This is a genomic window from Variovorax ginsengisoli, assembly GCF_030486595.1.
GTDB lineage: Bacteria > Pseudomonadota > Gammaproteobacteria > Burkholderiales > Burkholderiaceae_C > Variovorax > Variovorax ginsengisoli_B.
The window spans coordinates 1-55,169 of sequence record NZ_JAUJZH010000035.1; the positions used below are offsets into that span (position 1 = coordinate 1).

At 66.3% G+C, this 55,169-nt stretch carries 56 protein-coding genes and 2 pseudogenes (1 of these 58 running past the window's edge); 27 read left to right on the plus strand and 31 right to left on the minus strand.

All coding sequences use genetic code 11. The features are described 5' to 3' along the window. Positions 1-168 precede the first annotated feature (168 nt). Entirely contained in the window at positions 169-1,479 is a 1,311-nt protein-coding gene (locus QZH52_RS32820) for an ATP-binding protein (protein ID WP_301815414.1), read from the plus strand. Positions 1,480-1,729: 250 nt separating this feature from the next. Here QZH52_RS32820 and QZH52_RS32825 read toward each other — a convergent pair whose 3' ends face one another. Beyond that, a complete protein-coding gene (locus tag QZH52_RS32825) occupies positions 1,730-3,517 on the minus strand; it encodes a cytochrome c biogenesis protein DipZ (RefSeq protein ID WP_301815317.1) in 1,788 nt (595 codons plus the stop codon). A gap of 461 nt (positions 3,518-3,978) precedes the next feature. Between QZH52_RS32825 and QZH52_RS32830 the strand changes: the two genes are divergently transcribed. Both QZH52_RS32830 and QZH52_RS32835 read left to right on the plus strand, forming a co-directional pair. After that, entirely contained in the window at positions 3,979-4,548 is a 570-nt protein-coding gene (locus QZH52_RS32830; protein ID WP_301815318.1) for a thioredoxin family protein, read from the plus strand. Between the two features lies 1 nt (position 4,549). Further along, complete coding sequence (locus QZH52_RS32835) at positions 4,550-4,702, plus strand: hypothetical protein (protein WP_301815319.1); 153 nt, start codon at positions 4,550-4,552, stop codon at positions 4,700-4,702. Between the two features lie 135 nt (positions 4,703-4,837). Here the strand turns inward: QZH52_RS32835 and QZH52_RS32840 are convergent. The 16 genes and pseudogenes from QZH52_RS32840 to QZH52_RS32915 form a co-directional block, all read right to left on the minus strand. Beyond that, a pseudogene (locus tag QZH52_RS32840) lies at positions 4,838-4,960 on the minus strand (fumarate hydratase C-terminal domain-containing protein); the annotation flags it as partial. A gap of 55 nt (positions 4,961-5,015) precedes the next feature. Beyond that, positions 5,016-5,435: an organic hydroperoxide resistance protein gene (locus QZH52_RS32845; protein WP_301815320.1), complete on the minus strand. Its 420-nt coding sequence runs from the start codon at positions 5,433-5,435 to the stop codon at positions 5,016-5,018. 80 nt (positions 5,436-5,515) lie between these two features. After that, complete coding sequence (locus QZH52_RS32850; protein WP_301815321.1) at positions 5,516-5,986, minus strand: DUF6130 family protein; 471 nt, start codon at positions 5,984-5,986, stop codon at positions 5,516-5,518. Between the two features lie 327 nt (positions 5,987-6,313). Next, positions 6,314-7,468 carry an epoxide hydrolase family protein gene (locus QZH52_RS32855; protein ID WP_301815322.1) on the minus strand — a complete coding sequence of 385 codons (1,155 nt, stop codon included), beginning with the start codon at positions 7,466-7,468 and terminating at the stop codon, positions 6,314-6,316. A gap of 64 nt (positions 7,469-7,532) precedes the next feature. Continuing rightward, the gene (locus QZH52_RS32860; protein WP_301815323.1) at positions 7,533-8,843 is read right to left on the minus strand and encodes an epoxide hydrolase family protein; all 1,311 of its coding nucleotides are present in this window, start codon (positions 8,841-8,843) and stop codon (positions 7,533-7,535) included. A 234-nt stretch (positions 8,844-9,077) separates the two neighbouring features. Then, positions 9,078-9,539, minus strand: a complete 462-nt coding sequence (locus QZH52_RS32865) for a lecithin retinol acyltransferase family protein (RefSeq protein ID WP_301815324.1) — start codon at positions 9,537-9,539, stop codon at positions 9,078-9,080. 218 nt (positions 9,540-9,757) lie between these two features. Beyond that, positions 9,758-15,265: a trifunctional serine/threonine-protein kinase/ATP-binding protein/sensor histidine kinase gene (locus tag QZH52_RS32870; RefSeq protein WP_301815326.1), complete on the minus strand. Its 5,508-nt coding sequence runs from the start codon at positions 15,263-15,265 to the stop codon at positions 9,758-9,760. Beyond that, on the minus strand, positions 15,262-15,654 hold the full coding sequence (locus QZH52_RS32875; RefSeq protein ID WP_301815328.1) for a response regulator transcription factor: 393 nt from the start codon (positions 15,652-15,654) through the stop codon (positions 15,262-15,264). Before QZH52_RS32875 ends, QZH52_RS32870 begins: the two co-directional genes overlap by 4 nt. A gap of 124 nt (positions 15,655-15,778) precedes the next feature. Further along, entirely contained in the window at positions 15,779-16,531 is a 753-nt protein-coding gene (locus QZH52_RS32880; protein ID WP_366919348.1) for a response regulator transcription factor, read from the minus strand. 36 nt (positions 16,532-16,567) lie between these two features. Next, positions 16,568-17,071 (minus strand): peptide-methionine (S)-S-oxide reductase MsrA, encoded by a 504-nt coding sequence (msrA, locus tag QZH52_RS32885; RefSeq protein ID WP_301815330.1) that lies wholly within the window; start codon positions 17,069-17,071, stop codon positions 16,568-16,570. 113 nt (positions 17,072-17,184) lie between these two features. Further along, the gene (locus QZH52_RS32890) at positions 17,185-17,652 is read right to left on the minus strand and encodes an Ohr family peroxiredoxin (protein ID WP_301815332.1); all 468 of its coding nucleotides are present in this window, start codon (positions 17,650-17,652) and stop codon (positions 17,185-17,187) included. Between the two features lie 450 nt (positions 17,653-18,102). Beyond that, positions 18,103-19,539: an aldehyde dehydrogenase family protein gene (locus QZH52_RS32895; protein WP_301815333.1), complete on the minus strand. Its 1,437-nt coding sequence runs from the start codon at positions 19,537-19,539 to the stop codon at positions 18,103-18,105. Between the two features lie 15 nt (positions 19,540-19,554). Further along, the gene (locus QZH52_RS32900; RefSeq protein WP_301815335.1) at positions 19,555-20,484 is read right to left on the minus strand and encodes a dihydrodipicolinate synthase family protein; all 930 of its coding nucleotides are present in this window, start codon (positions 20,482-20,484) and stop codon (positions 19,555-19,557) included. Next, a complete protein-coding gene (locus QZH52_RS32905) occupies positions 20,481-21,581 on the minus strand; it encodes an aldose epimerase family protein (protein WP_301815336.1) in 1,101 nt (366 codons plus the stop codon). Before QZH52_RS32905 ends, QZH52_RS32900 begins: the two co-directional genes overlap by 4 nt. Further along, positions 21,578-22,453 (minus strand): SMP-30/gluconolactonase/LRE family protein, encoded by an 876-nt coding sequence (locus QZH52_RS32910; RefSeq protein WP_301815338.1) that lies wholly within the window; start codon positions 22,451-22,453, stop codon positions 21,578-21,580. Before QZH52_RS32910 ends, QZH52_RS32905 begins: the two co-directional genes overlap by 4 nt. Beyond that, positions 22,453-23,214 (minus strand): SDR family NAD(P)-dependent oxidoreductase, encoded by a 762-nt coding sequence (locus QZH52_RS32915; protein ID WP_301815339.1) that lies wholly within the window; start codon positions 23,212-23,214, stop codon positions 22,453-22,455. Before QZH52_RS32915 ends, QZH52_RS32910 begins: the two co-directional genes overlap by 1 nt. A 156-nt stretch (positions 23,215-23,370) precedes the next feature. Between QZH52_RS32915 and QZH52_RS32920 the strand changes: the two genes are divergently transcribed. Both QZH52_RS32920 and QZH52_RS32925 read left to right on the plus strand, forming a co-directional pair. Next, positions 23,371-25,113 carry an IlvD/Edd family dehydratase gene (locus QZH52_RS32920; protein WP_301815341.1) on the plus strand — a complete coding sequence of 581 codons (1,743 nt, stop codon included), beginning with the start codon at positions 23,371-23,373 and terminating at the stop codon, positions 25,111-25,113. 135 nt (positions 25,114-25,248) lie between these two features. Next, a complete protein-coding gene (locus tag QZH52_RS32925; protein WP_301815342.1) occupies positions 25,249-25,995 on the plus strand; it encodes a FadR/GntR family transcriptional regulator in 747 nt (248 codons plus the stop codon). A gap of 34 nt (positions 25,996-26,029) precedes the next feature. On the opposite strand, the gene QZH52_RS32930 is transcribed toward QZH52_RS32925, so the two are convergent. Genes QZH52_RS32930 through QZH52_RS32950 form a run of 5 tightly spaced genes read right to left on the minus strand, consistent with a single transcriptional unit; the run spans position 26,030 to position 29,377 of the window. After that, entirely contained in the window at positions 26,030-26,155 is a 126-nt protein-coding gene (locus tag QZH52_RS32930; RefSeq protein ID WP_301815343.1) for a hypothetical protein, read from the minus strand. Beyond that, positions 26,152-26,922 carry an isopenicillin N synthase family dioxygenase gene (locus QZH52_RS32935; protein WP_301815345.1) on the minus strand — a complete coding sequence of 257 codons (771 nt, stop codon included), beginning with the start codon at positions 26,920-26,922 and terminating at the stop codon, positions 26,152-26,154. The genes QZH52_RS32930 and QZH52_RS32935 overlap by 4 nt, the downstream gene beginning before the upstream one ends. Further along, positions 26,831-27,172 (minus strand): 2-oxoglutarate and iron-dependent oxygenase domain-containing protein, encoded by a 342-nt coding sequence (locus tag QZH52_RS32940; protein WP_301815346.1) that lies wholly within the window; start codon positions 27,170-27,172, stop codon positions 26,831-26,833. The genes QZH52_RS32935 and QZH52_RS32940 overlap by 92 nt, the downstream gene beginning before the upstream one ends. Before the next feature lie 56 nt (positions 27,173-27,228). Then, positions 27,229-28,674, minus strand: coding sequence for an FAD-binding oxidoreductase (locus tag QZH52_RS32945; RefSeq protein ID WP_301815348.1), 1,446 nt, complete (start codon positions 28,672-28,674; stop codon positions 27,229-27,231). Positions 28,675-28,717: 43 nt separating this feature from the next. Beyond that, a complete protein-coding gene (locus QZH52_RS32950) occupies positions 28,718-29,377 on the minus strand; it encodes an aspartate/glutamate racemase family protein (protein WP_301815350.1) in 660 nt (219 codons plus the stop codon). A gap of 96 nt (positions 29,378-29,473) precedes the next feature. Between QZH52_RS32950 and QZH52_RS32955 the strand changes: the two genes are divergently transcribed. The 10 genes from QZH52_RS32955 (at position 29,474) to QZH52_RS33000 (ending at position 38,752) form a co-directional block, all read left to right on the plus strand. After that, on the plus strand, positions 29,474-30,403 hold the full coding sequence (locus QZH52_RS32955) for a LysR family transcriptional regulator (protein ID WP_301815352.1): 930 nt from the start codon (positions 29,474-29,476) through the stop codon (positions 30,401-30,403). Between the two features lie 130 nt (positions 30,404-30,533). Next, positions 30,534-31,484, plus strand: coding sequence for a dihydrodipicolinate synthase family protein (locus tag QZH52_RS32960; RefSeq protein WP_301815353.1), 951 nt, complete (start codon positions 30,534-30,536; stop codon positions 31,482-31,484). A gap of 11 nt (positions 31,485-31,495) precedes the next feature. Beyond that, complete coding sequence (locus QZH52_RS32965; protein ID WP_301815355.1) at positions 31,496-32,275, plus strand: SDR family oxidoreductase; 780 nt, start codon at positions 31,496-31,498, stop codon at positions 32,273-32,275. A 10-nt stretch (positions 32,276-32,285) separates the two neighbouring features. Continuing rightward, positions 32,286-33,758 carry a dihydropyrimidinase gene (hydA, locus tag QZH52_RS32970; RefSeq protein WP_301815356.1) on the plus strand — a complete coding sequence of 491 codons (1,473 nt, stop codon included), beginning with the start codon at positions 32,286-32,288 and terminating at the stop codon, positions 33,756-33,758. A 55-nt stretch (positions 33,759-33,813) separates the two neighbouring features. Beyond that, positions 33,814-34,668, plus strand: a complete 855-nt coding sequence (locus tag QZH52_RS32975) for a transporter substrate-binding domain-containing protein (RefSeq protein WP_301815357.1) — start codon at positions 33,814-33,816, stop codon at positions 34,666-34,668. Between the two features lie 28 nt (positions 34,669-34,696). Next, positions 34,697-35,473, plus strand: a complete 777-nt coding sequence (locus QZH52_RS32980) for an amino acid ABC transporter ATP-binding protein (RefSeq protein ID WP_301815359.1) — start codon at positions 34,697-34,699, stop codon at positions 35,471-35,473. After that, positions 35,470-36,150, plus strand: a complete 681-nt coding sequence (locus QZH52_RS32985; RefSeq protein ID WP_301815360.1) for an amino acid ABC transporter permease — start codon at positions 35,470-35,472, stop codon at positions 36,148-36,150. Before QZH52_RS32980 ends, QZH52_RS32985 begins: the two co-directional genes overlap by 4 nt. A gap of 11 nt (positions 36,151-36,161) precedes the next feature. Then, the gene (locus QZH52_RS32990) at positions 36,162-36,845 is read left to right on the plus strand and encodes an amino acid ABC transporter permease (RefSeq protein ID WP_301815361.1); all 684 of its coding nucleotides are present in this window, start codon (positions 36,162-36,164) and stop codon (positions 36,843-36,845) included. Positions 36,846-37,104: 259 nt separating this feature from the next. Further along, positions 37,105-37,743, plus strand: a complete 639-nt coding sequence (locus tag QZH52_RS32995; RefSeq protein WP_301815363.1) for a gamma-glutamylcyclotransferase — start codon at positions 37,105-37,107, stop codon at positions 37,741-37,743. Then, complete coding sequence (locus QZH52_RS33000) at positions 37,733-38,752, plus strand: methyltransferase (protein WP_301815364.1); 1,020 nt, start codon at positions 37,733-37,735, stop codon at positions 38,750-38,752. Before QZH52_RS32995 ends, QZH52_RS33000 begins: the two co-directional genes overlap by 11 nt. Before the next feature lie 33 nt (positions 38,753-38,785). On the opposite strand, the gene QZH52_RS33005 is transcribed toward QZH52_RS33000, so the two are convergent. Together QZH52_RS33005 and QZH52_RS33010 are read right to left on the minus strand one after the other, a co-directional pair. After that, positions 38,786-38,995, minus strand: coding sequence for a hypothetical protein (locus QZH52_RS33005; RefSeq protein ID WP_301815365.1), 210 nt, complete (start codon positions 38,993-38,995; stop codon positions 38,786-38,788). After that, entirely contained in the window at positions 38,949-39,479 is a 531-nt protein-coding gene (locus QZH52_RS33010; RefSeq protein ID WP_301815366.1) for a sulfatase-like hydrolase/transferase, read from the minus strand. The genes QZH52_RS33005 and QZH52_RS33010 overlap by 47 nt, the downstream gene beginning before the upstream one ends. Positions 39,480-39,515: 36 nt before the next feature. Between QZH52_RS33010 and QZH52_RS33015 the strand changes: the two genes are divergently transcribed. Next, on the plus strand, positions 39,516-40,349 hold the full coding sequence (locus tag QZH52_RS33015) for an ABC transporter substrate-binding protein (RefSeq protein WP_301815367.1): 834 nt from the start codon (positions 39,516-39,518) through the stop codon (positions 40,347-40,349). On the opposite strand, the gene QZH52_RS33020 is transcribed toward QZH52_RS33015, so the two are convergent. From QZH52_RS33020 to QZH52_RS33040, 5 genes are all read right to left on the minus strand, one after another. Then, a complete protein-coding gene (locus QZH52_RS33020; RefSeq protein ID WP_301815368.1) occupies positions 40,279-41,142 on the minus strand; it encodes a bile acid:sodium symporter family protein in 864 nt (287 codons plus the stop codon). The genes QZH52_RS33015 and QZH52_RS33020 overlap by 71 nt on opposite strands. 34 nt (positions 41,143-41,176) lie before the next feature. After that, positions 41,177-41,638 (minus strand): type II 3-dehydroquinate dehydratase, encoded by a 462-nt coding sequence (gene aroQ / locus QZH52_RS33025; protein ID WP_301815369.1) that lies wholly within the window; start codon positions 41,636-41,638, stop codon positions 41,177-41,179. 29 nt (positions 41,639-41,667) lie between these two features. Then, complete coding sequence (locus tag QZH52_RS33030; RefSeq protein WP_301815370.1) at positions 41,668-42,954, minus strand: TRAP transporter large permease; 1,287 nt, start codon at positions 42,952-42,954, stop codon at positions 41,668-41,670. Positions 42,955-42,969: 15 nt separating this feature from the next. Then, positions 42,970-43,524, minus strand: a complete 555-nt coding sequence (locus tag QZH52_RS33035; RefSeq protein ID WP_301815373.1) for a TRAP transporter small permease — start codon at positions 43,522-43,524, stop codon at positions 42,970-42,972. A 116-nt stretch (positions 43,525-43,640) separates the two neighbouring features. Continuing rightward, a complete protein-coding gene (locus tag QZH52_RS33040; RefSeq protein WP_301815374.1) occupies positions 43,641-44,651 on the minus strand; it encodes a TRAP transporter substrate-binding protein in 1,011 nt (336 codons plus the stop codon). A gap of 232 nt (positions 44,652-44,883) precedes the next feature. Between QZH52_RS33040 and QZH52_RS33045 the strand changes: the two genes are divergently transcribed. The 4 genes from QZH52_RS33045 to QZH52_RS33060 all read left to right on the plus strand — a co-directional run bounded on the left by QZH52_RS33045 (position 44,884) and on the right by QZH52_RS33060 (position 48,795). After that, positions 44,884-45,567, plus strand: a complete 684-nt coding sequence (locus tag QZH52_RS33045; RefSeq protein ID WP_301815376.1) for a GntR family transcriptional regulator — start codon at positions 44,884-44,886, stop codon at positions 45,565-45,567. A 22-nt stretch (positions 45,568-45,589) separates the two neighbouring features. Continuing rightward, complete coding sequence (locus QZH52_RS33050) at positions 45,590-46,612, plus strand: Gfo/Idh/MocA family protein (RefSeq protein WP_301815378.1); 1,023 nt, start codon at positions 45,590-45,592, stop codon at positions 46,610-46,612. A 45-nt stretch (positions 46,613-46,657) separates the two neighbouring features. Next, entirely contained in the window at positions 46,658-47,320 is a 663-nt protein-coding gene (locus QZH52_RS33055; protein ID WP_301815380.1) for a hypothetical protein, read from the plus strand. Positions 47,321-47,469: 149 nt separating this feature from the next. Beyond that, positions 47,470-48,795, plus strand: a complete 1,326-nt coding sequence (locus tag QZH52_RS33060) for an adenylate/guanylate cyclase domain-containing protein (RefSeq protein WP_301815382.1) — start codon at positions 47,470-47,472, stop codon at positions 48,793-48,795. 48 nt (positions 48,796-48,843) lie between these two features. On the opposite strand, the pseudogene QZH52_RS33065 reads toward QZH52_RS33060, so the two are convergent. Both QZH52_RS33065 and QZH52_RS33070 read right to left on the minus strand, forming a co-directional pair. Further along, positions 48,844-49,091: pseudogene (locus tag QZH52_RS33065) on the minus strand (tripartite tricarboxylate transporter substrate-binding protein). 33 nt (positions 49,092-49,124) lie between these two features. Next, positions 49,125-49,280, minus strand: a complete 156-nt coding sequence (locus tag QZH52_RS33070; protein ID WP_301815383.1) for a hypothetical protein — start codon at positions 49,278-49,280, stop codon at positions 49,125-49,127. Between the two features lie 142 nt (positions 49,281-49,422). Here QZH52_RS33070 and QZH52_RS33075 point away from each other — a divergent pair, with 142 nt between their 5' ends. The 7 genes from QZH52_RS33075 to QZH52_RS33105 all read left to right on the plus strand — a co-directional run. Continuing rightward, a complete protein-coding gene (locus QZH52_RS33075; RefSeq protein WP_301815384.1) occupies positions 49,423-50,430 on the plus strand; it encodes a tripartite tricarboxylate transporter substrate binding protein in 1,008 nt (335 codons plus the stop codon). Between the two features lie 60 nt (positions 50,431-50,490). Continuing rightward, the gene (locus QZH52_RS33080) at positions 50,491-51,594 is read left to right on the plus strand and encodes a TauD/TfdA family dioxygenase (RefSeq protein ID WP_301815385.1); all 1,104 of its coding nucleotides are present in this window, start codon (positions 50,491-50,493) and stop codon (positions 51,592-51,594) included. An 83-nt stretch (positions 51,595-51,677) separates the two neighbouring features. Next, positions 51,678-52,565: a LysR family transcriptional regulator gene (locus tag QZH52_RS33085; protein ID WP_301815387.1), complete on the plus strand. Its 888-nt coding sequence runs from the start codon at positions 51,678-51,680 to the stop codon at positions 52,563-52,565. A gap of 87 nt (positions 52,566-52,652) precedes the next feature. Next, positions 52,653-53,474: an SDR family NAD(P)-dependent oxidoreductase gene (locus QZH52_RS33090; RefSeq protein WP_301815388.1), complete on the plus strand. Its 822-nt coding sequence runs from the start codon at positions 52,653-52,655 to the stop codon at positions 53,472-53,474. A gap of 10 nt (positions 53,475-53,484) precedes the next feature. Further along, positions 53,485-54,189 (plus strand): dienelactone hydrolase family protein, encoded by a 705-nt coding sequence (locus QZH52_RS33095; RefSeq protein ID WP_301815389.1) that lies wholly within the window; start codon positions 53,485-53,487, stop codon positions 54,187-54,189. Positions 54,190-54,194: 5 nt separating this feature from the next. After that, complete coding sequence (locus tag QZH52_RS33100; protein ID WP_301815391.1) at positions 54,195-54,692, plus strand: MarR family winged helix-turn-helix transcriptional regulator; 498 nt, start codon at positions 54,195-54,197, stop codon at positions 54,690-54,692. Between the two features lie 6 nt (positions 54,693-54,698). Next, on the plus strand, positions 54,699-55,169 hold the 5' portion of the coding sequence (locus tag QZH52_RS33105) for a TauD/TfdA dioxygenase family protein (protein WP_301815392.1). It continues 414 nt past the right edge of the window; 471 of the gene's 885 nt are visible here — the first part of the coding sequence; its start codon is at positions 54,699-54,701; its stop codon lies beyond the right edge, outside the window.

Sequence of the window (55,169 nt, forward strand, 5' to 3'; positions counted from 1 at the left end):
GAGATACCATGAACCCCTTCACTCGCGTGCTTCCGTGATCGTCCACGATCACCTTGAAACACCGTCCGCGATCACGCTGAAACCAGCGTCCACGATCGCTGAAATGCGCAACACACTGGGATACACGCGATTCGACTGGTGACAGGGCCAGGGCCTATAAAGCGGTGCATGACCATTCGTCGACTCTTGCCCGGAACCCTGTTCTCCCGCGTGACGCTGATCATCGTGATCGGATTGACGATCGCGCAGTTGCTGACCTTCGCGGCGATCCGCTACGAACGCGGCGTCGCGATGCGCGAATTGATGATGAACGGAATCGAACGAGACATCGCCAGTTCGGTGGCGATCCTCGACCGACTGCCCGCCGCCGAAAGGGAGGGCTGGCTGAACCGACTCGAAAGGCGCAACTACCGCTTCGAACTCGGTGGCAGCGTACAGGGTTTCGCGCCTGAATCCTCCTCGTTGCAGGAGTTTGCCGCTGCGATCGTCCAGGCACTCCATCCGTTCGAAGTCGTCAAGGTGGCGGTGCCCGCCGATCCGGCCGAGGAACTCCAGATCCAGCTCAGGCTCAGCGACGGCAGCCCTGTGGTGGTCGACGCGAAAAGGGTCGGCATGCCGGTTTCCGACTGGGTCATGTGGGTGCTTGCGGTCCAGTTGGCCGTCCTGGCCTTCTGTGCCTGGCTCGCGGTCCGCCTGGTCACCCGGCCTCTAGCGCGGCTCGCCGCCGCGGCGGACGGCCTGGGACCCGACCTCACGGCGCGCGAGCTCGCCGAACACGGCCCGACCGAAGTCGCGCACGCCGCGCGCGCATTCAACGCCATGCAGCGCCGAATCGCGGGCTACATGGCTGAGCGCGTGGAGATCCTGGCGGCCATTTCGCACGACCTCCAGACACCCATCACCCGCATGCGGCTGCGCACCGAACTGATGGACAACGAACAGGACCAGCTCAAGTTCCGCCAGGATCTCGATGCCATGCATGCGCTGGTCAGGGAAGGTGTCACCTACGCGAGAACCCTCCACGGCACCAATGAGCCGGCCTGCCGGATCGATGCCGATGCGCTCCTGGAGAGCATGGTCGCGGACTACGAGGACTCCGGACATACGGTGGTGCTCGAGGGCCGGATCGGTGCCCCGATCATGACGCGGCCCAACGCGCTGCGCCGGATTCTGACCAACCTGATCGACAACGCCTTGAAGTTCGGGAGCGAGGTGTGCCTGCGAACGCGCATCGAGTCCGGCCGGCTCATGATCTCGGTCCTCGACAACGGACCAGGCATACCGGCTGATCAGCTGGACGCGGTTCTCAAGCCCTTCTACCGGGTGGAAGGCTCGCGCAACCGTGGCACCGGCGGAACCGGCCTCGGCCTGGCCATCGCGCAGCAGCTCGCCACGGCGATGAGCGCCGAGCTGAAGCTGCGCAACCGCGACGAAGGCGGGCTCGAAGCCCGACTGACGATCGATACGAATCGCCCATGAAGCCCGGCCGCCCGACCTGGCCGACCACGCTGAGGGTGTGGCCGGCGTCCTCGGAGTCGCAGCGCAGGCTGTCGAGAAGCGCGTCGCTTTCACGATCCGGCCGCCATGCTTGCGCCGCGTCGGCAAGCCGCCGCAGCGAACGGTTCGCGACCCGCAGAAACGCAATCGCGACAGGGAGATCATTGGACGATGGTGTCGCAAGACGGGCCTTCGCGCAGGCGAATGTCGAAAGCCAAGCGCAAACTTCGCCTCAGCCGAAGGTGAAGACATAGGCCTGGGCGCCGGGGTCCTCGAACTCGATCTCGAACAAGCGCGCCCCGCGCAGCCTGGACTGGCGTACCAGCTGATACAGCCTCTGCGCATCGATCGTTCCGTGGCCCTCGGCATCGACATCCGCGCCGTGGTCGGCGAGCGGCGGCTTGCCGTCCACGAGCACCCTGAAGCGCACCGGCTTTCCGTCGGCGCCGGGGCCCAGCACCAGGTGCAGGTCGCGCGCCTCGAAGCGATAGGCGATGCGACTGCCGGCAGCTCCGGCCACCGCGCGCTCGCGTTCCACGTTCCATTCGCCCTGGAGCGACCACTGATCGGTATCGAGCGAGGCGGCGCCCTGGTAGCGATGCGCGACATCGCGCACGATGCCTCCGCGGGGCACGAAGTTGCTCGCCCGCTCGTGCCCGAGGTAGGTTTCCTGCGACAGCGCCCGCGACGGCCCCGGTGCCGCCTGGGTGCCCTTCCCGACAGGCGCGACCAGATCCCGCGGGACCGCGTCCTTTCCTGCTTCCGCGAGAAGCTGCTGGATGACTTGTTCCGATTGCCCGTACTGGCCTTCGCCGAACTCGTGATGGCGGATACGCCCCTGGGCGTCCACGAAATAAAACGCCGGCCAGTACTGATTGCCGAAGGCGCGCCAGATCGCGAAATCGCTGTCGACTGCGACCGGAAAGCCGATGTCCAGGTCCTTGACTGCCCGGTGTACGTTCGAGGCACGCTTCTCGAAGGCGAACTCGGGCGAGTGGACCCCGATGACCACCAGGCCCGCGGCCTTGTACTTCTCCGCCCAGGCACGGACATAGGGCACCGTTCGCAGGCAGTTGATGCAGGAATAGGTCCAGAAGTCGACCAGCACCACCTTGCCGCGCAGATCCTCGCGGCTGAGAGCCGGCGAATTGAGCCACTCGGTCGCCCCTTCGAGCGAAGGCAGGACGCCCTCGATCGGGAGCGCGCGGGCGCTGGCGGGCCGGACTTCGGCCACCTTCATGAAGGCATCGTCTGCTCTGGCACCCGTGCCCGAAGGCAGGCCGCCGGGCAGCCGAAGCCCGCTTCGATCGAGGATGCGAGTCTCGAACTCCGAGGTGGTGGCCAGCGAGAGTCGACTGAGCGCACCGGTGTCCAGGCCCAGTGCGATCGCGCCGACGCCCACCAGCACCGCCACGCCCGCCGCGCGGCGGATCCAGTCGCCCACGGGCAGTGATCGCTTGAGCAGCGCTATCAGCCGTCCGCCGAAGAGCAACGCCAGTGCCAGGGAGGTGCCGGCACCCGACGCATAGGCGAGCAACAGCAGGGAGGTGCCCGCGCTGGCCCCGTTGAGTGCCGCTCCGGTCAGGATCAAGCCCAGGATCGGGCCCGCGCACGGCGCCCAAAGCAATCCGGTGCCGACGCCCAGGAGCAGCGGCGAAAAAACCGACCCTTGCGCGGGCCGCCCGCCGGGAGAGGACTCCGAGAGCCGAAGTCCGAGCGCCACGAGCGGCCTGCTCCACCGGTCGGCCAGGCTCGGAAAAAGCAGCGTGACGCCAAACAACGCAAGGACCGCGATCGCTGCGTAGCGGCCGTACGCATTGAGCTCGACCACCCAGCCGCCGCCCACCGCCGCCAGCGAGGCGATCGCCGCGAACGCAAGCGCCATGCCGATCAGCAGCGGCAGCCCGTGCGAGCGAAACGGCCGGTCGGCACGCGCGAAGACGAAGGGCAGCACCGGCAGGATGCAAGGGCTCAGGATGGTCAGTACGCCGCCCAGATAGGCAGCTATCAAGAAGAGCATGATCGTCGTTCCACAGGGCATGCGGGATGTCGCATGGAGTGGTTATAGACGCCGGAATGCCGGCTGGCTCGCGTTCTGTACACCTCTGTGTCAGAAGGCCCTGAGCACACATTTCATTTCATTCCGGAGCGCTTTCACAGCAGCGACTCCAGATCGCCCCGGCAGATCGCCAGCGCCTCGCCCCACAGCAGGCCCCTTTCGCCCATCGTCGAATTCCTCGGCGAAGGGGCTGTACCCCAGGATGTCCGACGGCGGCAGCATCAGGCTTGCGGCTGACCCGGCTTGTACCGACAAGTATCCGGAGGCGTCCCGAACACACTAGGTTGCGCGCGACTGGTCGGGCATTGAATCGGATCGTGTCGAAAGCCGCGCAATGTACGAAACCATACACTCCGGCGGGGCGATGGCCGATCGCGGGACTAAAACCATGCTTCCGCCATCCACCCCAATGAATGAACACCATGCGCATTCGATCCAACGTCATCGTCTCCACCTTCCTGGTTGCTTCCGCCCTTGCTGCGGCCGGCGCGCTTTCCTATGCTGCGCCCCCTGCCGGCAACTCCGGCGCGGCCGACGCGCCCAGGCCGGCGCCGGAGTTCCAGGGCATCGACACCTGGCTGAACTCCAAGCCACTGGCCCTCGAACAACTGCGCGGCAAGGTCGTGCTGGTGGATTTCTGGACCTACACCTGCATCAACTGCCTCAACCACCTTCCATCCATTCAAAGCTGGCATGAAAGATACAAGGATCAAGGCCTCGTGGTGGTCGGCGTGCATACGCCGGAGTTTCCCTACGAGAAGAGCACCAGCAACGTGCAGTCGGCCATCAATCGGCTGCACATCAAGCACGCCGTCGCCCAGGACAACAGCTACGCCACCTGGAAGGCCTACAGCAACAGTTACTGGCCCGCGGTGTACCTGATCGACAAGCAGGGCCGCATCGTCTACTCGCACTTCGGCGAGGGCAGCTACGGCGCGACCGAGAAGAAGATCCAGCAGCTTCTCGCAGAGCAACCCGCGGTCGGTTCATGACATGAGGAGGCTGTTGTTCTCGCTCTTGTTCCTGGCAGGCGGCGTGGCACACGAGTGGCGCAATCCGGTGAACTGCCAGTGCATCTCGGCGCGCCAGGTGATCGGTGCGGAGCGCGGCAGGCGCCGGCGCGGCGCCCTGTCGGACCGGTCCTGAGATGTCAGATCTTCGGCGCCGCGCCCGGCTCGCGCGTCATGGCGCGCCGAGACCGTGAGCATCGTTCGCTGCCGCGTCTCATCGACTTTCAACGGAACCTGCACCACCGGGGCCGGTTTCCTGCACGCTGGTTCAATTGGAATCCACTGCCACGATCGCTGGCATGTCCACGACGCCGAATTCGAAGATCGCCTCCGTTCCGAGATCGGCGAACGCCAGCACGCGCGAGGTCCTGATGGCCTGCGGTACGAGGCAGGCAAATATTCAGCCCGGGTGGCACGAAGGGAGCGTGGGCGAACCCACGCCGCACCGCTCAGGCGAGATTGAGCGTCACTTCGATGTTGCCGCGTGTGGCCTTCGAGTAGGGACAGGTCTGGTGCGCCGTATCGACGATCGCTTTCGCGACCGTGCGGTCGACGCCGGGCATCGAGACGTTGAGGCGGGCTCGCAGCAGATAGCCTGCATCGCCGAGGCCGAGGTCGACCTCCGTGTCGACCGCCAGATCCTTCGGAAGGGTGACCTGCATCCCCAGCGCTGCCTTGCCCATCGCGCCGATGAAGCAGGCCGACCAGCCCGCCGCGAACAGCTGTTCGGGGTTGGTGCCGGTGCCTGTCGAGCCAGGCGTGGACAGCTGGATGTCGAGTCGGCCATCGTCGCTGCGCGACGCGCCATCGTGACGGCCACCGGTCGTGTGGGTCTTGCCGGTGTAGACGATTTTGTTGATTTGGGACATGGTCATTTTTCCGCGGTGGGTTTCGGGGATTGCGAGGGGGAGCAAGGGGGAATAGTGGGGAGTGAGGGCGGGCGATCGCCTCAATGCGCGTGGGGCTGAGATGCCGCCGGACGCTCCGGGACGGTCACGGCAATGCTCTCGGCCGCCAGGATCTTGTGGGTCGGATCGGCGACCTCGATCAGCATCTTGTGGACGCCCGGCGTCAGTCCGACCACGATGATGGGATCTCCACTGGTGTGAGCCCAGGTGCCCGGCCGGTCGTCGACCGTCACGTGAAGATGGCCGACACGCGGCGAGACGCCGCGGGCGCCATCGCCGAAGACCGGAATGATCCGGACGTTCTCGGTTCGATACTGGAGGATGACGACCCCGCGTGCGAGGGGATCGGCCAAGGGCGGATACACGACGAGCTTCGCGGCCGGTTCCGATGCCAGCGGAATGACCGGCGCGGGACGACCGACGTCCGTCGCACCGGTCTGCGCCCCGGCAGTTGCCGATGCCAAGGCAAGCCCGGCGAACAGGCTGGCGGCGGCGATGAGGGATAGCTTCATAGAGGTCTCCGTCGAGGTTCGATGAGTGGTGACGGCGGAATTCTGGGCCCGCGACGGGTGCGCCGGCGCAATCCATGTATGCCTCTGTATCAGCCTGCCGAAACACGACACTACGTTTCATTGCCGCGGACCGTCTCCGCGACAGCGCAGGGGTGGCTGCTCTCGCCGTCTCGACATCGAGCTCCTCCCCGACGCGGCCCAGCAACTCGGGGCCCGGCCTTCGGTGACACCTTGGTATCAGCCATCAAGGCAGATTGATGCTCACCAGGTTGGTCTCGATTGCCTCATCAACCCGCGTTCTCGCTCGCGGCGAGCCGACCTGCCGTGTCAGCTCAGCGCACGGAAGAAATCACGCAGGTCAGTGACGATGGCTTGGGGTTCTTCCCAGGCGCCGAAATGGCCGCCGCTCGGGTGAAGCCGCCTCTGCCGGAGGTTGTAGTAGCGCTCGGCCCAGCGCCGCGGCGCGCTGCAAACCTCCTCCGGCAACACGGAGATGCCGACTGGTGATTCGACCACGGGCAGGCGGCCGTGGACCGGCGTCCAGGGATGGTGGGCCGCCTCGTAGTAGTAGCGTGCCGAAGTACCGTAGCTCTGGGTGACCCAGTAGATCATGATCGTGGTCAGCAGGTCGTCCTTGGTGAAGCGAGTCTCGACGTTGCCGTTGCAGTCGCTCCAGCTGCGTTGCTTCTCGACAATCCAGGAGGCCAGGCCGGCAGGTGAATCGTTGAGCGCTGCCGCGATGGTCTGCGGCTTGGTGCTTTGCAGCGCCGAATAGGCCGATTCGGTCGCGAAGAAGTTCTGCAGCCGGGCGGCGACGTGCGCCTCGTCGGGGTCATAGTCCCCGGCCGCCGGCATGCCGCCGGTGAACAGGTCCAGCGGAAGCGTCATCGTGAAGTGAACGCCCATCATGCGCTCGGAATATCGGTGCCCCAGATCGGCGGTGATCAATGCGCCCCAGTCGGCGCCGTGCGCCGCGAAGCGCGCATGGCCGAGACGATCCATGAGTTCCACCCACAGTGCGGAAGTACGCCAGAAGTTGACTCCGGTCTTGCGCAGCGGCGTGGAGAAGCCGTGGCCCGGCAGGGAAGGAATCACCAGGTCGAAGGCATCGGCGGGGTCGCCGCCGTAGGAGGCGGGATCGCTGAGTGGGCCGATCACCTTGTGGTATTCCCAGAACGTCCAGGGCCAGCCATGCGAAAGGATCAGCGGCTTTGGCTTGGGACCCTTGCCGCGCACGTGCATGAAGTGGATCGGCACACCGTCGATCTCGGTGCGGAACTGCGGGTACGAATTGATCTTGCGTTCGTGCGCTCGCCAGTCGTAGCCGTCGATCCAGTAGGCGATGAGGTCCTTGAGGTATGCGGTGTTGGTGCCGTACTGCCAGTCGTCGTTGGCGAAGTCATCGACCCAGCGCGTGAGCTTGAGGCGAGTCCGCAGGTCATCGAGGACCTGGTCGGCTACGTTGATGCGAAACTGTTCCATGTTCTTTCTCCTTGGACGGTGCGAGATCCAAGGACACTGTCCTTTGGATCCCGCTGGAAGCTACTTAGCTGCGCAGTGATCTGAAACCAGCGCGAAGCTCTTCGGAAAAGATCTTCGGTTGCTCCCACGCCGCGAAGTGGCCGCCCTTTTCAACCCGGTTGTAGTGAACGAGCGTCGGATACGCACGCTCGGTCCAACTGCGCGGAGCAGGGTAAAGCTCGTCGGGGAACACGCTGACCGCCACCGGCACCTTGACGCCCTTCGGCGAGAAGAAGGGCAGCTTGTTTTCTCCGTACAGCCTTGCGGCGGATACGCCGGTGTTCGTCAGCCAGAAGAGCGTGATGTTGTCGAGCACATCGTCCCGTGTGAGTCCCTCGGGATTGCCGTCGAAACTGCGGGCGATCAGTTCGAGGCTCTTCGCATCGTGGTCGATCATGAAGCTGGCGAGGAAGACCGGCGAGTCGGCCAGCCCGGTCAGCGTCTGCGGACGCGTCCCCATGAGGAAGGCATAGTAGACCTTCTTGTAGAAGGCCGACAGCTCGTCGAAAGCCTTCTTCTCGTCCGCCGAGAGTCCGGCGGGAGCCGCTGCGCCACCAAAAGCCGCTGCATCGACCTCGGGCGGAACCGTGCATGCCATGTTGGTATGGATGCCCACCAGGCCCGCAGGCGCCTGCACGCCCATCTGGTCGACCACGATCGCGCCCCAGTCGCCGCCTTGGGCCCCGTACCGCTTGTAGCCGAGGCGCTTCATCAGCACGTCCCATGCACGCGCAATGCGTTCCGGGCCCCAGCCAGTCTGGCTGGGCTTGCCGGAGAATCCATAGCCTGGCATGGACGGGATCACGAGGTCGAAGGCGTCCGCCGCACTACCGCCATGTGCCGTCGGATTCGTCAACGGTTCGATGATCTTGAGCTGCTCCACGACCGAGCCGGGCCAGCCATGAGAGACCAGCAGCGGCAGCGCATTCGGGTGTTTCGAGCGAATGTGCATGAAGTGGATGTCGAGACCATCGATCTCCGTGATGAACTGCGGGTAGGCATTCAACTTCGATTCGACCTTTCGCCAGTCGTACCCGGTGGCCCAGTAGCTGGCGAGCTTGCGGATCGTGGCGTCCGGCACGCCTTGCGAGAAGTCGGAGACCGGCTCTCGTTCCGGGAAGCGTGTCGCCTTGATTCGCCGGCGCAGTTCGGCAAGGTCCGACTCCGGGAAGTTGACGTGGAAGGGCCGGATGGCAACGCCGTCCGTGCCGAGTTCGGTGACTTGGTTCATGGCTTGAGACCTTTCTGAAAGACTGAAGAGACCTAGCGTGCTTGCAGCGGTTGCCGCTGCAGCCCCGCAAAAGAGACGACGACCGAGATCGGGTTCCTGATGCATGCAAACTCCTTGGCAACCGGTGGCTGCAATCGGGTGTGACTGCAAACGTTCACAACCCGGGAGTGAGAATGCAGGGCATTGCCATTGGCTTGTATTGCGCGGTGGTCGCATGGTTCCGGCCTTGGGTATCGGCGGGCACGACTCCCGTACGTGAATCTCCGGAAGTCTCCAACCAGCGAAGCGATTGCATGCGTACATGGTTGGGTACTCCGAACCTTGGTTCAGGGCACGCCTTCAATTGAGCAATGGCAGTGCGTCGCGAGTGGAAGTCCACCCGTTGATGAGTGCCGTGAGGAGTCGAGCGGCGAAGGTCAGCGCGCGCGGATTCGACAACAGGCGCTCTACTTGCGAACTGCGGGCGACTCCGACGGCGCACCAGGAGCAGAAGTGCTCGCAGTTGTTGCGCAGTACGTCGTATGCGCCTTCGCCCAGGCGAGAGCAGGCACGCGCCACGACTTCGAAGTCGGCGAACACGGCTTGAGCCTCATCGCGCACATGAACCGAGCGGCCGCCGGCGAACTCCGCGAGACTGACCTTCGCGATCCGGCCGCGGCGCAGCGACGTGGACAGCCCCTGATAGTGGACAACCTGGCCTGCTCCGACGTAGATGCCATGGTGCGTGTACCAGCGGCGAGGCGTCACGATGTGCGCGCCGAGCGGAAAGTCCACGTCTGGCCAAGCGGTCGTTTGCATCATGAACTCCTCGGCAACCCGTGGCTGCATTCGGGTGTGACTGCAAATGTTCACAACCCGGGAGTCAGGATGCCGAGGACTGCGGTTGGCTTGTATTGCGCCGTGGTCGAGCGCTTCGACCTGCTGGCATCGACGCACGCGATGTCTGCACGCGAATCGTGGCGCCTTTCAACCAGCGTGCAATGCGCCCGCGAAGATGGTTGGGCGAGCTGAACCTTGGTTCAGGGAAGCACTGGCAGCGTGAACCTGAAGGTTGCGCCGCGCGTCTGATCGGCGCCTGCCCAGAGCCGGCCACCGTGGGCATCGATGATGGAGCGGCAGATCGGAAGGCCGATCCCCAGTCCGCTGGCCTTGGTGGTGTAGAACGAGTCGAAAACCCGGTCGAGATCGGCCGGCGCGATGCCGGGGCCCGAGTCGCCGACCGTGACGAGTTGTTGGCCTTCCGACGGGGTCGATTCGGTGCAGATGACGAGCTTCCGCTCACTCGCGTCGACGCCGCCCATCGCGTCGATCGCGTTGAGGATGAGGTTCAGCATCACCTGCTGCAGCTGCACCCGATCGCCGCGGATCTGCGGCAGCCCCTCCGCGAGATGCGTCTCGACCACGACCTGATTCTTCGACAGCTCTCCCCGCACGAGTGCGATGACGTTGCCGATGGCGTCGTTCAAGTCCACGCTTTCCCTCCGGGGAGGCGCCTTCCTGACTTGATCGCGGATTCGCCCGACGATGCTGCCGGCCCGGTAGGTGTCGCTCACCACGCACTCCAGAGCCTCGGTGACTTCCGCCAGCTCCGGGGGATCCCTGGCGAGAAAGCGCAATGCCGCGTGAGCGTTGTTGCGTGCCGCGCCGATCGGCTGATTGACTTCATGCGCGATGGATGCGGCAAGTTGCCCCATGGTGGCCAAGCGGTTCGCGTGTGCCAATTCCGTCTGCACCTCGCGCATGGCGTCCGCGGCGCGCTTTCGCTCCGTCAGGTCGAGTACGAATGCGACGCCCTGGTACGCGTCCTCTTCGAATGTTGCGGCGCCAATCAGGACCGGGACGCGTCTGCCATCCTTCCGGAAAAATTCCTTTTCATAGGGCTGCACCCGACCCGTCGCCTTCAGCTCCGGGACCAGGGTCTGATCTTCACGCTCGCGCCACTCTGGCGGCGTCAGGTCCGTCCAACGGATCCGCCCCGACGAGAGATCTTCCTCGTCGTATCCCAGCATGAGAAGAAAAGCCCTGTTCGCCTGCAGGATCCTGCCTTTGAGGTCCCAGAAGAAGATCCCGATGATGTTGGCGTCCACCAGGCGTCGAATCCTGGCCTCTCGTTCGGCAAGGTCGCGGTACAAGCGCGCGTTCTCCATCGAGATGGCGGCCTCCGACGCCAGCAGCTTGAGGACCGCCATTCGAGCGGGGGTAAAGGCGCCGATCGTCAGGTTGTTCTCCAGGTAGAGCATGCCAAGCATCCTGGTCTGCTTGAGTATCGGCAGGCAGAGCAAAGACCGCGCGCGGTGCTCCCGGATGTAGTCGTCGGCCGAGAACGGGTTGTCGCCCGAGGCGTCGTGCAGCAGTACGCTCTCTTTGGTACGCAGTGTGTAGCGGAAGACCGAGCCCGGCAGATCTGCTGCGGTGATGTTCGTCCGTCGGATTTCGACCTGCGCCCTGTCGCTGCGGATCGTCGCTTCCGCTTCGATCTGAAATTCGTCCCCTCGCGCAAGGATCAGCACACCCCGTTCGGCGCCGGCATGCTCGATGGCAGTGCGCACCAAGGTGTCGATCAGCTTCTCCAGGACGATCTCGCCCGACAGCGCCTCGGAGACCTTCATCACAGTTGCGAGGTCGAGGTGTTCGACCATGGTCTGAATCGAGGCGCCGGGCTCCGGGATCGCCTTGCCCGCCAGCAACCGGGGATGCAACTGCTCGAGCTGTCGGGCCTTGCCGTCAGCGCCCCAGCGGAGGTAGCAGTCATGGGCATCCCTCAGGTAGGTCATCGCAATCTTCTCGAAGCCGCGCGCCGCGTAGAAGCACCCGGCACGCTCATTGGCAATCGCTTCGTTGTTGACGAAGCCGTGGGTGTGCGCCGAACGAATGGATCGCTCGAAGAGGTCCTGGGCGTCGAGCACGCGGCCGCCGATCCTGGCGATCTCCGCCTCAACGAGCGCTGCTCGACTCTCGAAGGTGACAGGGTTGTGCTCGGACCACACTTCGATCTGCTTGTGGTGACCTGCCAAGGCGTCGAGGTGCAGCTGTTTCTGGCCGGGCGCGGCGGACTCGCAAGCCGCAGCGCGAGCCAGCGCGGCATAGAAATGAAAGTCGGCGGCTTCGAAGTTGGCCGCCGCGCGCCAGAGCAGCCGTTGCGCATTCAGCGCCGCATCAATTGCGGCGGAATGGTCGCCCGCAAGACATCGCGCCTGCAACTTGCGAACCCAGTAGTAAAACTCGGGAAGCCCCAGATTCGGCTCGCTGGCCAAGCGGTGCTCGGCATCACGCTCGCTATACCCCTCGTGATCCAGCAGGCCGAAGCGCGCGTTCAAGCCGCGCAGCGTCCGTGCCAGCCCGAGCTGCGCGCTGCAAGTCGCATGGACAAGACCCATCTGGGCCTTGCTCGAGAACGCCAGACCGTCCTCGGCTTCTTTCTGGATTTCGGCGAGATGGTCTCCCACCGCCAGCCCGATCGTGATCGATCGTTCCAGGCTGTACCCCGCAAACGCGATCTCGCCGTTTCGGTACGCGACATCGAACGCTCGGCGCACCAGCTCGAGCCCACTCGCTGGATGCTTCGTCCACGGGATGACCAGTGACCCCACGCACAGATAGGTCCGTGCCTGATAGCGGATCAGGCCACGTTTCTCGACCAGGTCATATCCCAGCTGGCCGAAGCGGAATCCATCCTGGTAGTTGTCGAAGCGAGGCCCTGAAAAGAACGCCATCCAGACGTAGCCGAAGCACGACGCGTCGCAATTTCCGTGTTCGAGGCTGAGACCGACGAGGCGGCAGACGACGAGCGACGCCAGGTGCTCGTCGAAGTAGAAGGACGGCAGGGCAGCTTCCAGAAAGACGTCGAAGGTGTCCAGCACCTCGGAGTCCGTGATCAGAGGGAGGTCCAGAAGATCCTCGATCTGGCGACTGCCAAGCAGCGCCCGCGTCCGCTCGTACTCGCGCATCGCATCTTCGCGCGTTGGATGAATCGACCAGACGGTGCCGTCGCGGCGGAGCCAGTCAAGGAATACCGCGAGCCCTTGGTCGCTCTTGTCCCAGGTGGTGTAGAGCGCGATCCTCAAACGCGTGGCCGCGATGTGGTCGTGGCGGCAGCTTGCGCGTTGGGCCAGGTGCGCGAGTCGCGTCTCGGCGGCAGGCAGGTCCCCAGTCAACAGCTCACATTCCGCGACCAGATACTCGATGGAGAACATGAGTTCGTAGTTGCGTTCCCACGTCTTCCTGCTCAGCAAGCCGAGGCCGGCATGGAGATACTTGAGAGCCGACTCGAACGCCGTCGAGAGCCTGGCGCGTCGGCCTGCGATCAGGTTCAGGTTGGCGACGCGCTCACGCTCCGCGAGCGAATTGATGAGGTGGGCGCCGCGGTTCAGCTGGTTGACAATTTCGAAGATGGCCTCTTCCCGCTTCTCGGGGGGCGTATGTTCGGCCAGAAGCGTGCCAAGGCGCAGGTGCGTCGCGGCACGCAGTTCCTGGGGAACGAGCAGGTAGGCCGCCTCTTGCACACGGTCATGCAGAAAGCGGTAGCCGTCGTTCGACCGGAATATCAATCCGGCCCGCGCCGCCTCCCACAAATGATCGTGCAGTTCCTCGATGGTCTCCTGGCAAGCCATTCGCAGCACGTCGAACCCGGCGCTGCTTCCCAGGCAGGCAAACTGATGCAGGGTCTTCCGAGTTGCCGACGGCAGGCGGTTCAGCTTCCCGAGCATCAGCGCCACGACATTGTCGGTGTAGCCCTTCGCACGGATGAGACCCAGATCCCACGACCATCGACCTTCTTCGTAGTCGAAGGCCAGCAGACCCTCGTCTGCCAAGCCGGATATGAACTGGATCGCAAAAAATGGATTGCCACTCGTCTTCCCGTGGATCAATTGCGCCAAGGGGGCGACCCGCTCAGGTCCACAGCGAAAAGAATCCGAAAGCAGGTGGGCCAAATGGTCGCGGTCCAGCGGGGCGAGCACGATTTCCTGCAACGCAGTACCGGCCTGGCGGATGGCGTCCAGCTTGCGCACCAGAGGGTGGGTGGCGCTGACCTCGTTGTCTCGATAGGCGCCGATCAGCAGAAGATTCTTGACATCAGGGGACGTCAGCAGGTTCTCGATCAGATCGAGAGTGGCCGAGTCCAGCCATTGCAGATCGTCAAGGAAAAGTGCGAGCGGATGCTCGGGCCGTGCGAATACCCCGATGAAGCGCCGCAAGACCAGCTGAAAGCGCCCTTGCGCATCCTGCGCGGCAAGTTCGGGCACAGGCGGCTGGTCCCCGATGATGTGCTTGAGTTCCGGGACCAGCTCGACCATGAGGAGTCCGTGGGGATCGAGCGCCTCGTGAAGCGCCTCCCGCCATCTGCCCAGCTCTTCTTCGTCCTTTGCCAGAAGCGGCCGGATCAGCCCCTGAAAGGCCTGCGCGAGCGTGGCGTACGGGATGTCGCGCTTGTACTGGTCGAACTTGCCCGTCGCAAACAGGCCTCGCGGCGGGACGAGCGGCTTTTGCAGCTCATTGACGACCGCGGATTTGCCGATGCCCGAGTACCCGGAGACGAGCACCAGTTCGGGCCCGCCGCCGGCGATGGTGCGATCGAAGGCCGCGAGCAGGGAGGCGACCTCCGATTCGCGCCCGTATAGTTTCTCGGGGATCATGAGGCGATCTGGCGCGTCGCGACCTCCCGGCGCGAAATCATGAATGCGGCCGTGCGTGTTCCATTCCGCGAGGCAGCGGCGGAGGTCGCTCTCGACGCCTGCCGCTGACTGATAGCGCTGCTCGACGGTCTTGGCCAGCAGCTTCATGACGATGCCGGAGACCGCGACCGGAATGCTCGTCAATCGCTCGCTGGGGTTGATCGGCTGCCGCGCGATGTGGGAATGCACCCACTCCATCGGGTCGGTTGCCGTGAACGGAAGACGGCCGGTCAGCATCTCATAGAAGGTGACTCCGAGCGAGTACAGATCGCTCCGGGAATCGATGGAGCGATTCACCCGACCGGTCTGCTCGGGCGCCATGTAGGCGAGCGTTCCCGCGATGAACTCGGGAGGTTCGGGTGCCTGCCTTTCGCGCGGCAGGCGCGATGCAATGCCGAAGCCGGTGAGCCAGACGCGCTCGGTCGTTGAATCCACGATCACATTGGCAGGCTTGAGGTCCTTGTGAATGAGGCCACGCCCATGAAGCCGGCCCAGTGCGGCCGACATCGCCGTCGCAATTCGCAGGAACAGGCCGGTTTCCATGGCGTGGTGCATCAGGCGATCCAGAGGCGCACCACCTGCAAAGTCGACCACCAGCATCGTCTGTCCGGCTTCACGCACCAGTTCTACCGGGCGCAATGCCCATGCCGCGTCGAGATGATCCTTGAGTTCGTACTCGTGTACGAGACGAAGGATCTGTCCTTGATTCGAATGCCCGATGCCGGAAACCACAGGCATGAAGGCGTGTCGGTCGCAGTCGGAGCCATCGCTGATCAGTCTGCAGAAGGCACGCTCGGCGTCTTCCCACAGCACTTCTGAACAGACATCGCCGGAATCGCGGCCGAGCGCATTCATGGTGCGACTCGCGGCTTGCAGCCGCCGGCGACGGCATGGCGAAGACAATCCATCAAGAAGGCCTCGTCCAACGGCTTGTGCAGGTAGCAGGCCACGCCCAGGCTCGACATCCGTTGCCGGACGCCTTCTTCCGCGTGGGCCGTGATCAGGATCGTCGGGATCGCGCGCCCCATCGCGATCAGGTACTCGCACAAATCGACACCCGTCATGTCCGGCATATGAACGTCTGTGACCAGGCAAGCGGTAGCTGGCAGGAGGGAAGACGCAAGGAACTCGCCAGCCGACGGAAACACCGCGACTGCATAGCCGTGCGATTTGAGCAGTCTTCGCAGCGAGTCGCGAAAGGCCTCGTCGTCATCGACGACGGAAACTAGGGACGGCTCAACCAAATCTGCCTCCGGTGGGTTCGCAGTCGCGTCAACCTGACCGACGGGAGGCCGAGCACCGCGCCAGCAAAGAATACTGCCGAAGCGTGCCCGGATCTCTAAGCCTTGGTTTAGGCAGCCGGCGGGACTAGGGGCGCTCGGCCTTCTTCGGCAACAGGTTGAGCTTGTCCGCCATCCGGCAGAGTTCCGGAAGGGATGCGGCTTCGATCTTGTGCATCATGTTGCTTCGATGAACTTTCACCGTGGTCTCGGTGATGCCCAGGTCGCCTGCAATCTGCTTGTTCAGCCGGCCCTGCACGACCTGGATCAGGATGGCGCGCTCTCGAGGCGTCAGTTCTTCGAATCGGGCCTTGAGCGCGCCCAGCGACTGCTGGTTCTCGCGGCGTGCGCGGTCTCGACTGAGCCCCACGTTCACGGCGTCCAGCAGTTCCTGATCCCGGAATGGCTTGGTCAGAAACTCGATGGCGCCGGCCTTCATCGCCTGCACGGTCATCGGAATGTCTCCATGTCCGGTGATGAAGACGATGGGCAGCGTTTCCCCCGCGGCGGCAAGATCGCGTTGAAATTCCAGCCCGCTCCTTCCCGGCATCCTCACGTCGAGAACCAGGCAGGTAGGGCTGTCGGGCGGTTCGGAACTCACGAACTCGGCAATCGACGCGAACGCCCGGGCGTGCAGCCCCGCCGACCGCAACAGTCGTTCGAGCGAATCGCGAAATTCCGTGTCGTCGTCGATGACCACGACGCAGGCATCCGGGTCCGGCACGGGTTTCGTCAGCGAATGAAGTTCCACCAGGAAGCGCTCCAGGCTTGCAGGTTGTACGGCCGGGGCTTGTTCGAGCCCGATCCTCCCACGCAATCCGCGTTGGCAGGCAATGACCACGGTGACGTCTCGGTCTTGGGACCGCCGCCGCTTTCGCTAGCGGCCGGGCAGCTTCCAATCCGGCCGAATGTAGTGGCACGTGTATCCGCTCGGATAGCGCTCGAGATAGTTCTGATGTTCCGGCTCGGCCTCCCAGAACGGGCCAGCGGGAACGATGTCGGTGCTGACATCGCCGGGCCACAGGCCCGATGCGTCGACGTCGGCCACGGTGTTCTCGGCCACCTGCTTCTGCGCGTCGTCGAGGTAGAAGATGGCTGAACGGTAGCTGGAGCCGACATCGTTGCCCTGGCGATCCACCGTCGTCGGGTCATGGATCTGGAAGAAGAATTCCAGGATCTCGCGAAACGACACCCGGCGCGGATCAAACACGAGTTCGAGCGCCTCAGCGTGGGTGCCATGGTCGAGGTAGGTGGCGTTGGACACGTCGCCTCCGGTGTAGCCCACGCGCGTGGACAGCACGCCGGGATGGCGCCTCAGCAGTGCCTCCATGCCCCAGAAGCATCCGCCGGCCAGGATCGCGGTTTCGGATCGTGTGGTCATTTCAGTTCTTTCGGTCAGTGGTTTCGCCTTCGCTTGCCTGTTGGGCAAGGGATGGCACGGGCTGGCGGCCCGTTCGACGCTCCGGAAGAAGGCGAACGGGCCGCGCGGTGGCCTTACACCGCCACGGCGTCCGTCGCAACGACGTTCGTGACGACGTCGATGTTGCCGTGGACGGCCTTCGAGTACGGGCAGACGTCGTGCGCCGCGCGCGCAATCGCATCGGCCACCTCGGGCGCAACGCCCGGCATGCGGACGTCGATTCGAGCCTGGATGAAGTACGCGGCGCCGGTCATGCCGAGATCCACTTCGATGTCGACCGACATGTCGGTGGGAAGCGTCACCTTCTTCGTCTTGGCCACGAGGCCGAGTGCGCCCGTGTAGCAGGCCGACCAGGCGCCGGCGAACAGTTGCTCCGCGGTCGGATGCATCTGGATCGCGTTGAACTCGATCTCGTTGCCGGCCTTTCCGGGAATCGAGAGTTGAATGTCGACGCGTTCATCGCCGCGTGGGGCACCTTCACGGCGGCTGGCCGTCGTATGGGTCTTGCCTGTGAGCAGCACGGTCTGGATCTTGGTAGTCATTGCGGAGTCCTCTTCGGTTGGTTGGGAGGCGGGGCTGCAAATGTTCACAACCCGGGAGCAAGGATGCCGGGCATCGTGGTTGGCTTGTATTGCGCCCTGGTCAGGCAAGTCGGTCCCTCGGTATCGACAAGCGTGACTGCCGCACGCGAAATGCAGGAGGTCGCCAACCAGCAGCCGGAAAACCGTGCGCAAGGTTGTGCGAACTGAACCTTGGTTCAGTGGGAGCTGACGGGGGAAGATTCCAGAGACCCGACGGTCTGGATCGCCATTTGCAAAGAGAAGGCGCGCAGTCGGAGCCCGATGACGAATCGGCCTCCGACAGGGTCCTGCAGTGGCAGTGGTGTGCAGGAAGGCGGCGCAGTTTTCAGTGCGGTGCTCGGGCGGACGAACGACTCGACACCAGGCAAGCCGGCACGGCGTCCGACCCGAGGAACGCTGCCAAACTATTCTTCAAGCCAACGTGTAGGCGGTCTTCACCACCGTGAAGAACTCCTGCGCATACCTGCCCTGCTCGCGCGGCCCGTAGCTCGACCCCTTGCGGCCGCCGAAGGGCACGTGGTAGTCCACCCCCGCCGTCGGCAGGTTGACCATCACCATGCCCGCCTGGCTGTGGCGCTTGAAATGCGTCGCGTGCTTCAGCGAGGTGGTGGCGATGCCGGCCGACAAACCGAACTCGGTGTCGTTGGCCGTGGCCAGTGCTTCCTCGTAGTTCTTCACCCGGATCACGCTCGCCACCGGCCCGAAGATCTCTTCCTTGTTGATGCGCATCGACGCCGCCGACTCGCTGAACAGCGCCGGCGACATGTAGTAGCCGTCGGTCTCGAGCTTCAGCCGCTCGCCGCCCGCGGCCAGCGTGGCGCCTTCGCCCTTGCCGATCGCGACGTATTCCAGGTCCTGCTCGAGCTGCGACTTCGAGGACACCGGACCGATGTCGGTGCCCTGCGCCAGCGCATCGCCGACCTTGATCTTCGCCATGCGAGCCTTCATCGCCTCGATGAACTTCGGATAGATGCCTTCGGTCACGATCAGCCGGCTCGACGCCGTGCAGCGCTGGCCGGTCGAATAGAAGGCGCTCTGCACGCTGAGCTCCACCGCCTGGTTCAGGTCGGCGTCGTCCAGTACCACCTGCGGGTTCTTGCCGCCCATCTCGAGCTGCACCTTCTTGTGGTTCGTCGCGCACTGCACCGCGATGTTGCGGCCCACGCCGACCGAGCCGGTGAAGCTGATCGCGTGGATGCCCGGGTGATTGACCAGCGCATCGCCGATCACGCTGCCGCGGCCCATCACCAGGTTGAACACGCCCGCCGGGATGCCCGAGCGGCTGATGATCTCGGCCAGCGCCCAGGCGCAGCCCGGCACCAGGTCGGCCGGCTTCATGACCACGCAGTTGCCGAAGGCCAGCGCCGGGGCGATCTTCCAGGCCGGGATGGCGATCGGGAAGTTCCATGGCGTGATCAGGCCGACCACGCCGACCGGCTCGCGCGTGATCTCGATGCCGATGCCGGGGCGCACCGACGGCAGCACCTCGCCCGACAGGCGCAGGCATTCGCCGGCGAAGAACTTGAAGATCTGCGCCGCGCGCGTGGCTTCGCCGATGCCTTCGGCCTTGGTCTTGCCTTCTTCGCGCGCCAGCAGCGTGCCGAGTTCTTCCTTGCGCGCCAGGATCTCGTTGCCGATCTTCTCGAGCGCCTCGGAGCGCGCCTGGATGCCGCCCGTCGACCAGGCCGGGAAGGCGGCGGTGGCCGCCGCCACGGCGGCGTCGACCTGGGCCGCGTCGCCCTGCGCGTACTGGCCCAGCACGTCGCCGAGATTGCTCGGGTTGACGTTCGGGCTGTAGCTGGCGGCCGCGCGCCATTCGCCGTTGATGAGGTTGTCGAAGTTCTGCATGATTCGTTCCTTCGCTCAGCGCGCCCAGCGCAGGACCTGCGCGTCGAGCCGGCGCGCGGTCTCGATCAGCAGCTTGCGGGCAGCCGGTTGGATCGGTGGGAAGGGATGCCGCGGCGCCTCGCAGGCGATCACGCCGCCTTCCTTCATGAGCGACTTGGCGGCCAGCGGACCGCACTGGCGGTTCTCGATGTTGATGAGCGGCAGCCAGCGCTCGTAGTCCGCGATCGCCTCGTCGCGCCGGCCTTCGCGCCAGGCATCGAGGATCGGGCGGATGCCGTCGGGAAAGCCGCCGCCGGTCATGGCGCCGGTCGCACCGGCATCGAGATCGGGCACCAGCGTGATCGCCTCCTCGCCATCCCAGGGCCCTTCGATCGCATCGCCACCGAGGCGGATCAGCTCTCGCAGCTTGGCCGCGGCGCCCGCGGTCTCGATCTTGAAGTAGGCGACGTTCTCGATCTCCTTGGCCATGCGCGCCAGGAAGGCCGGCGACAGCGGCGTGCCCGCCGCCGGAGCGTCCTGGATCATGATCGGAATCGTCACCGCATCGGAGAGCCGTTGATAGAACTCGTGGATCTGCGGCTCGCCGACCCGGAAGGTCGCGCCGTGGTAGGGCGGCATGACCATCAGCATCGATGCGCCCATGGCCTGCGCGCGCTGGCTGCGCTCGGCGCAGACCCGAGTGCTGAAGTGCGTGGTGGTCACGATCACCGGCACGCGTCCGGCCACATGCTCGAGGATCGTGCGCGTCAACACTTCGCGCTCGTCGTCCGCGAGCAGGAACTGCTCCGAGAAGTTGGCGAGGATGCACAGTCCGTTGGATCCGGCATCGATCATGAAGTCGACGCAGCGCTTCTGGCTTTCGAGGTCGAGCTCGCCGGTTTCGGTGAAGGGGGTCGGGACGACCGGAAACAGGCCTTGGTAGCGGGGAGGTTTGGTTGCAGTCATGGGGTTCTCTCGGTGGGTTGGGGGGCGCACAGCCCGAAGCGGTGCACCGTCGTGCTCGAATGGATCTCCCCCGGCCGCAGCAGGGTCGAGGGGAAGCCGGGCTGGTTCGGTGCATCCGGAAAGTGTTGGGTCTCCAGGCACAGGCCGTCGCCCTGTCGGATGGCCTGCCCATTCGCGCCCAACAGGCTGCCGTCCAGGAAGTTGCCTGAATAGAACTGCAGGCCGGGCTCGGTGGTCTCGATGTCCATGACGCGGCCTGACACCGGGTCGGCCAGGCGGGCGGCGAAGCGCAGGCCGGGCGTGTCGACCGGGTCCAGCACCCAGTTGTGGTCGTAGCCCCGTGCGCGCAGCAGCTGGGGATGTCCGTCGCGGATGCGCTCGCCGATGGTCGTCGCCGTGCGGAAATCGAAGGGCGTTCCGGCCACCCCGGCAATGCCCTCGGGAATCAGCCCGTCGTCGACCGGGCAATAGCGGCTGGCCGGGATCGTGAGCCGATGGCCGAGGATGCCGCCCTTGCCCGCCAGGTTGAAATAGTCGTGGTGCGTAAGGTTGACGATCGTCGCGCGATCGCTTCGGGCCTCGTAGTCGATGCGGTATTCGTTGTCTGCGGTGAGCGTGTAGCGCACCCGGATCTCCGCCCGCCCGGGGTAGCCCTGGTCGCCGTGCGCGCTCACCAGCCTGAGCGCGAGCGCCACGCTGCCGTCGCCCGTGGGAGGCACGGGCTCGATGTCCCACCAGCGGCGGCCGAAGCCACCGGGCCCGCCATGCAGCGCGTGGGGGCTGCCAGCGTCGAGCGCCAGCTGGAACGGCTCGCCGTCGATCGAGAACCGGCCGTGGGCGATCCGGTTGGCATGGCGGCCGACGATGGTCCCGAAGTGCGGATTGCGCGCCTCGTAGTCCGCGAGCGATGGCAGGCCCAGCACGATGCTCTCGGCCGTGCCGTTGCGGTCCGGCACGCGCAGCGCGGTCACGATGCCGCCCAGGTTGATGGCGCTCAGCGACAGGCCCGCGCCGTTGTCGAGGGTGTACTCGAAGACCTCGCGGCCATCGGCCAGCGTGCCGAATTCGCGCCGGCCGATCCGCGCCGTCGCGTTCACGGCACCCCCGCGAAGCGCGATTCCGGCAGGCCGCGCCAACCCGGTTGCAGGACGAACACGCCGCCGGCCTCTGGCTGCGCCTGCAGCTCGGCCGCCGAGAGGCCGGCCCGTGCGGTGGTCACATAGAGCCGGTCGAGGTCCGCACCGCCGAAGGCCGGGCAGGTCACCTGCGAAGCCGGCACTTCGAAGCGGGCCGACTCGCGGCCGGCGGCATCCCAGCGCACCACGCAGCTGCCACGCCACTGCGCATTCCACAGGCCGCCATCGGCGTCCACGGCCGAGCCGTCGGCGAAGCCATCGCTTTCGCGCAGCCGGACGAAGACCCGGGGCGTGCCGAGGCGGCCATCGGCCCCGTAGTCGACGCTGAAGATGGTCCGCGTCGGCGAATCGGCGTAGTACATCATGCGGCCGTCCGGGCTGAACGCGATGCTGTTGCCGACACCCGCCGGCGGCAGCGCCAGGCGCTCGACCTGCAGGTCGGGATGAACGCGATAGAAGTGCCCGACCGGCGCCTCCGCCGGGTTGAACATGCCGAACACGAAACGTCCCTGGCGGTCGCAGCGGCCATCGTTGATGCGGGTGTCGGGCTGCGCGGCGTCGACCGGAAGGATCGGCGACAGCGTCCCCTGCGCCAGGTCGAACAGCGCGATGCCGGAGGCCAGCCCCAGCAGCAGGTGCGAGCCGTTGTCGCACAGGGCGAAGCTGCCGAGGCGCTCCGGCAGGGTCCATTGGCGTGTCCGGCCCTGCGAGGCGTCCCAGCGATGCAGGGTGGCGCCCTCGATGTCGGTCCAGTAGAGCGCGCCCGTGCGCTCGCACCACAGAGGGCATTCGCCCAGCCGGGCCTGGGCATCGACGAGCAGTTGCGCCTTCATCAGGTCCATCCCCCGTCGACCACGAAGTCCTGGGCCGTGCACATGGCGCTGTCGTCGGCCGCCAGGAACAGCGCCATCCGCGCGATGTGCTCCGCCATCAGCGGTTGGTTGATGCACTGGCCGCGCGCGATCTCGGCGCGTGCCGCATCGTCGACCCACAGCTTCAGCTGCTTTTCCGTCATCACCCAGCCCGGCACCAGCGTGTTGACCCGGATGTTGAAAGCACCGAGATCGCGTGCCAGGCTGCGCGTGAGCCCCTGCACCGCCGCCTTGGCGGTCGTGTAGACCGGCATCCCTCCCTGCTTGAGCTTCCAGCTGATCGAGCCGAAGTTGACGATCGAGCCGCCGCCGAGCTGGCGCATGTCCTGCGCCACGCTGCGCGCGGCAAAGAACTGGTGCCTGAGGTTGACCGCGATGCCGGCATCCCAGGTCTCGGGCGTGGTGTCCTCGATGCGGTGGCGGCGATCGTTGGCGGCGTTGTTGAGCAGCACGGCGATCGGGCCGTGGCGACGCCGCACGGCCTCGATGGCGGCTTCCAGCGCGGCTACATCGGTCAGGTCGGCGGCGACGAAGAGCGGCGCGTGCCGGGCGTCGGCCAGCCGCTCGGCGAGCGCGGCGCCCCCGGCGTCGATGTCGATGAAGCCGACCCTGGCACCTTGCGCCGCGAACTGTTCGACAAGGGTGGCGCCGATGCCGGTCGCACCACCGGTGATCAGCACGGTGCGGTCGGCCAGGCTCGGATAGTGGGCAAAGGCGGTCATGGTGGTGCCCGCGGAGGCGGGAAATGCTTCAGTCAGCCGATTATGTAGTCATACTTAATGACAAGAAAATGGCTAAATCTAGGGGTTTCCCCGAGAAAGATAGGATAAATAGTCTTACTATATTTGCGACTTCGTTCAATCCCCATGAAAGCATCCATGTCGAAGTCGCCCGTCAAGCTCAGGTCCGCCGAATGGTTCGGGACCGCCGACAAGAACGGATTCATGTACCGCAGCTGGATGAAGAACCAGGGCATCCCCGACCACGAATTCCAGGGCAAGCCGGTGATCGGGATCTGCAACACCTGGTCGGAGCTGACGCCCTGCAACGCCCACTTCCGCAAGCTCGCCGAGCACGTGCGACGCGGGATCATCGAAGCGGGTGGCTTTCCGGTCGAGTTCCCGGTGTTCTCGAACGGCGAATCGAACCTGCGCCCCACCGCGATGTTCACGCGCAACCTCGCGAGCATCGATGTCGAGGAATCCATCCGCGGCAATCCGATCGATGGCGTCGTGCTGCTGGTCGGCTGCGACAAGACCACGCCGGCTCTGCTGATGGGCGCGGCCAGCGTCGATGTACCGGCCATCGCGGTCAGCGGCGGTCCGATGCTCAACGGCAAGCACCAGGGCCGGGACATCGGCTCGGGCACGGTGGTCTGGCAGCTCTCCGAACAGGTCAAGGCCGGGACCATCACCCTGCACGAGTTCATGTCGGCCGAGGCCGGCATGTCGCGTTCGGCCGGCACCTGCAACACCATGGGCACGGCCTCGACCATGGCCTGCATGGCCGAGGCGCTGGGCGTCACGCTGCCGCACAACGCGGCCATCCCGGCGGTCGATTCCAGGCGCTACGTGCTGGCCCACATGAGCGGCATCCGGATCGTCGAGATGGTGCGCGAGGACCTGCGGCTGTCGAAGCTGCTGACACGCCAGGCGTTCGAGAACGCGATCCGCACCAACGCCGCGATCGGCGGCTCGACCAACGCCGTGATCCACCTGAAGGCGATCGCCGGGCGCATCGGCGTCGAACTCGCGCTCGACGACTGGACGACCATCGGCCAGGGCACGCCCACGCTGGTGGACCTGATGCCTTCGGGCCGCTTCCTGATGGAGGACTTCTACTATGCGGGCGGCCTGCCGGCCGTGCTGCGCCGCCTGGGCGAGGCCGGCCGCCTGCCGCATCCCGATGCGCTCACCGCCAACGGGCAGTCGCTCTGGGACAACGTCAAGGACGCCCCCTCCTACAACCCCGAGGTCATCCGCGACTGGGACACCCCGCTGGTCCCGGACGGCAGCATCCGCGTCCTGCGCGGCAACCTCGCGCCGCGGGGCGCGGTGCTCAAGCCCTCGGCCGCCACCGCGCGCCTGCTGCGGCACCGGGGCCGCGCGGTGGTCTTCGAGAACCTCGACGACTACAAGGCGCGGATCGCCGACCCCGACCTCGACGTCAGCGCCGACTCGATCCTGGTGCTCAAGAACTGCGGCCCGCGCGGCTACCCGGGCATGGCCGAGGTCGGCAACATGGGCTTGCCGCCGAAGCTGCTGGCGCAGGGCGTGACCGACATGGTCCGCATCTCCGATGCGCGCATGAGCGGCACCGCCTACGGCACGGTGGTGCTGCATGTGGCCCCCGAGGCCCGCGCCGGCGGCCCGCTGGCGGTGGTCCGCGAAGGCGACTGGATCGAGCTCGACTGCGACACCGGCCGGCTGCACCTCGAGGTGAGCGACGCCGAGCTCGCCGACCGGCTCGCGACCTGGGCCGCCGGGCAGCAGGCGGACCCGGCCGACGGCTCGGGCTACCGGAAGCTCTACGTCGAACACGTCATGCAGGCCGATGAAGGCTGCGATTTCGATTTTCTCGTCGGCCGTCGCGGCGCCGGCGTGCCGCGGCATTCCCATTGACCCTGCCGGGGCCCCGCGGGACCCGGCGCACATGACCCGAACACTGGAGACAAGCACGATGCTCGAGCTTCGCCGTGGCGGACGGGATGTGACAATCCCGTGCAGACCGCAACCTCCCATGGGACTTCCTCGCAGATGAAAGCCTCGCACCGAGATCCGGGCTATCGCCAGCCGCCCGATCGCAAGAGCATGCACTCGCAGATCGTGCGAGACCTGGGCCTGCGCATCGTTTCCGGCGAGTACAAACCCGGGGAGAGGCTGCCCCTGGAAGCGTCCCTGTGTGCGGCCTACGACGTCAGCCGGCCGGTGCTGCGCGAGGCGACCCGGGTGCTGGTCGCCAAGGGCCTGGTGATCTCGAAGCAGCGCGCCGGCGCGATCGTCTGTGCCCGCAGCAATTGGCACCTGCTCGATCCCGACGTGCTGTACTGGCTGATCCAGACCAAGCCCCAACCCGAATTCGTCGAAACGCTGTTGACGGTACGGCGCATCTTCGAGCCGGCGGCGGCGGCGCTCGCTGCCAAGGTGGCGAGCCCGGACTCGCTCAAGGCCATCGCGGAGGCGTACAAGGGCATGGAGCGCGCGACGACACCAGAGGAACTCCTCGAGCCCGACCTCGCCTTCCACCGCCACATCGCCGAGGCCACCAACAACGACCTCCTGGCCTACATCGGCAACATGCTGTCACTGGCGCTGCGCGAGTCGATCAAGCTCAGCAGCCAGCTGCCGGACACCCACGCCCTGTCGCTGCCCCGGCACAAGGCGATCCTCACGGCCCTGCTCAACCGGGACCCGTTGGGTGCGCGCCAGGCGACGCTGGTTCAGCTGGAGGAAACGCGCGAGGACATCTCGCGCATTCTCGATTCCGACCTCGATCCGGTGTGAATACCATCGCTGCGGGGCGCCGGCCCCGCAGCCCTCAGCAATCTGCTGGCTCGACAAACGCGCCGCTTCTTCCCTGATCCATCGAGCGGGTGTGGCGCACGCCGCGACCCTGGCAGCCGATGGAGATGCGGTCGAGCAGGCCGGCGGTCGCCCCGCTCATGCCTGCGACTCCGATGCAGCGCTGGCTGCAGGCAGGTCCTTCTTGCCGATCCACGAGCGGTTGCTCTTCATCTGGTAGTGCGCGCCCGAGGTCACGCTCTCGTAGAGCGGCGGGTGCTCGGCATCGGTGCAGGTCGGCAGGCAGTCGATACCGGCGTCGTCGTTGGGCTGCAGGAAGAAGGCGATCGACATCCGGTCGGCCGTCTCTCCGCTCTCCGACACCGGCGGCACTACGCGGTGCATGGTCGAGACCCAGCGGTCGTTGGTCCAGCGCGCCATCAGGTCGCCGATGTTGACGATGAAGCTGCCCGGTACGTGGACCACGTCCTCCCAGCCGCCATCGGCCGCCTGCACCTGCAAGCCGCGCGGCGAGCGCGCCGGATGCAGCAGCGTGAGCGCGCCGAAGTCGGTGTGGGCGCCGGCGCGGAACTGGCCGGCCGCCGCGGACTGGTGCTGCGCCGGATAGTAGTTGGCCACCAGGTGCGAGATGTGGCGGTCGCAGAACGGCGCGAAGTAGCCTTCGGGCAGTGCCAGCGCACGCGCGAAGACGCGCATCAGGTCGGAAGCCAGTCGCTCCATTTCGGCGTAGTAGGCGACCGCGGTGCGCACGAAATCGGGGTCCGACGGCCAGCGGTTCGGCTGGAAGTGGTTTTGGGCGCGTGCGCGATGGTAGTCGTCATCGGGGATGTCGCTGCGGCCGGTCGTGAACCGCTCCATGAGGTCGGGCGGCGTGTAGTCGCCGCGCGAATGCGACGAGCGCGGTGGCATCGCGGCCGCGCCAGCCGCGGTTGCTGTCGCGCGTGACGCCGATGCGCTGCTTTTCTTCCAGCGGTAACGCGAAGAAGGCGCTCAGATGCTGCTCGTAGCGCGTCAGGAGTTCCGCGTCCACGCCATGGCCGCTCACCATCAGGAAACCCGAATCGCGGCAGGCGGCATCGACGCGCCGCGCGACCGCATCACGGTCGGCCGGCGTGCCGTTCAGGAAGGGGTCGATGTCGACCAGCGGGACTCGGCTCATGAAGGCATCCTCCGACGAAATGAAGGACAGGAAAAGGAATCGGCCGCGGCCCGCGTTCAGAGCAGCTTGCCGGGGTTCATCAACTGATTGGGATCGAGCGCCTGCTTGATGCGCAGCATCAGTTCGAGCTCCAGCGGCTGCTTGTAGTGGTGCATCTCGTCGCGGCGCAGCTGGCCGACGCCGTGCTCGGCGCTGATGCTGCCGCCCATGTGGCTCACGAGGTCGTGCACCACGCGGTTGAGCAGTGCGGTTTCGGCGGCCAGCGCGGCCGGCGTGGTGTCGGCGGGCACCAGCACGTTGTAGTGCAAGTTGCCGTCGCCCAGGTGGCCGAAGTTGACGATGCGCACCGCGGGCCGCAGCGCGCGCAGCGCCGCTTCCGCCCGATGCGCGAAGTCGGCCAGCGACGAGATCGGCAAGGCGATGTCGTGCTTGATGGCCTTGCCCGCCCGCACCTGGGCCTGCGAGATGCCCTCGCGGATCTTCCAGAAGGCGAGGCTTTGGGCCTCACTGCGGCTCAGCGCGACGTCGTTCGCGAGCCCGCGCTCGAGCGCCGCGCCCAAGGCGCTCTCGAGCAGCTCGTCGAGCCCGTCCTGCCGCGTGTCGGCCAGCTCCACCAGCGCATGGAAGGCATGCGCGCCCTCGAGCGGCGCGCGGGTATCGACCACATGCTGCAGCACCAGCGCCAGCGAATCGTGCGACATCATCTCGAAGGCCACCAGGCGCTCGCCCGCGCTGGCGCGCAGATCGGCCAGCAGGCCGACCAGCGATTCGATCGACGCGGCACCGACCCAGGCGGTGGCGCGGCCCAGCGGCCGCGCAAACAGCTTGAGCACGGCCGCCGTGATGATGCCCAGCGTGCCCTCGGAGCCAATGAACAGGTTGCGCAGGTCGTAGCCCGTGTTGTCCTTGCGCAGCGCGCGCAGGCCGTTCCACACGCGGCCGTCGGGCAGCACGGCCTCGATGCCGAGCACCAGGTCGCGCGTGTTGCCGTAGCGCAGCACGGCTATGCCGCCCGCATTGGTCGCCAGGTTGCCGCCGATGGTGCAGCTGCCTTCCGAGCCCAGGCTCAGCGGAAAGAAGCGGTCGGCCTCCAGCGCACTGCGCTGCACGTTGGCGAGCAGCACGCCGGCCTCGGCCGTGAGCGTGTTGTTGATCGGGTCGACCGCACGGATCGCGGTCATGCGCGACAGGCTCAGCACCACCTGCGCCCCGCTGGCGTCGGGCGTGGCGCCGCCGCTCATGCCGGTGTTGCCGCCCTGCACCACGATCGGCGTGTGCGACTCGTGGCAGATGCGCACCACGGCGGCAGTCTGCGCGGTGTCGCGCGGGCGCACCACGAGCGCGGCGCGGCCGCGCCATTTGCCGAGCCAGTCGGTCAGATAGGGCGCCTGGGCTTCGGCGTCGAGCACCAGGCCGGCATCGCCGACCACCTCGTGCAGGCGGCGGACCAGGTCCGGGTGCGGCGCGGCCGGAGCCTGCGCGAAATCGTCGGCGGAATACATCGATCGTGTCCTGTGGGGTTGTCCGAAGAGAAGGTGGGGCCTGCTACCAGCCCAGTTGCACCCGGCCCAGCGCCATCGCCACGGCGGCCTGCGTGGGTTCGACCACCGGCAGGCCGGTGGCTTCCTGCAGCGGCTGGCGGAAAGGCGCCATGCCGGCGCAGCCCATCACCAGCACCTGCGCGCCGCGCTCGTCGCGCAGCCGCCTTCCGGCATCGCACATGGCGGCGAGCGTGGCTTCGCGATCGGCCAGCGCCGAGACGCCGCGGCCGATCGCGATCTCGCCCGCGCAGCGCTGCATCACGCCCATCGCGCCCCAGTTGCGCAGATGGCGCGGAATCGAGCGCGGCAGTATGGCAATCACGCCGAAGCTGTGTCCGATCGACAGTGCGGTCAGCACCGCCGATTCGCTGATGCCGAGCACCGGCACGTTTTCGGTCTCGCGCAGCCCGTGCAGGCCGGGATCGCTGAAGCAAGCGATGACGAAGGCGCTCGCCTCGCCGCGGTGCGCGTTCGCGAAGGCCTGCACGGCCAGCGCCGCGCGGTCGACGTCGCCCTGCGATTCAACGCCGGGCGGGCCCTCGGCCAAAGTGACGCAGCGGATCTCGGGGCCGCCGGGCAACCGCAAGGGCGCGACGGCGGCGTCCAGCTCCGAGGTCACCGTGGCGCTCGAGTTGGGATTGATGACGTAGATGGCCTTGGGCATGGGCTCAGTCTAGGTTGCGGCATGCGGCATGGCACTTGCTAACTTGTAGGTCACCATTAACCGCTTGTTAAGGATGGTGCCCTCGCACCGTTCCCGATGTCTCTCAACCTGCGCCAGATCGAAGTGTTCCGGGCCGTGATGATCACGGGCTCGATCAGCGGCGCTTCGCAACTGCTGTTCGTCTCGCAGCCGGCCATCAGCCGCCTGCTGTCCCACACCGAGACCCGCGTGGGCTTCGGCCTTTTCGAGCGGATCAAGGGACGGCTCTACGCCACGCCGGAGGCCAAGAAACTGTTCCGGGAGGTCGAGCACGTCTACGCGGGGGTGCAGCGGGTCAACGAGCTGGCGCGCGACCTGCAAGAGAACCGCGAAGGCATTCTCAACATCGTCTCCAGTCCCAGTGTGGGTCAGATGGTGATTCCGCAGGCGGTGACGGCCTTCCGGGAGCGGCATGCGAACGTGAAGGTCACTTTCCAGTACCTGGGCTACACGCCGCTGATCGAGCGCGTGCTCAATCACCAGGCCGACATCGCCGTGACCATCCTGCCCGTGGCGCACCCCAATCTCGAGATGGCGCCGCTGGGCAGCGGCCGGCTGGTCTGCATCTGCCCCTACAACCACCCGCTGTCGCGCCGCGCCACGCTGTCGGTGGCCGACCTGATGCCGTATCCACTGATCTCGTACGACCGCGGCACGCCCTTCGGCCAGATGGTCAACGAGTTGTTCGAGGCGGCGGGCGAGACCGCGCGCGCCGCGATCGAAGTGGGCTCGCCGCAGAACGCCTGCTCGCTGGTGCAGGCCGGCGCCGGCATCGCGCTGGTGGACGAGTTCTCGGTGCGCAGCTGGCCCGCGAGCCAACTCGTGGTGCGTCCGGTGCACGGCACGCCCACCTTGCACGCCAATCTGGTGCATTTGCGCTTCGAGCCGATGTCCCAGCTGGCGCAGACCTTCGTCAAGGTGCTGCGCGAACTGATGAAGACCCAGGGCTTCGAGTCCGCCCCGCTGGCGCCGCCCATGGCCGCTTGAGGGGTCTGCGGCGCGCGGCGGCTTAACAGCAGGTTAAGGGCTGCGCACGAAACGGCACGCGACACGCGGCGGGGGTCGGCCGAATAATTTCCCCACGGCCCGCCTTTCACGGCCCACGAGAACACTCATCATGAATTCGACAGTCATCGGCACTTCTTCTTCCGACCTCCTGGCCAAGGCACGGGGCGTCTTCACCATCTGCCCGACCCCCTTCGCGGACGACGGCAGCCTCGACCTCACGAGCATCGCCTCGCTGGTCGCCTTCCAGATCGAGGCCGGCGTCACCGGCCTGGCGATCCTCGGCTTTCTCGGCGAGGCCCACAAGCTGTCGCAGGCCGAGCGCACGCAGGTCATCACCGCCTTCGTGAAGCAGGCCGGCGGCCGCGTGCCGGTGTGGGTCGGCGTGCGTGCCCTCGGCATCGCCGGCGCCATCGAGCAGGCCCGCGAAGCCGAAGCCCTGGGCGCCGAGGCGGTGTTCGCCGCACCGATGGACAAGGCCTCCGACGCGCAGCAGTTCGACTACTACCAGCAGCTGGCGCGTGCGGTGCGCATCCCGGTCGTGATCCACGACTTCCCCGATTCCTTCGGCACCGAGATCAGCGCCGAGCTGGTGGCGCGCCTGGGCCGTGAAGGCGGCGTCGGCATGATCAAGATGGAAGAGCCGCCGGTGGGCCAGAAGATCTCGAAGATCCTCAACCTGGCCGATGGATCGATGCGCGTCTTCGGCGGCCTCGGCGGCGTCTACTTCCTCGAGGAGCTGCAGCGCGGCGCGGTCGGCACCATGACCGGCTTCGCCTTCCCCGAGATCCTGGTGCGCATCCATGCGCAGTTCGCGGCCGGCGACCTGGCCGGCGCGGCCGCCACCTTCGACCGCTACTGCCCGCTGATCCGCTACGAGTTCCAGCCCAAGATCGGCCTGGCGCTGCGCAAGTACACCTACCAGAAGCGCGGCGTGATCGCCAGCGCCGAGATCCGCTCGCCGGGCATGCGCATCGATGCGCGGACCGCGCGCGAGCTCGAAGCGACCGTGGCGCGCGTCGGCCTGTCGCTGGAACACCGCGGCGTGTTCGCGATCGTCTGAGGACGCACAGCATGAAACTCGGAATCGACGGCCGCCACGCGCTGGTCTGCGCATCGAGCCGCGGCCTGGGCCGCGCCTGTGCCGTGTCGCTGGCGCGCGAAGGCTGCGAACTGACCCTGGTCGCGCGCACCGCGGCCACGCTGGAAGCAACGGCCGAAGCCATCCGCGCCGAGAGCGGCGTGCGCGTCACCGCGGTCGCGGCCGACATCACGACACCCGAAGGCCGTGCCGCGGTGCTCGCGGCCTGCCCTTCGCCCGACATCCTGGTCAACAACGCGGGCGGCCCGCCGCCCGGCGACTTCCGCGACTGGAACCGCGACATCTGGCTGGCGGCGCTCGACGCCAACATGCTCACGCCGATCGAGCTGATCCGCGCCACGGTCGACGCCATGATGGAGCGCGGCTTCGGCCGCATCGTCAACATCACCTCCGGCGCGGTGAAGGCACCGATCGACATCCTCGGGCTGTCGAACGGCGCGCGCTCCGGCCTCACGGGCTTCGTCGCCGGCCTGGCGCGCACGACGGTGGCGCGCAACGTCACGATCAACAACCTGCTGCCCGGCCCCTTCGAGACCGACCGCCTGCGCGACACCGCCGGCAAGTGGGCGCAGAAGAGCGGCCGCAGCGTCGAGCAGGAACTGGATGCGCGCCGCGCCGCCAATCCGGCGCGCAGGCTCGGCGACCCGGCCGAGTTCGGCGACGCCTGCGCCTACCTGTGCAGCGCGCAGGCCGGCTTCATCACCGGGCAGAACCTGCTGATGGACGGCGGCGTGTACCCCGGCACGTTCTGAGCGAGTCACCATGACCACTTCCTTCGACCTCACGATCCGCGGCGGCCGCGTCTGCAATGCCGACGGCTGCATCGATGCCGACGTCGGCGTGCGCGACGGCCGCATCGCCGCGATCGCGCCGGGGCTCGCCGCCGGCCGCGAGGACGTGGACGCCACCGGCCGCTGGGTGCTGCCGGGCGGCATCGACAGCCATTGCCACATCGAGCAGCTCTCGGGCATGGGCGTGATGTGCGCGGACGACTTCTACTCGGGCACGGTGTCGGCGGCCTTCGGCGGCACCACGACCATCCTCTCGTTCGCGGCCCAGCACCGCGAGGACAGCATCCCCGACGTCATCGACGCCTATGCGAAGCTGGCCCGCGAGAAGGCGGTGATCGACTATGGCTTCCACCTGATCCTCACGCGGCCCGACGAAGAGGCCCTGAAGGTGCATCTGCCCGAGGCGATCCGCGGCGGCATCACCTCGCTCAAGGTCTACATGACCTACGACCGCCTGCGGCTCGACGACCATGCGCTGCTCGAAGTGATGGCCACGGCGGGCCGCGAGGGGGCGATGGTGATGGTGCATGCCGAGAACCACGACATGATCCGCTGGATCGCGCACCGCCTGCTCGAGCGCGGCCACGTGGCGCCCAGGTTCCACGGCGTGGCGCACGATGCGCTGGCCGAGACCGAGGCCACCAACCGCGCGATCCTGCTGTCGCGCCTGGTCGACGTGCCGGTGCTGATCGTGCACGTGGCGGGCGCCGAGACGGTGGAAGTAATCCGCCAGGCGCGTCGGCTCGGTGCCCGGGTGCATGCCGAGAGCTGCCCGCAATACCTGTTCCTCGAAGCCGACGATGCCGACCTGCCGGGTGTCGAGGGTGCCAAGTTCTGCTGCAGCCCGCCGCCGCGCGACAAGGCTTCGCAGGAAGCCGTGTGGGCCGGGCTGCTCGACGGCACGCTGGGCGTCTATTCGTCCGACCACGCACCCTACCGCTTCGATGCCTCGGGCAAGCTGCCCAAGGGCGAAGCCACCACCTTCAAGGAAATGGCCAACGGCGTGCCGGGCATCGAGCTGCGCCTGCCGCTGCTGTTCTCCGAAGGCGTGATGAAGGGCCGCATGCCGGTCGAGCAGTTCGTCGCCCTCACCGCCACCAACCATGCCCACATGTACGGCCTGGCGCCGCGCAAGGGCGCGATCGCCGTCGGCGCCGATGCCGACATCGCGATCTGGAACCCGGCGCGCGAGACCGAGGTGCGCGCCGCCATGCTGCACGACAACGTCGGCTACACGCCCTACGAGGGCATGCGCCTCACGGGCTGGCCCGAGGACGTGTTCAGCCGTGGCCGGGTGGTGGTGCGCGCGGGCGAGCTTCATGCGCAGCGCGGCTCGGGCAGCTACATCGCCCGTGGGCGCTCGCAGCCGCTCGGCGCGCCCTTACCCGCTTCCGCCCGCCGCGGCGCCTTCAGCGCGCTGGTCGGGCTGAAGCGCGCCGCCTGACCCTTCTCTGCCTTCATTCGATTCCCTTCCTTTTCCTCTTCCTCTGGAGTTGTCCATGCCGTTCCCCACGCCGAACCCTTTCCGCGCCGCCGCCCTCGCGATCGCCGCCTGCACCGCGCTGGCCGCTGCTGCGCAACAACCCGCCCCGCTGAAGACCGCCCTCGACCCCACCTTCGCCCCGCAGGCCATGATCAAGCTCGGCGGCGGCATGCAGGGCTTCAACGTCGAACTGGGTGAGGAACTGGCCAAGCGCCTGGGCCGCAAGCTCGACATCGAGGCGACCGAGTTCTCGGGCCTGGTGCCTGGCCTCAACAGCGGCAAGTACGACTTCCTGCTGGCGCCGGTCACCGTGACGCCCGAGCGTGCCAAGGCGTTGCTCTTCACCGAGGGCTACACCGAGACCAACTACACCTTCCTGGGCCGCAAGAACGCGCCGAAGCTCGAGACGCTCGAAGCGCTCAAGGGCAAGGTCGTGGCCGTGAACAAGGGCTCCAACTACGAAGGCTGGGCCAAGGACAACGCCGAGAAGTACGGCTTCAAGTACGACGTCTACGGCACCAATGCCGATGCGATCCAGGCCGTCATGTCGAGCCGCGCCGACTACAACCTCGCGGGCAACACCGTGGTCGGCTGGGCCGCCAAGCAGAACGCGGCGCTGCAGACCGGCTACACCGTGAAGACCGGCCTGGTCTGGGCGATTCCGTTCCGTCTCAACGACAAGGCCGGCCGCGATGCGGCGTCGAACGCGCTCAAGTGCATGAAGCTCGACGGCACCATCGCCAAGATGGCGACCAGGTGGTATGGCATCGAACCGGCCGCGGGCAGCGTCGAGAAGACGGTCGCGGCGGGCCACGGCGTGCCGGGCACCGAGAACTACGACGCCACCCCGATCACGCCCAAGTGCTCCTGAGCACGTCGACAGGCCCGCGGAGAAGCTCATGAACGCCCCCATCCTCGAACTGGTCGGATTGCGCAAATCCTATGGCGAAAACGAGGTCCTGCGCGGGGTCGACCTGCGGGTGCGGCCGGCCGAACTGGTGTGCGTCATCGGGCCTTCGGGCTCCGGCAAGAGCACGATGCTGCGCTGCTGCAACCGGCTCGAGGAGCCCACGGGCGGCCAGGTGGTGGTCGACGGGCTCGACATCATGCGGCCCGATGTCGACGTCAATCGCGTGCGCCAGGGCGTGGGCATGGTGTTCCAGCACTTCAACCTGTACCCGCACCTCGACGTGCTGGCCAACGTGACGCTCGCGCTGCGGCGGGTGCAGGGCCATTCGCGCGCCGCGGCCGAGGCGCTGGCGCGCGCGGCACTGGCGCAGGTCGGGCTGGCCGAGAAGGCCGAGGCCTTTCCGGGCCAGCTCTCGGGCGGCCAGCAGCAGCGCGTCGGCATCGCCCGCGCGATCGCGCTCAAGCCGCGCGTCATGCTTTTCGACGAGCCCACGAGCGCGCTGGACCCGGAGTTGGTCGACGAGGTGCTGCGCGTGATGCGCTCGCTGCGGGACAGCGGCATGACGATGCTGGTCGTGACCCACGAGATGGCCTTCGCCCATGCGGCGGCCGATCGCGTGGTGTTCATGGACGGCGGCGTGGTGGCCGAGGAAGGCAGCGCCGCCGACATCTTCGAACGGCCGCAGGGCGCGCGCACGCGCAGCTTCGTCGGCCGCTACATGAACGGCAACGGGAACGGCAACGCCGTCGGTGCGGGCACGGCATGACGGACGCGAACTCGGGCTTCCTGTTCACCTTCTTCAATGCGGAGGTGGCGCTCCAGTACTGGCGCGAGATCGCCTGGGGCATGCTGGTCACGGTCGGCGTGGGCGTCGCGGTGGTGGTCACCGGCGTGGTCTGGGGCCTGATGCTCGCGATCGCGCGCGCCACCGGTCGCGCCGCGCTGCGGCTGCCGGTGGTGGCCTTCTCGGACGTGCTGCGCTCTCTGCCGCCGCTGGTGATCATCATCCTGCTGTACTTCGGCCTGCCATCGGTGGGGCTGCCGCTGTCCTCCTTCACTGCCACCTGGCTCTCGCTCTCGTTGGTGCTCGCGGCCTATGCGCAGGAGAGCATCTGGGCCGGGCTCTCGTCGCTGCCGGGCGGGCAGATGGAGGCCGCCCGGTCGACCGGCCTCGACTGGTGGCAGGCCATGCGCTGGGTGGTGCTGCCGCAAGCGCTGCGACGCGCGGTGCCGCCGCTCACGAACCGCGTCATCTCGACCACCAAGAACACCGCGCTGGGCTCGGTCGTCGCGCTCGGCGAAATCCTCAGCAATGCCCAGGCAGCCTCGGCGGTCGCGGGCAACCCGACGCCGCTCACGGTCGGCGCCTTCCTGTACCTGCTGGTGTTCCTGCCGATCGTCGTCTTGTCCCGCTGGCTCGAACGAAGTGCCGGTCGTCACTGAGAAGGCCCGACATGGACGCCCTGATCGACAACTTCTTCAACCTGACCGTCTACCGCGAGGTCCTGCCCTACCTGCTCGGCGGCTTCTGGACCACGCTTTGGCTGTCGGCCATCGTGATCCCGCTGGGAGCGGCGGCGGGCCTGCTGCTGGCACTCGGGCAGACACAGTCGTCCCGCCGCGGGGTCCGGTGGGCGATCGTCGCCTACATCGACTTCTTCCGCGCCTTTCCACCGCTGGTGCTGCTGATCTTCCTGTACTTCGGCTTGCCCTTCCTGGGTGGCAACGTGCCGAAGCTGCTGGCGGTGGTGATCGCCTTCGTGCTCAACAATGCCAGCTACTTCGCCGAGGTCTTCCGCGCCGGCCTGGAGGCCGTGCCCAAGGGCCAGATGGAAGCCGCGCGCTCCACGGGGCTCACCCGGTTCAAGGCACTTCGCCACGTCGTGCTGCCGCAGGCGGTGCGCAGCGTGATGCCCGACCTGCTGGGCAACTGCATCGAGATCGTGAAGCTCACGACCATCGCGAGCGTGGTGGGCTTGCCGGAGTTGCTGCGGGCGTCGCGCGATGCGCAGTCGCTGGTCTACAACCCGTCGCCCATCGTCCTGGCCGCGCTGCTCTACCTTGCGTTGCTCTGGCCGTTGACGCGCGTGCTGGCGCGGCTCGAGCGGCGTCGGACCGCGCGGGCGGGCCACGGCTGAGGGTACCGAGGCACGGTGACGGGGATTGCGCCAACGGCCGATGAGGAGCCCAATCGCATTCACAGCGCTCAGACGGCGCGGCGAGGCCAGGCGGCCGCTCCGTGCGCGGCACCGGTTCGCGCGGCAAGTGGCACAACAGGAGCATCCAATGACTTCCCTTCGTGGGGCCCATGGCGGGCGGCTCAGGCCTCTCCGTCTGACCCCGGAGTTGGTCTCTCGAATCGCTCGCGAAGTCGCGGACAGCGGCCCTCCCCCTGGCATGGTGGTCCACAGCGATGCCGACTACGAGGCCTCGCTGGAGAAATTTCTTGCAAACGGCCCGTGGCGTGGCGAGGATGTCTGGGTCTTCGGATACGGGTCCCTGCTCTGGAATCCGGCCTTCGATGTGGCCGAGCAGGTGGCCGCGGTTCTGCCCGGCTGGCATCGATCGTTCTGCATCCGGCTCACTCGCTTTCGAGGTACCCCCGACCAACCGGGCTTGATGATGTCGCTCAAGCCTGGGGGAAGTTGCCGCGGCGCACTGCTGCGCATCGAAGCGCCCTCGGTCCAGTCCAGCCTGCGCAAGCTTTGGCGAAGGGAAATGACCGTCAAGCCACCGAACACCCCACCGCGATGGGTGAGCGCCAAGGCGAGCGGCATCGAGGTGCGCGCCATTGTTTTTGCCGCCGATCGTCAGGGGCCGAACTTCGTGGGCGGCCTGACGCAAGAACAAGTCGCGGACATCCTGTGCAAGGCGGCGGGACACTGGGGATCGGGCGCCGACTACCTCTTGCAGACCATCGACCAACTGGAACGCCTTGACATCAGGGACGCCAATCTCTGGCGCTTGCAGCAGATCGTCGCCCGACGACTCGCGGAGAGTGCCCAACCCACTGCGCAGGCCCGCCATGACCCATGATGGAACCGAGAGCGATCGAGAGGCGCTGGATCTTCTCATTCGAGGATTCCAGGTGTCCCGGATGCTCCGGCTGGTCGCCGACCTCGCGCTCGCCGACAAGATTCCCAGAGGGGGCATCTGCAACGTGAGCGATCTGGCCACCGCCTGTTCGGTTCTTCCGACGCCACTGCTCCGGGTCCTGCGGGCCCTTGCGGCATTCGGCGTCTTTCGCGTCGGCGCGGACGGCAGCGTCGCGCACTCACCGCGCTCCATGCTCCTGCGGATGGACGAGCCGAACAGCCTGCACCATGGCGCCCGGTTCTGGACGGCACCCGGGTCGTGGCAGGCATGGGGGGCCCTGGATTCCGCACTGGCGGGTGGCGATCCGAATCAAGCCGCCTGGGGCATGGGCCGTTTCCAATATCTTCGTGAGCACCCCGCCGAGGCTCGCACCTTTGATGCCTTCATGGCGAACTTTCCGGACCGCAGGCACCAGACGCTGGCCGTCAGCTACGACTTCTCCGGTGCGAAGCTGATCGTCGACATCGGCGGCGGCAATGCGGAGGCGTTGCGGCAAATACTCAAACGGTTCCCTGGGCCGCGCGGGCTGGTCTTCGACCGGGACGATGTCGTGGCGGCCATACCGCCAGATGCCCGATTGGACGGAAGGATCGAAGTCCGAGGCGGCAGCTTCTTCGATCCGGTTCCCGAGGGCGCGGACATCTACCTCCTGATCCGGGTCTTGCACAACTGGAGCGAAGACGACTGCATTCGAATCCTGCGCAACTGCCGCAACGCGACGAAGCCCGGCGCCCGCCTGCTGATCGTGGAGCAGATCATCGAGCCCGACCCGGCCCTCGGACAGCCATCGGGGTACCTGGTCGACACGCACATGATGGCCATGTTCGGTGCCGCGCGCGAGCGCACCGAAACCGAGTTCGGCGAACTGCTGCAGAGCGCCGGGTTTGCCCTCGAGCGCGCCATCGAAACCGCGTCGCCGGTGTGGATCATCGAGGCGGGCCCCAGATGACCAAGGTCGAGGGAATTCTCGACCAAGGCCCCGCTAGTGCCCCCCGCCGCCAGACGCTTCAGTCATCTTCTCGATCACCTGGTCCAGGCTGAAACTCGCCGCCTTCTGGCGCGGCGGGAACTCCTTGAAGGTCGCCAGGAACTCCCCGACGATCGCCTGCGCGGGCACCAGCAGGTAGATGTGGGGGAACATCCAGTCATAGTAGGTGTTCGACGTGATCTGCGCGCGCTCGTACGGGTCCATGCGCAAGTTGAAGATGTAGGGCGTGCGCAGCACCACGAAAGGCTCCTGCCTTGAGCGTGCCGGTCACGCGCTGCTCCATGAACAGCATCTTCCAGTGGTCGTAGCGCAGCGCCGCCACGTCACCGTCGTCGGTGAAGTAGATGAAGCCCGGGCGCGGACTCTTGGGCTCCTTGCCCGTGAGGTAGGGCACCAGGTTGTAGCCGTCGAGATGGACCTTGTAGGTGGTCTTGCCGATCTTGTAGCCCTTTTTGAGCTTCTCCTTGATGTCGGGCTCGCCGGCCGCCGCCAGGATGGTGGGGAACCAGTCCAGGTGTCTGACGATCTCGTTCAACTCCGAGCCTGCCGCGATCTTCCCGGGGAAGCGAACCATCAGGGGAATGCGGTACGCACCCTCCCAGCTCGAATTCTTCTCGTTCCGGAAGGGCGTGGTGCCCGCGTCCGGCCAGGTGTTCATGTGCGGGCCGTTGTCGGTGCCGTACTTCACGGGTTGCTGCCAGCCAACATCGAAGTCGATCGCGCCATGCGCGAACGGATCGCGCGCACGGAGGCGCGGCCGGGCGAGGCATTCGACCGGAATCTCGCCACCTATCTCCACGAAAAGTACGCCCACCGGCCGCCGCGGGCGATCGTCGTCATCGGCGACCCAGCGTTGAACTTCATCCTTTTCCATCGCCCGGCACTGTTCCCGGGCACACCGGTGGTTCATGTGGGGATCGACAAGGCCTACGTGCAGACCCTCAGGCCGACGCAGGCGCAGCTGCTGGGTGTGCCGGTCGAATATGACTTCCGCGGCACCGTCGAGCAGGCGCTGCATTGGCATCCCGGCACCCGACGGCTGCTGGTCATCACGGGCACGAGCCCGCGCGATCGCATCTGGGAGGCCAGGGCCCGTGCCGAGTTCGACGACCTTGCGGACAAGCCCGCGATGGTCGAGTACCTCGCCGGCCTCTCGACCGAAGCACTGAAGGCGCGGCTCCAGGGGCTCGGAGCTGGCGACCTGGTGTTCTCGCCCGGCTACTACCGGGACGGCACGGGGCGCGACTACTCGCCTCGCGATGCGATCGCGGAGATCGCCGCCGCATCCCCCGGCGCGCCGGTCTACGGGCCGTTCAGCGCCTTCATCGGCACCGGCATCGTGGGCGGGCGCATGCCCGCGAACCGCGACATGGGACGACTCGCGGCGGACGCGGTCAACGCCCTCTTCGATGGCGTCGCCAAGGAACCCGGCAACACCGCCTACCTGCGCACGGGGACCATGCCTGCACGAGTGCAGCTGCCGAAGCTCAGGCGGCGGCCGCCGGGCCGACGCGCTTGCGCTGCCAGGTCACGTAGACCATCGACACCAGCAGGTTGACCAGCAGGTAGAGCAGGATCGCCGCCGTCACGCCGGGCTCGTTCGGAAAGTTGACAGTCGCCAGCGCCACCGCGATGCCCGGATGGCGCGACGCGGTCGACAGCGCGAGCACCACGCGATCCCGCGCGTCGGGGCCGCCGAGCCAATGGCCGGCGGACAGCCCGGCGACGATGAAGCCGACCAGCGCCAAGAGGGTGCCGTTGCCGATCAGCGCCAGGATCGCATGCCGGCTGGCGAACACGATCAGCAGTGCCACGACGACCAGCAGTACGGTGCCGATGACGGCAGCCGGGCGGGCGATGCGCGCGGCCACCCGGGGCAGCAGGGCCTGCACCACCATGCCGGCAGCCAGCGGCAGCAGCACCGCCTTCAGGATCACCAGCGCGATCGCGCCGAGGGGCAGCTCGAACTGGCGGCCGAAGGCCTGCGTCATGAGCATCATGCCGATCGGCGTGATCACGACCGACAGCACCCCCATCGTCACCAGCAGGCCCAGGCCATAGGACTCCCGTCCACCGGCCTTGCCCTGCTTCTTCATCAGCAAGGGCGGCACTGGTGACAGCGACAGCGCCACCAGTGCGACCTCGATCTCGTGGTGCAGGTCGAAGGCCATGTCGAGCCCGACGGCCAGCAGCGGCATGACCAGGAACATCGCCACGAAGGATCGCAGGAAGCACCGGGGACGGCGCACCACGTACAGCACGTCGTCGAGCGTGGCATCCAGGCCGTAGCTGAAGACGGTGATCACGATGCTCGCCTGCACGGCGAGCATGATCATTTCCTGGATGGTCATGGCGGTGCAGCATACGAACGGCACCGAAATCCCGCTACTGTCCTTTGGTGCAGTCGGCAGGCTCGTCGCCGAGCATCTCCAATATCGACTGGATGGCGGCCCGGTACCCGCCGGGTCCGAGGCCGGCGATCACCGCGGTGGCCACCGCCGACATGTAGGAATGGTGGTACATCTCCTCGCGCCGATGGATGTTGGAGATGTGGACCTCGATGATCGGACCCGGGAACATCTTGAGGGCATCCATGATGGCCATCGAAGTGAACGAAAAGGCCGCCGGGTTGATGATGATTCCGCTGGCTTCGTCGATGGCCTCGTGGATCCAGTCGATCAACTGCGCCTCGCTGTTGGACTGCCGGAACACCACCGGGACCGCCCCGGCTTCGTCTCGGCACATCGCTTCGATCTCGGCGAGCGTGGTCTTGCCATAGATCGCTGGCTCGCGCTTGCCGAGACGGTTGAGATTCGGACCATTCAGGATGTAGAGGGGCTTGGTCATGGCTGAGTTTGTTTGCAAGCGGGCGGGTGTCAGTGGCCGCCGTAGAAAAACTTTGCGGGGCCGGTGACGAGCCAGGGGAAGAAGACCATCAGGAACATGATCAGGAACTGCGCGATCATGAACGGCATCACGCCCTTGGTCACTGTGTCCATCGACATTCGACCGACCCCGGCCACCACGTTGAGGACCACGCCAACCGGCGGCGTGACCAACCCGATGGCGTTGTTCATGATGAACATGACCCCAAAGTAGACTGGGTCGATCTTGGCGGCGATGACGACTGGCATCAGTACCGGCGTGAGGATCAGGATGGTCGGCGTCATGTCCATCGCCGTGCCGACGATCATGACCAGCACCATGATCGCCACCATCAGCATGATGGGGCTGTCGAGGAAGGGTTGGAGCATGCCCACCACCTTCCCGGGCAGGTCGGCCACCGTGATGAGCCAGGCCGAGACCATGGCCGCGGCCACCAGGAACATCACCACCGCGGTGGTCTTGGCCGCCGCCTTGAAGATGTTGAACAACTGCGACAGCCTGAGGCCACGATAGATGACTGTCGCGACGAACAGCGCGTAGACCGCCGCCACCACACCGGCCTCGGTCGGCGTGAACACCCCCATGCGCAGACCGACCAGGATGATCACCGGAAGCATCAGCGCCCAGCCGCAGCGGCGCAACGTGATCAACAGTTCCTTCAACGGCCTGCGCGGCGGCGGCACCACGCCTTCGTTGCGGGCGACGTAGGCCCAGGTAACCCACAGCGCCAACCCCATCAGCAGGCCGGGCGTGATACCGGCCATGAACAGCTTGGAGATCGACACGTTGGCCGTGACGCCGAAAATGACCAGTCCGATCGACGGCGGCAACACCGGCGCAATCACGCCGGACGCTGCGATCAGACCGGCAGCGCGATGCGGTGCGTGGCCGGCGGCCACCATCATCGGCAACAACATGGCGGTCAGGGCGGCTGCGTCGGCCACCGCGCTGCCCGACAGTGCCGAAAGCATGATCGACGCGACGATAGTCACATAGCCCAAGCCGCCCCGGATGTGACCGACCAGCGCCATCGCGAATTCGACGATGCGTTTTGACAGCCCACCCTCGTTCATGATCTCGCCGGCCAGCAGGAAGAAGGGCACTGCCAGCAGGGGGTAGTTGTCGGCGCCGCCCAGCAGGTTCTGCGCCAGGATCTGGGCTTCGAACATGTCCATGTGCCACATCAGCGCCACGCCGCTGACCAGCAGCGCAAACGAAATCGGGATGCCGATGGCCATCGCCAGCAGCAGGGACCCGAGGAAGATGGTGAGTGTCATGGTCGCTTGCTCTGCTCAGTGTTGTTTGGTGAGGTCGTCGCCATGCGGCCGGTTGAGAGCAGCCAGATCTTCGGATTCCTGGACCATCACCAGGTCGGCGTCTTTCATGTGGCCGGTGAAAAGTAGCCACAGGTCCAGCAGCAGCACGATGCATGCGCAGGCCGAGAAGGCCACGCCAGCAGCATGCAGCACGGACATCGGCAACTGGGTAGAAGGAGCCAGGGAGTCCATGTTGATCTTGGTCTGTTCCAGCGCGCCCCTGAAAACCAGGTAGCAGACGTACAACATGGTCAGATGGCCGAGTACAAGGCAGATTTTCTTGCCAACCGGTGGCAGGCGCGACACCAAGGCGTCGGTGCCGAGGTGCGCGTGCTCGCGCAGCGCGACCACGCAACCCATGAAGGTGATCCACACGAATAGCCAGCGCGAAATTTCCTCGGACTGCGTGATCGACGAATTGAAAACGTAGCGCAGAACGACGTTGCTGAAGACCAGCGCCACCATGATCATGAGCGCCACGGCCATCACGTTGGTAACCCCGCGGCAGAAAGAATCGATCAGCTTTACCATGCCTGCTCCTCTATAAGACGCGATGGCGCGCCACGCCCCAAGCGGCACCGCGGGGGGGTCCAAAACGACCGCCGGCTCCAAGTCTCAGGGATTGGAGTCGGCTTGAATTTCCAGAATCAGAACTTGGAGACGCGTTCCATTTCGGTCTTGAACAGCGTCATCACGGCCGGATCGTACGAAGCAGAGAACTTCTCGTAGATCGGCTTGACCTCGGCGCGCATGCGGGCCGTCTCAGCGGGTGCAAGGGCGTTGTACGTCATGCCCTTGGCCTGGAGCTCGGTCAGTGCCTTGCCGGCGGCTTCGCGGCTCGCCGTGCGCTGGTAGTTCTGGGCTTCCGTGGCGGCATCCTGCAGCAGCTTGTGCTCTGCCGGCGACAGCTTGTCCCAGAAGCGCTTGCTGATCTGGACCGGGTTGGTCGCATACACGTGGTTGGTGCCACTGACGTACTTCTGGACCTCGTAGAACTTGCTCGACAGGATCACCGAGTACGGGTTCTCCTGGCCATCCACCGCCTTGCTTTCGAGGGCGTTATACAGCTCGGCAAAGGGCATTGGCAGCGGGTTGGCCTTGAAAGTCTTGAAGGTCTCCAGGAACACCGGATTCGGGATGACGCGCAGCTTCAGTCCATCCAGATCTTCGCCCTTCGTGATGGGCCGCTTGCTGTTGGTGACGTTGCGGAAACCCAGGTCGAAGAACCCCAGGATGACGATGCCCTTGTCGGCCAGCTTGGCGCTGACCATCTTGCCCAGCGGGCCGTCCACCATTGCGTCGGCCTGTTGGCCATTGCTGAATAGAAAGGGGAAGTCGAAGAGTCCGAATTCCTTGACGACGCCGGTCAGCGAGGTGGTGGACGCCACGAGCATTTCCTGCACGCCGCCCTGCAGCGCGGATTGCTGCTGCAGTTCGTTGCCGAGTTGGCTGCTGGCGAATTCCTTGACCGTGATCTTGCCGCCGCTCTTGGCTGCCACCAGCTCGGCGAACTTTTTGACGCCCCAACTGGTCGGGTGGTCGGTGTTGTTCAGGTGTCCGAATCGAATCGTCCGTTCCTGAATGTCTTGTGCGTGAACGAGCGTGGCGGCGACGAGCAGTGTGAGGCTGCTTGCCAATTTCAAGAGTTTCGATGCCATGAAGGTCTCCTTATGTGGTGGGAATGATCCGGGCAGTTGCCCCGGGCGCATGTATGCAAGACAAGGAACAGTGAACTGACAGGTCGAGCGCCGTCGCGGCGATGCGGTACCGAGATACTATTGAATCATCGAATGATTGGCAATGTATCTAACGATTAGGGTATTCTCTAATCACAAGGGCGCAGTTCGAACCCAACACTGTGCTGAAATTCGATCCGCCCAGGAGCGACCCGTGTTGACCGACAACTCTCTCGATTCCCCAGACAGCGCCACCGTCGGCGAGGTCGCCTATCGCCGCATTCGCTCCGACATCGTGCTGGGCCGGCTGACGCCGGGGTGCCGCCTGCCGCTGGAGCGGATGAAAGAGACCTACGGCGCCAGCGTCGGCACGCTGCGCGAGCTCTTCAGCCGCCTTGCCACGGAAGGCTTGCTCGTGGCCGAAGGGGCGCGCGGCTTCCAGGTCAGCGCGGTCTCCTCGGCCAACCTGCGCGAAGTGGCGTCGATGCGGCTGCTGCTGGAGAGCCACGGGCTCAAGGAGTCGTTTCAGCGCGGCGACCTGGAGTGGGAAGGCCGCGTGGTGGCGGCCTATCACAAGCTCGCCACGATGGAAAAGAGGATGGCGGCCGGCGATCCTTCTCCTTCGGAAACCTGGCGCCAGTACGACTGGGCGTTTCACGTCGCGCTGATTTCCGCCTGCGGATCCGCCCTGCTGCTGCAGACCTACGCATCGATTTGCGACAAATATCTGCGCTACCAGATGATCGCGGCCATCTTTCGTGGGCAGGAGGCGGCCGACGAGCACCGGCTCCTGCTGGAAAGCGCACTCGCCCGGGACTGGCAGCGCGCGCAACAGACGCTGTCGACGCACGTCGAGGATTGCGTCACGCAAATGGCATCGGTGCTGGACGCCGCCTGAACCGGATTCTTGTGAGGAACCTATGACTTCGTCTTCCAGTGGCCCGCTGCGCATCGGAATTCTCGGCGCCGCACGCATCGCCCGTTCGTTCGTCGAAGCCGTTCGGCCGTCGGCCAAGGTCGTGGTGGCCGCCGTTGCGAGCCGCGACGTCGAGCGCGCCACGGCCTTCGCGCGAGAGCTCGGCATCGGCCGCGTCCATGCCAGCTACGACGCGCTTTTTGCCGACCCCGACATCGACGCGGTGTACGTGCCGCTTCCCAACAACCTGCACGCGGAGTGGTCGATCCGGGCCGCCGCCGCCGGCAAGCACGTCCTGTGCGAGAAACCGCTGGCCGCCAATGCGGCCGAGGCACGGGCCATGTTCGCGGCCGCCGAGAAGAATGGCGTGTACCTCGTGGAAGCCTATCCGTATCGGGCTCAACCGCAGACACTCAAGGTTCGCGAGCTCGTCGCGGCCGGCGCCATCGGCCGCGTCCAGCTCATCCAGGCGTCGTTCGGATTTCCTTTGACCGACGCCGCCAACATCCGCATGGATCCGACTCTTGCGGGCGGCGCGCTGATGGACGCGGGGTCCTATCCGGTGAGCTTCGTGCGCACCATCGCAGGAACCGCCCCGTCGCGCGTGTCGGCCCTGTCGCGCTGGGGCTCCACGGGTGTCGATGTGACCACGATGGCGACGCTCGAGTACCCGGATGGCCTTCTCGCGCAGATCTCGTGCAGCTTCACCACCGTGCGACACCGACACGCGTTCATTGCCGGCGACGCAGGTTCGATAGCCACCACCTACTTCAACGATACGGGATCCGCCTTTCCGCCGCTCGTGCATGTGCGCCGCGGCACTGGATGGGATGCGGCACACGAAGTGATCGAAACCGAAGCGCTCGCCGGCTTCCTGGCCGAAGCAGAGTCGTTTCACGATCTCGTGCGCTTCGGCTGGGACCAATGGACGGGTGCCACGCCCGCCGAATCGATCGACATTGCGATGACGCTCGATGCCATTGCGGCCAGCAGCCGCGATGGCGTTCCGGTGGAAGTCGCCAGATAAGCGGGGGCAAGGAACATGTCTCTTCTAGGTGGTGCGGCGCTGGCGATGTGGTGGGACATCGCGCCCGAGATCAAGTCCGAGTTCGAAGACTGGCACTCCCATGAGCATTTTCCGGAGCGCCTCGGCGTGCCCGGATTCCGACGGGCGTCGCGCTGGACGAGTGCCGCGGGGGGCGAAGGCATCTTCGTCATGTACGAGCTCACTTCGTACGCGGTCCTTTCATCGGCCGCCTACGTCAGTCATCTGAACACGCCATCACCGTGGTCCGCGCGGATGATGCCGCACCACAGGAACATGGTGCGCAGCCAGTGCCACGTGCTGGAGTCATCGGGCAGCAGCGCTGCACGGCACGCGTTGACCTTGCGTGTCTCGCCGCTGCAAGGCCGCGCTGACGACCTGCGCGCATTCTTCCGACCGCTCTGCGCCGCTCTGGCCCAGAGGCCGGGGATCGTCGGCGCTCATCTTTTGCGGCATCAGACGCCACCCGTCGCCGAAACGACCGAACAGCGCATCCGCAACTCCGCCGATCGCGTGGCCGACTGGGTGTTCGTGGCACTTGGTTACGAAGCACTTGCCCTGGAGTCGCTGCTCCACGCCGATCTCGCAGCAACGGCCTTGCGGGCGTCCGGTGCGGCCGAAGGCGCGCTGAGCGGCCTCTACACGCTCTCGCATTCGGCAGCGGCCGAGGACGTCGCCGGCACGTCCTAGCAGCGGAAGCTCGCTTCGCCGGCCACGCAGTTGCGAGATGCAGCAGGCTGCGCACCTCCTGCTCGAGCAGGGCGTGCGGGGTCGCGCGACGCTTCGATTTGTGGCAATCTTCGGAACGCCGGAAGACCGGCGCTTTCAGCGCAACCTCCATGCTGCCCACGACCCAATACGCGAAGAGCGGTGGCGTCAACATCGCCTACCAGACGGTCGGCAACGGCCCACGCGACCTGGTGCTGGTTCCGGGGTGGGTTTCGAACCTCGATGTCTTCTGGGAAGAGCCGGTGCTGGCGCGGATGTTCGCGCGGCTGGCCTCGTTCTCCCGACTCATCCTGTTCGACAAGCGGGGGACGGGTCTGTCGGACCGCGTCAGCGACATGCCCAGTCTCGAAGTTCGCATGGACGACGTGCGCGCCGTGATGGACGCCGTCGGCTCGCAGCGCGCGGCGCTGTTCGGCTATTCGGAGGGCGGTGCGATGTGCGCGCTGTTCGCCGCCACCTACCCGGCGCGCGCTTCGGCGCTCATCATGGGCGGCGCCTTCTCGCGCCGCACGCAGGCGCCCGACTATCCCTGGGGCCCGACCAGGGCTCAGTCTCTCGCCTTTGCCGACGAGGTGGAACGTGACTGGGGCGGCGCCGTCGGCATGGAGGCACGGTGGCCAAGCCAGGTTCGGGACGAGCGATGCCGCCAATGGTGGGGGCGTTGGCTGCGCTCCAGCGCGAGCCCGGCGGCCGCGGCAGCGCTGTTGCGCATGAACATGGAAATCGACATCCGCCATGTGCTGCCCGCAGTGCGCGTGCCCACGCTGCTCTTGCACAGCCGAAACGATCGGGTCATCGATTTCGGCGCCAGCCAATACATGTACGAGCGCATCGCGGGCGCGAAGCTGGTCGAATTGAACGGCATCGACCACGTCCCGTGGGGCTGCGACAGCGATGTCATCCTCGACGAGATCGAAGAGTTCCTCACCGGCACTCGACTCGGCACCGAACCCGACCGGCTTCTGGTCACGGTCATGTTCACGGATATCGTGAAAGCGACCGAACGCGCCGCCGTCCTCGGCGATCGCAGCTGGCACGATCTGCTCGAGAGTCACCACGCGCTGGTTCGCCGCGAGCTCGAGCACTTTCGGGGCCGCGAGATCGACACCGCGGGCGACGGCTTCCTCGCCACCTTCGACGGGCCGGCTCGCGCAGTCCGCTGCGCGTGTGCCATCTCACGCGAGGTGCGTGCGCTCGGGCTCGAGATCCGTGCCGGGTTGCACACCGGGGAGTGCGAGGTGATGGGCGGCAAGGTCGCGGGCATTGCAGTGCATACCGGTGCCCGTGTGGCCACGCATGCGCAGACCGGTGAAGTGCTTGTCTCGAGCACCGTCAAGGATCTGGTGGCGGGCTCCGGACTGTCGTTTCAGGACCGGGGGACGCAGCGCCTGAAGGGAATTCCTGGCGAGTGGCGGCTGTTTGCCGTCGAGCAGTGAGGCAGCGCGGCGGCGCCCCTCAGTCTCTCTAGATGCCCTGCGCGCGGATCAGCTCCGCCCAGCGCGTGCATTGGGCGGCTCGATGACGAAGCCGGCAAAGCCCAGGTCCTCCATCGTCGGGACGTCCGGCAGGTTGGCCGAGCGCGTCTTGCCGGTCACCGCCAGCGCCCGCACCTTGCCCTGCTGGATGCCGAGCCCTTGTATGGCACATGTGTCATCTCGATGCCCGCCATCTTCTTGAGCAGCTCGGCGGCGAAGTGGTTGGACGCGCCAACGCCCGACGACGCGTAGGCCATGGGCTTGCGCCTAGGCCTGGTCGACCAGGTCCTTCACGCCCGGTTGTCGACGATGACGGACTGCCCCAGCTCCGTCGCCACCGAGATGACCAGCAGGCGCCCGACCACGTCCGCGCTGCCACCGGATGGGCGAAGATGACCCTCGAGCGGATCCGGCTGGCGATGCTGCGGTAGAGCCGCGGGGGTCATCCGGGCTCGATCGAATAACCACCGGTTATTCGCTGGCCTCCAATTCTTCATTTGCGGACGAAGCGGCCGTGGCCAACAATCTGGGCACAGCAACAACGCAGTTCGCCGCATTTGCGCAGGTCGGACGAGAAGAGACATCACGATGACCCCGCGGAACCGCCGCTACTTTCTGAGCTCGCTGCGAGCCGCATGCTTGGCCTGCGTCGCCGGCATGGCATCGATCTGCGTTCCGACGACGGCGGGTGCGGCCGACGAGCCATGGCCTTCGCGGCCGATCCGCTTCGTCGTCCCTTTCGCCGCGGGCGGGGCGACGGATGCGATGGCGCGACTGCTGGCGCAACGCATGGCGACGGTCTGGAAGCAACCCGTCATCGTCGACAACAGGCCCGGCGCCGGCACCGTGCTCGGCACCGACATCGACGCCAAGGCACCAGCGGACGGCACGACCTTCGGCATCGTCGTATCAGCGCACGAGATCAATCCGAGCCTGCGCCCCAACCTGCCCTACGACACGCTCAAGGATTTCGCCGCCGTCAGTGAGTTGGGCGTGCAGCACATGGTCATCGCGGCCAACCCGTCCTTTCCGGCCGACAACCTGGCGCAATTGATCGAATTGGCGAAAAAGCAGCCGGGCAAGATCAGCTATGCCAGTTCGGGCAGCGGCACCGCCTTGCATCTGGGCATGGAGCTACTCAAGACACGAGCCGGGATCGACATCCTGCATGTGCCCTACAAGGGCGGGGCACCGGCGCAGCAGAACGTGATCGGCGGCCAGGTGCCGCTGCTTGTCGACATCTATCACAGCAGCTCGCCCTTCATCAAGGCGGGCAAGCTGAAGGCGATCGCGCTCTTCAGTCCCCAGCGCCCAAAGTCGGTGCCAGGCATCCCCACCATTGCCGAGACCGTGCCCAGTGTGAGCGCCGTCAGCGTGCTCGGCGTGGTGGCACCGGCGGCGACGCCACGCGCCATCGTCGCCAAGGCCAGCGCAGACATGGCCGCGGTCATTCGCTCGCCCGACTTCGTCGAACATCTGCAATCGATGGGCGTCGAGGCCGTCGGCTCCACACCCGAGCAGTTCGAGGCGGTCATTCGCGCCGACATCGAGAAGTGGGCGCCGGTCGTCAAGTCGTCCGGCGCGCTGCCCGACTGAGCCACGACGCTGACCGCCCTGACCCATCCCCATCACGAACCTCAACTTACGGATCTCTTCATGACCGCCGAATGCCTCAAGCACCAATCCCAGTCCTTCGCTTGGAAGGCGTCCTCTTTCAAAAGCTCGGCCGACTACAGTCTCAAACTCAGCGAGGCCGAGCAGACGGAGATCATCGCAGCCGTGCGCGCCTTGCCCGACGTGAGCCGGCCGCAAGGCACAGACGCGGCCGCTTTCGCAATGACGTCGCTGACGCCGCGACTCCAGGCCGCCTATGAGGAGGTGCGCAGCGGTCGAGGTTTCGTCGTCATCCGCGGCCTGCCGGTCGACAGCCTGAGCAAGGACGAGTTCGTCGCGGCGGTCTGGGGCGTCGGCCAGCATTTCGGCCATGCACTGTCGCAGAACACGAGTGGCGACCTGATCGGCCACGTGGTCGACGCGACGGCGGAAGACGCGACGCCGCGCATGTACCGCAGCAACCTCGAGCTGCGTCCGCACAACGACATCACGGCGATGATCTCGCTGGCCTGCTGGCACAAGTCCGAGACCGGCGGTGCATCGGTCATCGTGAGCGCGGTGACCGTGCACGATGCGCTGTGCAAGGACCATCCGGAAGTACTGGCTGCGCTCTATCGTGGCTTCCACTACCACCAGGTCGGCGAAGAAGCGCCAGGTGAGCCGCCCGTGACCCGGCAGCGCGTACCGCTCTTCGCGGTGCGCGACGGGCAGCTCAGCTCGCGCTACCTGCGCTCCAACCTGGTCGCCGGACATCGTGCGCTCGACATGCCGTTGACCGATGAAGACATCACCGCCCTCAACACCTTCGATGCGGTCGCCACCGCGCCGGAGAACCGGCTGGCCTTCTTCCTGGAACGCGGCGACATGCTGGTCGTCAACAACTACACCGTGATGCACGCGCGCACCTCGTTCAAGAACTACCCGGAACCGGAGCGCAAGCGGCATCTGGTGCGGCTCTGGATGGATCGCCCCGGCTTTCGCGATGTGCCCGGCGAATACATCTTCCACGAGGTCAACGGGGTGCCGAAGCGCGAAGGCAAGAGTGCTTCGCTCAACTTCAAGAAGCTCTATGCGGACGATCCCGTGGCGAGCGGCGGCGTGGCCGACCTCAAGGTGACCGACGAAATGGCGGCGAGCAACGTTTGAGGGGCGCAAGCGCGGGTGCGCCTCGCTTCGGTTAGGGTTCGCGCATCGACACCAACCGGGCGACCGACGTGAACCTGCGAGAGATGGAAGTTTTTCGTGCCGTGATGCTGAGCGGCACCGTCAAGGGTGCAGGCGCGCTCATGCACATCTCGCAGCCGGCCGCGAGCAAGCTGCTGGCGCTGGCCGAGCGCCATGCGGGCCTGCGCCTCTTCGAGCGGGTGCGCGGCCGGCTGATTCCAACGCAGGAAGCGCACCAGCTCTATCCGGAGATCGAGGCGGTATGGAAAAGCATGGAGAAGGCGCGCTCGGTCACGCGCGAACTGGCGGCGCCGCGGGGCGGGAGCCTTCGCATCGCGAGCACGGCGCGCTTCTGCACCTTCCTGCTGCCGCAGGCAGCGACGGCGTTGTACGCGACGTTCCCGCAGTTGAGCATCCACGTCGACATGGTGATGCCGCATCTCGTGACCGACGCGGTCGCACGCGGCATGTGCGACATCGGCCTGGAGATGCTGCCCACGGCGCATCCCGAGCTGGAAGTCGTGCGCACGCTGCACTGCGGCCTCGTCTGCGTGATGCCCGAGGGCCATCGCCTGGCACGCCGGAAGGTCGTCAAGGCCGAAGACCTTCGCACGGAACGCCTGATCGCCTTGTCGCAGGCACCGCCCTTCGGCCATCTGCTCGAGCAGGTATACGGCGGCCAGATGCAAGGCATCCGCGTCGACCTGGAGGTGACCTCCGGCACGGTCGCGTGCTGGTTCGCGCAGGCCGGCGCCGGCATTGCCTTGCTCGATGCGCCGACGGCAGCGGGTGGCGCCTTCAAGGGGCTCGTCGTCCGGCCGTTCTCCCCGAGCCCACGCATTCCGGTGCAGATCCTGCGCGGCAAGCATCGTTCGATGACGCCCGCCGCACGCGAGTTCTGCGAAGGATTCGAGCGGCTTTGGAAGCAGCACGTCGCACCTGTGAGGCGCTGAACTCGTGATCTCCAGCCGTCGGAAACGGCGTGCCTGCGGGTATTCCCTTTGTTGACGAATCATTAAATGAGCAATCAAATAGAGGACATGAAAGCAAGCGAACTGTTCAACGTCGAAGGCCGCGTCGTCGCCATCACGGGTGCCGCCGGCGGCATCGGGCTGGCCTACGCCGAGGTGATGGCGGCCAACGGTGCCAAGGTCAATCTCATCGACATCGATCCGCTGGCACTGACAGTTGCCGTCGGACGGCTCCGGGCCGACGGCAGCGAAGTCCACGGCGAGTTCGCCGACGTGACGAAGCCCGACACGGTTCGCCAGGCCTTCGCCAACATCGTCGAGCGCCACGGCCGCCTCGACGTCGTGTTCGCCAATGCGGGGATCAGCGGCGGCCCGGGCTTCCTCAACGGTGCCGGCGAACGCAATCCCGCCGGCGCGATCGAGAATCTCTCGCTCGACGTATGGGAACGCGTCATCGCGACCAACACGACCTCGGTCTTCCTCACCCTGCAAACCGTCGTGCCGTACATGAAGCAGCAGCAGGGCGGCGGACGCATCATCGTCACCAGCTCGATCTCGGCATCGAAGACCGAGACGCTGGTCAGTTCGATCTATGCGACCTCCAAGGCGGCCGTCGGTTACCTGGTGCGGCAGGCCGCCCATGAACTCGCCAAGTACGACATCCTGGTCAATGCGATCTCGCCCGGCCCGGTCATCACCAACATCGGCGGCGGAAGGCTCAAGGATGCCGACGCGCGCAAGCCTTTCGAGCGCGCTGCGCCGCTCGGGCGTATCGCCACCACGCAGGACCTTCAAGGCGCCGCGCTGTATCTCGCTTCGCCCGCGTCGAGTCTGGTCACCGGGGCGCAGATCCTCATCGACGGCGGCACGGCGCTCGGCCCGGCTGATTGAGGCCAACCCCATGAACACCCGAAACAACGCCAGCGACCTCCGCTTGCCAACCCCTGTCCAGATCACTTCGCCCGACGGGCACGCCTTCGGCTGCTGGGTCGCTCCAGCCGAAGGAACGCCGCGCGGGGCGGTCGTCGTGCTGCAGGAAATCTTCGGCGTCAATGCCCATATCCAGTCGGTCTGTGCACGGCTCGCCAAAGAAGGCTACGACGCCTACGCGCCCGCGCTCTTCGATCGCCTGCAGCCCGGCTTCACGTCCGGCTACAGCCAGGAAGAGGTTGCGCAAGCGCTCAAGCTCCTGCCGCGGCTCGACTGGCCCGCGATGGTGGCCGACACACTCGCAACCGTGGACCTTGCGAGGCAGACCCGGGACTCCGTCGCCCTGATGGGCTTCTGTCTCGGCGCCTCGGTCGCGTGGATGGCGGCACAGCGCCGGCCCGGCATCGCGGCCGTGGTCGGCTACTACGGCGGCCAGATCGTCCAGCACCTCGACCGGCCGGCGCAGAGCCCGACCCTGCTGCACTACGGCGAAACCGACCACACGATACCGATGGCCGATGTGGAGCGCATCCGCTCGGCGCGGCCCGAGTGCGAGCTTCACGTCTACGCGGCGGGCCATGGCTTCAACTGCGATGCGCGCGCTTCGTACGAGCCGGCGTCGGCGACGCTGGCCTGGGACCGCTCGATCCGCTGGCTCGCGGCGCACAGGGGGTGACTTTGATGGACAAGAAGCTCGAGCCCCGCGACGGTGCCCTGGCCCTGCTCGCCGCCCCGATCGCGCCGCTGGCCGACGAGTACATCGCTGTCCTGGTCATGAGCCTGGCTGGCCGGCTCAACCGCGGCGCGTCGAACTACTACCTGAAGCAATTCGACATCAGCATGGTCGACTACAGAATCGTGCTGGCGCTCGGGCTCGCGAAGAACCTGAACATCAGCGCGGTGGCGGCTTCGGCCGACGTCGACAAGGCGGCGGCGAGCCGCAGCCTCCGCGCGCTGGAGCAGCGCGGCGTGGTCGAGCTGGAGCAGACCGCGACCCGGGGCCGCGCGGCCATCGTCCACCTCACCGAGGCCGGCCGCGAGCTCGAACGCGCACTCAAGAAATCGTCGCGACAGCGCGAGCGCCGCTTCGTCGCCGGCCTGTCCGAGGACGAGCGCAAGCATGCGGTCGCGCTGCTCAAGAAACTCATCGCCGGCGTACCGCACATGAACAAGGAATGATCTTCCGTGACATCGATCTACGACAACCCCCTGAAATTCAAGCGCATCGAGGTCCGCCCGATGAACAGCACCATCGGCGCCGAGATCCATGGCGTCGACCTGACCCGTCCGCTCGACGAGCAGACCTGGCAGGAGGTGCGGCAGGCTTTCGCCGACTACCTCGTCGTCTATTTTCCGAATCAGCCCCTGACGCACGACCAGCATCTGGCGTTCAGCGAGCGCTTCGGTCCGCTGATGGCGATGCCGCAGCTGCTGTCGGTCGAAGGCTACGAGCAGGTCCACATCATCAAGCGCGACGCCGACGACAGCAGCCGCGTGATCGGCGAGAGCTGGCATTCGGACAGCACCTACTTCGAGTCGCCGCCGGCCGCGGTGATCATGCGCTCGGTCACGGTGCCCGAGTTCGGCGGCGACACCGGCTTTCTGAGCATGTATGCGGCATACGAAACGCTGTCGCCCAAGCTACGCTCGCTGCTC

Excerpts from the sequence above, each read along its gene's own strand:
- QZH52_RS32820 (WP_301815414.1), top strand. The coding sequence starts at position 169 with ATGACCATTCGTCGACTCTTGCCCGGAACCCTGTTCTCCCGCGTGACG.
- QZH52_RS32825 (WP_301815317.1), bottom strand. The coding sequence starts at position 3,517 with ATGCTCTTCTTGATAGCTGCCTATCTGGGCGGCGTACTGACCATCCTG.
- QZH52_RS32830 (WP_301815318.1), top strand. The coding sequence starts at position 3,979 with ATGCGCATTCGATCCAACGTCATCGTCTCCACCTTCCTGGTTGCTTCC.
- QZH52_RS32835 (WP_301815319.1), top strand. The coding sequence starts at position 4,550 with ATGAGGAGGCTGTTGTTCTCGCTCTTGTTCCTGGCAGGCGGCGTGGCA.
- QZH52_RS32845 (WP_301815320.1), bottom strand. The coding sequence starts at position 5,435 with ATGTCCCAAATCAACAAAATCGTCTACACCGGCAAGACCCACACGACC.
- QZH52_RS32850 (WP_301815321.1), bottom strand. The coding sequence starts at position 5,986 with ATGAAGCTATCCCTCATCGCCGCCGCCAGCCTGTTCGCCGGGCTTGCC.
- QZH52_RS32855 (WP_301815322.1), bottom strand. The coding sequence starts at position 7,468 with ATGGAACAGTTTCGCATCAACGTAGCCGACCAGGTCCTCGATGACCTG.
- QZH52_RS32860 (WP_301815323.1), bottom strand. The coding sequence starts at position 8,843 with ATGCATCAGGAACCCGATCTCGGTCGTCGTCTCTTTTGCGGGGCTGCA.
- QZH52_RS32865 (WP_301815324.1), bottom strand. The coding sequence starts at position 9,539 with ATGATGCAAACGACCGCTTGGCCAGACGTGGACTTTCCGCTCGGCGCG.
- QZH52_RS32870 (WP_301815326.1), bottom strand. The coding sequence starts at position 15,265 with ATGAATGCGCTCGGCCGCGATTCCGGCGATGTCTGTTCAGAAGTGCTG.
- msrA (WP_301815330.1), bottom strand. The coding sequence starts at position 17,071 with ATGACCACACGATCCGAAACCGCGATCCTGGCCGGCGGATGCTTCTGG.
- QZH52_RS32890 (WP_301815332.1), bottom strand. The coding sequence starts at position 17,652 with ATGACTACCAAGATCCAGACCGTGCTGCTCACAGGCAAGACCCATACG.
- QZH52_RS32895 (WP_301815333.1), bottom strand. The coding sequence starts at position 19,539 with ATGCAGAACTTCGACAACCTCATCAACGGCGAATGGCGCGCGGCCGCC.
- QZH52_RS32900 (WP_301815335.1), bottom strand. The coding sequence starts at position 20,484 with ATGACTGCAACCAAACCTCCCCGCTACCAAGGCCTGTTTCCGGTCGTC.
- QZH52_RS32910 (WP_301815338.1), bottom strand. The coding sequence starts at position 22,453 with ATGAAGGCGCAACTGCTCGTCGATGCCCAGGCCCGGCTGGGCGAATGC.
- QZH52_RS32915 (WP_301815339.1), bottom strand. The coding sequence starts at position 23,214 with ATGACCGCCTTTGCCCACTATCCGAGCCTGGCCGACCGCACCGTGCTG.
- QZH52_RS32920 (WP_301815341.1), top strand. The coding sequence starts at position 23,371 with ATGTCGAAGTCGCCCGTCAAGCTCAGGTCCGCCGAATGGTTCGGGACC.
- QZH52_RS32925 (WP_301815342.1), top strand. The coding sequence starts at position 25,249 with ATGAAAGCCTCGCACCGAGATCCGGGCTATCGCCAGCCGCCCGATCGC.
- QZH52_RS32930 (WP_301815343.1), bottom strand. The coding sequence starts at position 26,155 with ATGAGCGGGGCGACCGCCGGCCTGCTCGACCGCATCTCCATCGGCTGC.
- QZH52_RS32935 (WP_301815345.1), bottom strand. The coding sequence starts at position 26,922 with ATGCCACCGCGCTCGTCGCATTCGCGCGGCGACTACACGCCGCCCGAC.
- QZH52_RS32940 (WP_301815346.1), bottom strand. The coding sequence starts at position 27,172 with ATGAGCCGAGTCCCGCTGGTCGACATCGACCCCTTCCTGAACGGCACG.
- QZH52_RS32945 (WP_301815348.1), bottom strand. The coding sequence starts at position 28,674 with ATGTATTCCGCCGACGATTTCGCGCAGGCTCCGGCCGCGCCGCACCCG.
- QZH52_RS32950 (WP_301815350.1), bottom strand. The coding sequence starts at position 29,377 with ATGCCCAAGGCCATCTACGTCATCAATCCCAACTCGAGCGCCACGGTG.
- QZH52_RS32955 (WP_301815352.1), top strand. The coding sequence starts at position 29,474 with ATGTCTCTCAACCTGCGCCAGATCGAAGTGTTCCGGGCCGTGATGATC.
- QZH52_RS32960 (WP_301815353.1), top strand. The coding sequence starts at position 30,534 with ATGAATTCGACAGTCATCGGCACTTCTTCTTCCGACCTCCTGGCCAAG.
- QZH52_RS32965 (WP_301815355.1), top strand. The coding sequence starts at position 31,496 with ATGAAACTCGGAATCGACGGCCGCCACGCGCTGGTCTGCGCATCGAGC.
- hydA (WP_301815356.1), top strand. The coding sequence starts at position 32,286 with ATGACCACTTCCTTCGACCTCACGATCCGCGGCGGCCGCGTCTGCAAT.
- QZH52_RS32975 (WP_301815357.1), top strand. The coding sequence starts at position 33,814 with ATGCCGTTCCCCACGCCGAACCCTTTCCGCGCCGCCGCCCTCGCGATC.
- QZH52_RS32980 (WP_301815359.1), top strand. The coding sequence starts at position 34,697 with ATGAACGCCCCCATCCTCGAACTGGTCGGATTGCGCAAATCCTATGGC.
- QZH52_RS32985 (WP_301815360.1), top strand. The coding sequence starts at position 35,470 with ATGACGGACGCGAACTCGGGCTTCCTGTTCACCTTCTTCAATGCGGAG.
- QZH52_RS32990 (WP_301815361.1), top strand. The coding sequence starts at position 36,162 with ATGGACGCCCTGATCGACAACTTCTTCAACCTGACCGTCTACCGCGAG.
- QZH52_RS32995 (WP_301815363.1), top strand. The coding sequence starts at position 37,105 with ATGGTGGTCCACAGCGATGCCGACTACGAGGCCTCGCTGGAGAAATTT.
- QZH52_RS33000 (WP_301815364.1), top strand. The coding sequence starts at position 37,733 with ATGACCCATGATGGAACCGAGAGCGATCGAGAGGCGCTGGATCTTCTC.
- QZH52_RS33005 (WP_301815365.1), bottom strand. The coding sequence starts at position 38,995 with ATGGACCCGTACGAGCGCGCGCAGATCACGTCGAACACCTACTATGAC.
- QZH52_RS33015 (WP_301815367.1), top strand. The coding sequence starts at position 39,516 with ATGCGCGAACGGATCGCGCGCACGGAGGCGCGGCCGGGCGAGGCATTC.
- QZH52_RS33020 (WP_301815368.1), bottom strand. The coding sequence starts at position 41,142 with ATGACCATCCAGGAAATGATCATGCTCGCCGTGCAGGCGAGCATCGTG.
- aroQ (WP_301815369.1), bottom strand. The coding sequence starts at position 41,638 with ATGACCAAGCCCCTCTACATCCTGAATGGTCCGAATCTCAACCGTCTC.
- QZH52_RS33030 (WP_301815370.1), bottom strand. The coding sequence starts at position 42,954 with ATGACACTCACCATCTTCCTCGGGTCCCTGCTGCTGGCGATGGCCATC.
- QZH52_RS33035 (WP_301815373.1), bottom strand. The coding sequence starts at position 43,524 with ATGGTAAAGCTGATCGATTCTTTCTGCCGCGGGGTTACCAACGTGATG.
- QZH52_RS33040 (WP_301815374.1), bottom strand. The coding sequence starts at position 44,651 with ATGGCATCGAAACTCTTGAAATTGGCAAGCAGCCTCACACTGCTCGTC.
- QZH52_RS33050 (WP_301815378.1), top strand. The coding sequence starts at position 45,590 with ATGACTTCGTCTTCCAGTGGCCCGCTGCGCATCGGAATTCTCGGCGCC.
- QZH52_RS33055 (WP_301815380.1), top strand. The coding sequence starts at position 46,658 with ATGTGGTGGGACATCGCGCCCGAGATCAAGTCCGAGTTCGAAGACTGG.
- QZH52_RS33060 (WP_301815382.1), top strand. The coding sequence starts at position 47,470 with ATGCTGCCCACGACCCAATACGCGAAGAGCGGTGGCGTCAACATCGCC.
- QZH52_RS33070 (WP_301815383.1), bottom strand. The coding sequence starts at position 49,280 with ATGACCCCCGCGGCTCTACCGCAGCATCGCCAGCCGGATCCGCTCGAG.
- QZH52_RS33075 (WP_301815384.1), top strand. The coding sequence starts at position 49,423 with ATGACCCCGCGGAACCGCCGCTACTTTCTGAGCTCGCTGCGAGCCGCA.
- QZH52_RS33080 (WP_301815385.1), top strand. The coding sequence starts at position 50,491 with ATGACCGCCGAATGCCTCAAGCACCAATCCCAGTCCTTCGCTTGGAAG.
- QZH52_RS33085 (WP_301815387.1), top strand. The coding sequence starts at position 51,678 with ATGGAAGTTTTTCGTGCCGTGATGCTGAGCGGCACCGTCAAGGGTGCA.
- QZH52_RS33090 (WP_301815388.1), top strand. The coding sequence starts at position 52,653 with ATGAAAGCAAGCGAACTGTTCAACGTCGAAGGCCGCGTCGTCGCCATC.
- QZH52_RS33095 (WP_301815389.1), top strand. The coding sequence starts at position 53,485 with ATGAACACCCGAAACAACGCCAGCGACCTCCGCTTGCCAACCCCTGTC.
- QZH52_RS33100 (WP_301815391.1), top strand. The coding sequence starts at position 54,195 with ATGGACAAGAAGCTCGAGCCCCGCGACGGTGCCCTGGCCCTGCTCGCC.